46 protein-coding genes, 1 tRNA gene and 1 pseudogene are annotated in these 56,519 nt (G+C 68.4%); 17 read left to right on the forward strand and 31 right to left on the reverse strand.

Annotated elements, in window-relative coordinates; translation table 11 throughout:
• Positions 1-243: 243 nt before the first annotated feature.
• From tyrS to infC, 17 genes and pseudogenes are all read right to left on the reverse strand, one after another.
• Positions 244-1,509 carry a tyrosine--tRNA ligase gene (tyrS, locus tag ACT3TD_RS10630; protein ID WP_441579949.1) on the reverse strand — a complete coding sequence of 422 codons (1,266 nt, stop codon included), beginning with the start codon at positions 1,507-1,509 and terminating at the stop codon, positions 244-246.
• 34 nt (positions 1,510-1,543) lie between these two features.
• A complete protein-coding gene (locus ACT3TD_RS10635) occupies positions 1,544-1,717 on the reverse strand; it encodes a Trm112 family protein (protein WP_301441923.1) in 174 nt (57 codons plus the stop codon).
• Positions 1,718-1,721: 4 nt separating this feature from the next.
• Positions 1,722-2,594: a 23S ribosomal RNA methyltransferase Erm gene (gene erm, locus ACT3TD_RS10640; RefSeq protein ID WP_301441924.1), complete on the reverse strand. Its 873-nt coding sequence runs from the start codon at positions 2,592-2,594 to the stop codon at positions 1,722-1,724.
• Positions 2,595-2,852: 258 nt separating this feature from the next.
• Positions 2,853-4,283: an argininosuccinate lyase gene (gene argH, locus ACT3TD_RS10645; RefSeq protein WP_301441940.1), complete on the reverse strand. Its 1,431-nt coding sequence runs from the start codon at positions 4,281-4,283 to the stop codon at positions 2,853-2,855.
• 33 nt (positions 4,284-4,316) lie between these two features.
• Positions 4,317-5,516 (reverse strand): argininosuccinate synthase, encoded by a 1,200-nt coding sequence (locus ACT3TD_RS10650; RefSeq protein ID WP_301441925.1) that lies wholly within the window; start codon positions 5,514-5,516, stop codon positions 4,317-4,319.
• Between the two features lie 115 nt (positions 5,517-5,631).
• A pseudogene (locus ACT3TD_RS10655) lies at positions 5,632-6,120 on the reverse strand (arginine repressor); the annotation flags it as partial.
• On the reverse strand, positions 6,105-7,004 hold the full coding sequence (gene argF / locus ACT3TD_RS10660) for an ornithine carbamoyltransferase (RefSeq protein WP_301441927.1): 900 nt from the start codon (positions 7,002-7,004) through the stop codon (positions 6,105-6,107). The gene argF and the pseudogene ACT3TD_RS10655, both read right to left, overlap by 16 nt.
• Positions 7,001-8,191, reverse strand: coding sequence for an acetylornithine transaminase (locus ACT3TD_RS10665; protein ID WP_301441928.1), 1,191 nt, complete (start codon positions 8,189-8,191; stop codon positions 7,001-7,003). The genes argF and ACT3TD_RS10665 overlap by 4 nt, the downstream gene beginning before the upstream one ends.
• Complete coding sequence (gene argB / locus ACT3TD_RS10670; RefSeq protein WP_301441929.1) at positions 8,184-9,119, reverse strand: acetylglutamate kinase; 936 nt, start codon at positions 9,117-9,119, stop codon at positions 8,184-8,186. The genes ACT3TD_RS10665 and argB overlap by 8 nt, the downstream gene beginning before the upstream one ends.
• Before the next feature lie 17 nt (positions 9,120-9,136).
• Positions 9,137-10,405, reverse strand: coding sequence for a bifunctional glutamate N-acetyltransferase/amino-acid acetyltransferase ArgJ (gene argJ / locus ACT3TD_RS10675; protein WP_301441930.1), 1,269 nt, complete (start codon positions 10,403-10,405; stop codon positions 9,137-9,139).
• A 13-nt stretch (positions 10,406-10,418) separates the two neighbouring features.
• A complete protein-coding gene (gene argC / locus ACT3TD_RS10680) occupies positions 10,419-11,447 on the reverse strand; it encodes an N-acetyl-gamma-glutamyl-phosphate reductase (RefSeq protein ID WP_301441931.1) in 1,029 nt (342 codons plus the stop codon).
• Between the two features lie 86 nt (positions 11,448-11,533).
• Positions 11,534-14,119, reverse strand: a complete 2,586-nt coding sequence (gene pheT / locus ACT3TD_RS10685) for a phenylalanine--tRNA ligase subunit beta (RefSeq protein WP_301441932.1) — start codon at positions 14,117-14,119, stop codon at positions 11,534-11,536.
• A gap of 57 nt (positions 14,120-14,176) precedes the next feature.
• Positions 14,177-15,199 carry a phenylalanine--tRNA ligase subunit alpha gene (gene pheS, locus ACT3TD_RS10690; protein ID WP_301441941.1) on the reverse strand — a complete coding sequence of 341 codons (1,023 nt, stop codon included), beginning with the start codon at positions 15,197-15,199 and terminating at the stop codon, positions 14,177-14,179.
• Positions 15,200-15,330: 131 nt separating this feature from the next.
• The gene (locus ACT3TD_RS10695) at positions 15,331-16,275 is read right to left on the reverse strand and encodes a TrmH family RNA methyltransferase (protein ID WP_441579219.1); all 945 of its coding nucleotides are present in this window, start codon (positions 16,273-16,275) and stop codon (positions 15,331-15,333) included.
• Positions 16,276-16,421: 146 nt separating this feature from the next.
• Complete coding sequence (gene rplT, locus ACT3TD_RS10700) at positions 16,422-16,805, reverse strand: 50S ribosomal protein L20 (protein ID WP_301441933.1); 384 nt, start codon at positions 16,803-16,805, stop codon at positions 16,422-16,424.
• A gap of 103 nt (positions 16,806-16,908) precedes the next feature.
• Entirely contained in the window at positions 16,909-17,103 is a 195-nt protein-coding gene (gene rpmI, locus ACT3TD_RS10705) for a 50S ribosomal protein L35 (RefSeq protein ID WP_075815429.1), read from the reverse strand.
• A 50-nt stretch (positions 17,104-17,153) separates the two neighbouring features.
• On the reverse strand, positions 17,154-17,675 hold the full coding sequence (infC, locus tag ACT3TD_RS10710; RefSeq protein WP_301441943.1) for a translation initiation factor IF-3: 522 nt from the start codon (positions 17,673-17,675) through the stop codon (positions 17,154-17,156).
• A 681-nt stretch (positions 17,676-18,356) separates the two neighbouring features.
• Here infC and ACT3TD_RS10715 point away from each other — a divergent pair.
• Entirely contained in the window at positions 18,357-19,919 is a 1,563-nt protein-coding gene (locus ACT3TD_RS10715) for a hypothetical protein (RefSeq protein ID WP_441588248.1), read from the forward strand.
• A gap of 22 nt (positions 19,920-19,941) precedes the next feature.
• On the opposite strand, the gene uvrA is transcribed toward ACT3TD_RS10715, so the two are convergent.
• Positions 19,942-22,788 carry an excinuclease ABC subunit UvrA gene (gene uvrA, locus ACT3TD_RS10720; protein ID WP_301441935.1) on the reverse strand — a complete coding sequence of 949 codons (2,847 nt, stop codon included), beginning with the start codon at positions 22,786-22,788 and terminating at the stop codon, positions 19,942-19,944.
• A gap of 125 nt (positions 22,789-22,913) precedes the next feature.
• Here uvrA and ACT3TD_RS10725 point away from each other — a divergent pair, with 125 nt between their 5' ends.
• On the forward strand, positions 22,914-23,555 hold the full coding sequence (locus tag ACT3TD_RS10725; RefSeq protein ID WP_441579221.1) for an MBL fold metallo-hydrolase: 642 nt from the start codon (positions 22,914-22,916) through the stop codon (positions 23,553-23,555).
• A 4-nt stretch (positions 23,556-23,559) separates the two neighbouring features.
• Here ACT3TD_RS10725 and ACT3TD_RS10730 read toward each other — a convergent pair whose 3' ends face one another.
• Together ACT3TD_RS10730 and ACT3TD_RS10735 are read right to left on the reverse strand one after the other, a co-directional pair.
• Positions 23,560-24,282 (reverse strand): aspartate/glutamate racemase family protein, encoded by a 723-nt coding sequence (locus ACT3TD_RS10730; protein WP_441579222.1) that lies wholly within the window; start codon positions 24,280-24,282, stop codon positions 23,560-23,562.
• A complete protein-coding gene (locus ACT3TD_RS10735) occupies positions 24,279-25,736 on the reverse strand; it encodes an NCS1 family transporter (RefSeq protein ID WP_301441938.1) in 1,458 nt (485 codons plus the stop codon). The genes ACT3TD_RS10730 and ACT3TD_RS10735 overlap by 4 nt, the downstream gene beginning before the upstream one ends.
• Positions 25,737-25,914: 178 nt before the next feature.
• On the opposite strand from ACT3TD_RS10735, the gene ACT3TD_RS10740 reads away from it, so the two are divergent.
• Positions 25,915-28,218 carry a HelD family protein gene (locus ACT3TD_RS10740; protein ID WP_441579224.1) on the forward strand — a complete coding sequence of 768 codons (2,304 nt, stop codon included), beginning with the start codon at positions 25,915-25,917 and terminating at the stop codon, positions 28,216-28,218.
• 37 nt (positions 28,219-28,255) lie between these two features.
• Here the strand turns inward: ACT3TD_RS10740 and ACT3TD_RS10745 are convergent, their stop codons facing one another.
• The 4 genes from ACT3TD_RS10745 to ACT3TD_RS10760 are packed head-to-tail and all read right to left on the reverse strand — an operon-like array spanning position 28,256 to position 31,992.
• Positions 28,256-28,702, reverse strand: a complete 447-nt coding sequence (locus ACT3TD_RS10745) for a universal stress protein (RefSeq protein WP_301444262.1) — start codon at positions 28,700-28,702, stop codon at positions 28,256-28,258.
• A gap of 49 nt (positions 28,703-28,751) precedes the next feature.
• Positions 28,752-30,884, reverse strand: a complete 2,133-nt coding sequence (gene uvrB, locus ACT3TD_RS10750; RefSeq protein ID WP_441579225.1) for an excinuclease ABC subunit UvrB — start codon at positions 30,882-30,884, stop codon at positions 28,752-28,754.
• A 4-nt stretch (positions 30,885-30,888) separates the two neighbouring features.
• Entirely contained in the window at positions 30,889-31,470 is a 582-nt protein-coding gene (gene coaE, locus ACT3TD_RS10755; protein ID WP_301442959.1) for a dephospho-CoA kinase, read from the reverse strand.
• A gap of 54 nt (positions 31,471-31,524) precedes the next feature.
• Positions 31,525-31,992 (reverse strand): hypothetical protein, encoded by a 468-nt coding sequence (locus ACT3TD_RS10760; RefSeq protein ID WP_301442958.1) that lies wholly within the window; start codon positions 31,990-31,992, stop codon positions 31,525-31,527.
• Positions 31,993-32,058: 66 nt separating this feature from the next.
• Between ACT3TD_RS10760 and ACT3TD_RS10765 the strand changes: the two genes are divergently transcribed.
• Positions 32,059-33,339 carry a DUF4185 domain-containing protein gene (locus ACT3TD_RS10765; protein ID WP_444614999.1) on the forward strand — a complete coding sequence of 427 codons (1,281 nt, stop codon included), beginning with the start codon at positions 32,059-32,061 and terminating at the stop codon, positions 33,337-33,339.
• 107 nt (positions 33,340-33,446) lie between these two features.
• Here the strand turns inward: ACT3TD_RS10765 and ACT3TD_RS10770 are convergent, their stop codons facing one another.
• Complete coding sequence (locus ACT3TD_RS10770) at positions 33,447-34,814, reverse strand: acetyl-CoA C-acetyltransferase (RefSeq protein WP_441579894.1); 1,368 nt, start codon at positions 34,812-34,814, stop codon at positions 33,447-33,449.
• 181 nt (positions 34,815-34,995) lie between these two features.
• On the opposite strand from ACT3TD_RS10770, the gene ACT3TD_RS10775 reads away from it, so the two are divergent.
• From ACT3TD_RS10775 to ACT3TD_RS10790, 4 genes are all read left to right on the forward strand, one after another.
• Entirely contained in the window at positions 34,996-36,333 is a 1,338-nt protein-coding gene (locus tag ACT3TD_RS10775; RefSeq protein ID WP_301442955.1) for a 3-oxoacyl-ACP reductase, read from the forward strand.
• Between the two features lie 13 nt (positions 36,334-36,346).
• Entirely contained in the window at positions 36,347-37,273 is a 927-nt protein-coding gene (locus ACT3TD_RS10780) for a MaoC family dehydratase (RefSeq protein WP_301442954.1), read from the forward strand.
• 297 nt (positions 37,274-37,570) lie between these two features.
• Entirely contained in the window at positions 37,571-38,149 is a 579-nt protein-coding gene (locus ACT3TD_RS10785) for a YdhK family protein (protein ID WP_301442953.1), read from the forward strand.
• A gap of 59 nt (positions 38,150-38,208) precedes the next feature.
• Positions 38,209-40,251 carry a heavy metal translocating P-type ATPase gene (locus ACT3TD_RS10790; protein WP_441579913.1) on the forward strand — a complete coding sequence of 681 codons (2,043 nt, stop codon included), beginning with the start codon at positions 38,209-38,211 and terminating at the stop codon, positions 40,249-40,251.
• Here ACT3TD_RS10790 and ACT3TD_RS10795 read toward each other — a convergent pair.
• From ACT3TD_RS10795 to ACT3TD_RS10805, 3 genes are all read right to left on the reverse strand, one after another.
• Complete coding sequence (locus ACT3TD_RS10795; protein ID WP_441588336.1) at positions 40,211-42,235, reverse strand: glucose PTS transporter subunit IIA; 2,025 nt, start codon at positions 42,233-42,235, stop codon at positions 40,211-40,213. The genes ACT3TD_RS10790 and ACT3TD_RS10795 overlap by 41 nt on opposite strands.
• A 173-nt stretch (positions 42,236-42,408) precedes the next feature.
• The gene (gene rpsA, locus ACT3TD_RS10800) at positions 42,409-43,878 is read right to left on the reverse strand and encodes a 30S ribosomal protein S1 (protein ID WP_444615001.1); all 1,470 of its coding nucleotides are present in this window, start codon (positions 43,876-43,878) and stop codon (positions 42,409-42,411) included.
• Positions 43,879-43,996: 118 nt separating this feature from the next.
• On the reverse strand, positions 43,997-45,106 hold the full coding sequence (locus ACT3TD_RS10805) for an isocitrate/isopropylmalate family dehydrogenase (protein WP_444615002.1): 1,110 nt from the start codon (positions 45,104-45,106) through the stop codon (positions 43,997-43,999).
• A 108-nt stretch (positions 45,107-45,214) separates the two neighbouring features.
• Here ACT3TD_RS10805 and ACT3TD_RS10810 point away from each other — a divergent pair, with 108 nt between their 5' ends.
• Positions 45,215-46,231 (forward strand): DUF368 domain-containing protein, encoded by a 1,017-nt coding sequence (locus tag ACT3TD_RS10810; RefSeq protein WP_301441683.1) that lies wholly within the window; start codon positions 45,215-45,217, stop codon positions 46,229-46,231.
• Positions 46,232-46,238: 7 nt separating this feature from the next.
• Here ACT3TD_RS10810 and polA read toward each other — a convergent pair whose 3' ends face one another.
• A complete protein-coding gene (gene polA / locus ACT3TD_RS10815) occupies positions 46,239-48,947 on the reverse strand; it encodes a DNA polymerase I (protein ID WP_301441684.1) in 2,709 nt (902 codons plus the stop codon).
• 103 nt (positions 48,948-49,050) lie between these two features.
• Here polA and ACT3TD_RS10820 point away from each other — a divergent pair, with 103 nt between their 5' ends.
• The 4 genes from ACT3TD_RS10820 (at position 49,051) to ACT3TD_RS10835 (ending at position 50,406) form a co-directional block, all read left to right on the forward strand.
• Complete coding sequence (locus ACT3TD_RS10820) at positions 49,051-49,701, forward strand: TetR/AcrR family transcriptional regulator (protein ID WP_301441685.1); 651 nt, start codon at positions 49,051-49,053, stop codon at positions 49,699-49,701.
• Positions 49,702-49,771: 70 nt separating this feature from the next.
• Positions 49,772-49,856: transfer RNA gene (locus tag ACT3TD_RS10825), tRNA-Leu, on the forward strand.
• Positions 49,857-49,858: 2 nt separating this feature from the next.
• Positions 49,859-50,140, forward strand: a complete 282-nt coding sequence (locus ACT3TD_RS10830) for a hypothetical protein (protein ID WP_444615003.1) — start codon at positions 49,859-49,861, stop codon at positions 50,138-50,140.
• A gap of 125 nt (positions 50,141-50,265) precedes the next feature.
• Positions 50,266-50,406: a hypothetical protein gene (locus ACT3TD_RS10835; RefSeq protein WP_301441687.1), complete on the forward strand. Its 141-nt coding sequence runs from the start codon at positions 50,266-50,268 to the stop codon at positions 50,404-50,406.
• Here ACT3TD_RS10835 and ACT3TD_RS10840 read toward each other — a convergent pair.
• On the reverse strand, positions 50,403-51,671 hold the full coding sequence (locus ACT3TD_RS10840) for a glutaminase (protein ID WP_301441688.1): 1,269 nt from the start codon (positions 51,669-51,671) through the stop codon (positions 50,403-50,405). The genes ACT3TD_RS10835 and ACT3TD_RS10840 overlap by 4 nt on opposite strands.
• Positions 51,672-51,715: 44 nt before the next feature.
• Here ACT3TD_RS10840 and ACT3TD_RS10845 point away from each other — a divergent pair, with 44 nt between their 5' ends.
• From ACT3TD_RS10845 to ehuA, 3 genes are read left to right on the forward strand one after another with little or no spacing between them, the layout of a single operon-like run.
• Positions 51,716-52,675 carry an ABC transporter substrate-binding protein gene (locus ACT3TD_RS10845; protein WP_301441689.1) on the forward strand — a complete coding sequence of 320 codons (960 nt, stop codon included), beginning with the start codon at positions 51,716-51,718 and terminating at the stop codon, positions 52,673-52,675.
• Entirely contained in the window at positions 52,675-53,655 is a 981-nt protein-coding gene (locus tag ACT3TD_RS10850) for an amino acid ABC transporter permease (RefSeq protein ID WP_301441690.1), read from the forward strand. Before ACT3TD_RS10845 ends, ACT3TD_RS10850 begins: the two co-directional genes overlap by 1 nt.
• Complete coding sequence (gene ehuA / locus ACT3TD_RS10855; RefSeq protein ID WP_301441691.1) at positions 53,652-54,425, forward strand: ectoine/hydroxyectoine ABC transporter ATP-binding protein EhuA; 774 nt, start codon at positions 53,652-53,654, stop codon at positions 54,423-54,425. The genes ACT3TD_RS10850 and ehuA overlap by 4 nt, the downstream gene beginning before the upstream one ends.
• Positions 54,426-54,451: 26 nt before the next feature.
• On the opposite strand, the gene ACT3TD_RS10860 is transcribed toward ehuA, so the two are convergent.
• Positions 54,452-54,829: a hypothetical protein gene (locus ACT3TD_RS10860; RefSeq protein WP_301441692.1), complete on the reverse strand. Its 378-nt coding sequence runs from the start codon at positions 54,827-54,829 to the stop codon at positions 54,452-54,454.
• A gap of 64 nt (positions 54,830-54,893) precedes the next feature.
• Here ACT3TD_RS10860 and ACT3TD_RS10865 point away from each other — a divergent pair, with 64 nt between their 5' ends.
• Complete coding sequence (locus ACT3TD_RS10865; RefSeq protein WP_301441693.1) at positions 54,894-56,261, forward strand: DUF4921 family protein; 1,368 nt, start codon at positions 54,894-54,896, stop codon at positions 56,259-56,261.
• Positions 56,262-56,519 lie beyond the last annotated feature (258 nt).

Consider the following 56,519-nt stretch of genomic DNA (forward strand, 5'->3'; position numbering starts at 1 on the left):
AACTAACCCACCAAGAAGAATCAAGGGGACGCCGTTGCGGCTGAGATTCAAGGTACACCATCACGTTGCGAGTACGCAACCCGGCGGTTAACAGCCGATGAAGTGTGCACCTCGTGCCAGCACCACCCGGACTGTGTCCCGGTGTCTCGCTGACTCGCATTAATCTACACACATGCCGATGGCCCCACAACTTCGCTGGTCAGCGGGTTGCGGGGCCATTTCTCCTTCCGTGGAAGGGATGTTCTAGCCGACGTGCACGCCGGCGAAGCGCTTCTTGCCCTTCCTCAGCACGAGCCAGTCACCGGCCAGGAGGTCCTCCGAACCCGGTGCCCACTCCGGGTCGGAGACGCGCACGTTGTTCACGTAGGCACCACCTTCACCGATCGTCCGGCGAGCAGCACCCTTCGACTTCTCCAGTCCGGTGGCGACCAACAGGCCCACGACCCCGGTCCCCGGTGCGACCTCGGCGACCTCGGTCTCCGACAGTGCACCTCCCAGGGTCTGCTCGTCGAGCTCGGCGAGTTCTGCCTTACCGAAGAGTGCCTCCGCAGCCTTCTCGACCTTCGCCACCGCCTCGTCACCGTGGACCAGGGACGTCATCTCACGGGCGAGCACCCGCTGGGCCTCCCGCTTGAACGGTCGCTCAGCCACCTCCTGCGCCAACCGGTCCAGCTCGACCTGGTCGAGGAAGGTGAACCAACGCAGGTAACGGATCACGTCGGCGTCCGCCGCGTTCAGGAAGTACTGGTACCAGCTGTACGGGCTGGTCATCTCCGGGTCGAGCCAGAGCTTGCCGCCACCGGTGGACTTACCGAACTTGCGTCCCTCCGAGTCCGTGACCAGTGGGACGGTGAGGCCGTGGACGGTCTCCCCGTCCAGCCGACGGTTCAGGTCGACACCCGAGACGATGTTGCCCCACTGATCGGATCCACCGATCTGCAGCCGGCAGTCGTGCGCGCGACGCAGCTCCACGAAGTCGTTGGCCTGCAGCAGCATGTAGGAGAACTCGGTGTAGCTCATCCCGTCCGACTCAAGGCGACGCTTCACCGTGTCCCTGGCGAGCATCGTGTTCAGGCCGAAGTTCTTCCCCAGGTCACGCAGGAAGTCGATGGCCGTCATCTTCTCGGTCCACTCGATGTTGTTCGCCGGGATCGCGGCGTTGCCCCCCTCGAAGGAGACGAACCGTGCGAGCTGCTTCTTGATCCGCTCGACGTTCGCTGCGACCTCGTCGACCGAGAGCATGGTGCGCTCCCCGACGTCGCGCGGGTCTCCGATCATGCCGGTGGCACCGCCGGCCATGACGATCGGCGTGTGCCCGGCACGCTGCAGACGCGCCAGCATCAGCAGCGGCACCAGGTGCCCGGCGTGCAGCGACGGGCCCGTCGGGTCGAAGCCGACGTAGGCGGTGGTCGGGGTGTCGAGCTCCTCGTGGAGGGCGTCGAGGTCGGTGGACTGTGCGACGAGGCCCCGCCACTGCAGTTCGTCGAGGATGTTGGTGTTGTCGGTCATTCCTGTGGTTCCTTCTGTACTTCCCGTGATGGAGTTAGATACCGGTCAGCGGCCAGCTGACGGCTTCGTCGGCGAGCAGGACGGGGATGCCGTCCTGCACCGGATAGGCCACGCTCAGCCGTGGGTTGACCAGATAGTCACCGTGGACCTCCAGGGACTGCTTGTCCTGGGGGCACACGAGGATCTCGAGAAGTCGGGAATCGATCATGCGCTCAGTCTATCCGCATTCGCGGCCCCCGTCCGCACAGGGTGGTGAACAGGCTGACCCACTGCGTGGCGTCCAGCTCCTTGGGCAGTGCAGCGTCCGGCACACCCGCTTCACGCAGTGCGTCCTGCACGTCCCGCACGCCACGGCCGCGGATGCCGCCGGGCCCGCGTCGCCGCGACGCGTGGACCAGGATCTGCCTGATCCCGTGGCCCTTCCCGGTGAAGACCCCATGAACGAAGGCACGGTAGCGTGCACGGTCCCGGACGTCGAGGAGAGGCTCGCGCCGTCGACTCATCACCAGCACTCCCCCGTCCACCGTCGGACGCGGACGGAAGTGCCCGGCGGGCACCCGTCCGTGGAGGTCGAAGGTGATCCACGGCCACCACTGCGCCGTCATCATCGTCGCGCCACCGACACCGGCGCGTCGCCGTGCGACCTCCCACTGGGTGATCACCACCGCATCGGTCCACCCCGGAGCATGCAGGACCCGTCGCAGCATCGCCGTGGTCAGGTGGAACGGCAGGTTGCCCACGATGCGGTACGGCGAGTCGGGCAGGAGGAACTCGAGGAAGTCCTGCTCGACGATGTGGACGGCCGGGTCCAGTCTCTGCTCCAGCCACCGGACGTTGTCCGGGTCGATCTCGACGACGGTCAGCGACCCGCCGCCTCCGCCGCGCAGGACCCGGTCCTGGAGCGGGAACGTCAGCGCACCGTGACCGGGACCGATCTCGACGGTGTCGCCTCTGTCATCTCTGTCAACTCTGTCATCGCCGTCATCTCGGTGGACGAGTCCGACGACCTTCCTGATCGTCGCGTCGTTGACGAGGTAGTTCTGGCCGTTCTCGTGACGACCGTTGTTGGGCCTGTAGGTAGGCAAGGAAATGCACACTCCGCGGAAAAGCTGTCCCGACGGGTCCTGGTGTGGACCTGCGTCCGGGACGTGTTCCGGGCACGCCGAAAGCGCCGCCCGGCTGGACTGGCTGAGCGGCGGGTGCGCCTGTTGGCGTTGTCTACTTCCCCCGGGTGACGCGCGACGACGCGCGTTGCCGTGTGCACCCACCGACGACTCCGGCGGACCGGAGCCGTGCGGCGGTGTAGTTGACGGCGTACATGGTGTTCATGACACCGGACGCTATCAGCGCAGCGGTGTCCCCGTCCACACCCGCGCGTCGGCGACCGCGTCCTCGACGCGTCCGAGCTGCTCTGCGACCCGCACGCCGGCGGTGCCGCCGCGGGTCGAGCGCGATGCCACCGCACCGTCGACGGTGAGGACCTCGCGGACCTCCGGGGTGAGCCCCGGGTGCACGCCGGACAGCTCGTCGTCGGTGAGGTCGACCAGGTCCACTCCCCTGCTCTCGGCGATGCGCACGCACTGACCGGACGCCTCGTGGGCGTCGCGGAAGGGAACACCCTGGCGGACCATCCACTCGGCGAGGTCGGTGGCCAGGGTGAACCCGGCGGGAGCGAGCTCGCGCAGACGCTGCGGGTGGAAGGTCAGCGTGCCGACCAGCCCGGCCATCGCCGGCAGCAGCAGCCGCAGCTGCGCCACCGAGTCGACGATGGGCTCCTTGTCCTCCTGCAGGTCACGGTTGTAGGCCAACGGCAGTGCCTTGAGCGTGGCCAGCAGGCCGGTGTGGTTGCCGATGAGCCGGCCGGTCTTGCCACGCATCAGCTCGGCGACGTCCGGGTTCTTCTTCTGCGGCATGATCGACGAACCGGTCGACCACTCGTCCGCGAGGGTCACGTAGCCGAATTCGGGGGTCGACCAGGCGATGATCTCCTCGGCCAGACGCGACAGGTCCACGGCGACCTGCGCCAGCACGAAGGAGGTCTCCGAGGCGAAGTCGCGCGAACTCGTCGCGTCGATCGAGTTGTCGCCGGCGGAGTCGAAACCGAGGTCCGCGGCAATCGCCTCCGGGTCCAGCGCCAGCGAGGAACCCGCCAGCGCGCCGGAGCCGTACGGGGACACGGCCAGACGCCTGTCCAGGTCACGGAACCGGGCGACATCGCGCAGCAACGGCTGCGCGTGCGCCAGCAGCTGGTGTCCCAGCAGCACCGGCTGTGCCGCCTGGAAGTGCGTCTTGCCCGGCATCACCACGTCCGGGTTCTCCTGGGACTGCGCGACCAGGGCGTCGACCACGTCGAGCACGCCGTCGGTGGTCTCACGCACCGCGTCGCGCACCCACATGCGGAACAACGTGGCGACCTGGTCGTTACGGGAACGACCCGCACGCAACCGACCGCCGACCTCCGGGCCGACCCGGTCGATCAGCCCGCGCTCCATCGCGCCGTGGACGTCCTCGTCGCCGGCGTCCGGACCGAAGGCGCCGGACGCGACGTCCTCACCCAGGCGGGTGAGCCCGTCGAGCATCGTGGCCAGGTCCTCGTCGGAGAGCAGCCCGGCCCGGTGCAGCACCTTGGCGTGCGCCGTGGAGGCCAGCACGTCGTAGGGGGCCAGCACCCAGTCGAAGTGCGTCGACTTGCTCAACGCGGCCATCGCCTCGGTGGGTCCGCCGGCGAACCGGCCGCCCCACAGTGCGCCCTCGTTGGTGCCGTGCTTCTCGATCGGCTTCTCGGTCGGCTTGTCGGTCATATGTCCTTACTTCCCGCCGCGGTCGCGCTTGTTGGCGATCTTGGAGGACAGGCCGTGCAGCTCCACGAAGCCCTTCGACATGGTCTGGTCGAAGGTGTCGCCGGTGTCGTAGGTCGCCAGGTTGAAGTCGTAGAGCGAGGAGTCGGAGCGACGCCCGTTGACCACGATCGAACCGTTGTGCAGGACCAGGCGGATGTCGCCGGTCACGTGCTCCTGGGTGGACTCGACGAAGGCGTCCAGGGAACGCTTCAGCGGGGAGAACCAGAGTCCGTCGTAGACCTGGTTGGACCACTCGGCGTCGATGCCGCGCTTGTAGCGGGCCAGCTCGCGCTCGATGGTCACGTCCTCCAGCGCCTCGTGGGCACGGATCAGGGTCAGGGCACCCGGGGCCTCGTAGACCTCGCGGGACTTGATGCCGATCAGGCGGTCCTCGACCATGTCGAGACGGCCCACGCCCTGCGCACCGGCACGACGGTTGAGCTCCTCGATCGCCTGCAGCACGGTGACCTCACGGCCGTCGATCGCCACGGGCTTGCCGGACTTGAAGGAGATGATGACCTCGTCGGGGGCCTGTCCCAGGGACGGCTCCTCGGTGTAGGCGTAGAGGTCCTTCGTCGGCGGGTTCCACAGGTCCTCCAGGAACCCGGTCTCCACGGCACGGCCCCACACGTTCTGGTCGATGGAGAACGGCGAGGACGCCGACTGCTCGATCGGGACGTTGTTCTCCTCGGCGAAGGCGATCGCCTTGTCGCGGGTCCAGGCGAAGTCGCGGGCCGGGGCGATGATCTTCAGGGACGGGTCGGTGTCCATGAAACCGACCTCGAAGCGGACCTGGTCGTTGCCCTTGCCGGTGCAACCGTGGGCCACGTGGGTGCCGCCGTGCTGCTGCGCCGCCTCGACGAGGTGCTTGACGATCAGCGGGCGGGAGATCGCCGAGACCATCGGGTACTGCTTCATGTACATCGCGTTCGCCTTGATGGTCGGGAGGCAGTACTCCTCGGCGAACTCGTCACGGGCGTCGACGACGATGGACTCGACCGCACCGGCGCCGATGGCGCGCTGGCGGACGGACTCCATGTCCTCGCCGCCCTGGCCGAGGTCGATGGAGACGGCGACGACGTCGCCGCCGGTCATCTGCTTGAGGTAGGGGATGGCGACGGTGGTGTCGAGGCCACCGGAGTAAGCGAGTACGACGCGGTCAGTCATGTTGTTCGTCGGTCCTTTCGGATGAGGGTTGCGTTGGGTCAAGTCTATCTGGTGCGTGGTCGTCCACGGCCGGTGGGGACAGAACCGCCGGGGCCGGCGACACCGAGATCTCGTGGAGGTGCTCTGCCAGGGCACGCCCGTCGACGGGGTCCCTCGCCAGCACGAAGACGGTGTCGTCACCGGCGATGGTGGCCACCACCTCCGGCAGCTCCGAGCGGTCGATCACGCTGGCGAGGTACTGCGCCGCGCCCGGCGGGGTGCGCAGCACCGCGGTGTTGCCGGAGTGGTCGGTGCCCACCAGGAGTTCCACGAGGATGCGGCGCAGGCGTGCCGGGCCGTCGGCGGGGATCTCCCCGTCCGGCGAGCCGAGGCTGTAGACCGACTGCCCCTCGGAGCGCACCTTGCGCGCCCCGAGGTCCACCAGGTCGCGGGACAGCGTGGCCTGGGTGATGTCGACCCCTTCGTCGGCGAGCAGGTCCAGCAGCTGGCGTTGGCTCGTCACACGACGGCCCTCGACCAGGCGCGAGATCAGTCCCTGCCGGGCCGAGCGGGTCAGCGGCCCCGTGTTGTTCGGTCCGTTCGGGTTGTTCAGCGCAGCAGCCATTCCAGCAGCGCCTTCTGTGCGTGGAGCCGGTTCTCCGCCTCATCGAAGACGATCGACTGCGGACCGTCGATCACCTCGGCGGCCACCTCGTAGCCGCGGTAGGCGGGCAGGCAGTGCATGAACACCGCGTCCTTGTCGGCGGTCGCCATCATCTCGGCGGTGACCTGGAAGGGCGCCAGCGCCTCGGTGTCGCGGTCGGCGTCCATGCCCATGGACACCCAGGTGTCCGTGATGACCACGTCCGCACCGGTCACGTCCGGTCGGTCGGTCACCGTCAGCGTGGCACCGGTCTCGTCGGCACGGGCCTGCGCGCGGTCGACGAAACGCTGTTCGGGCTGGAAGCCCTGCGGAGCGGCGATGGTGATGTCCACCCCGGCGGTGGCGAAACCGAGCATGTAGGAGTTGGCCATGTTGTTGGCCCCGTCGCCGAGGTAGACGGCCTTGAGCCCCTTGAGCTCCCCCTTGTGCTGACGGATGGTCAGCAGGTCGGCGAGGATCTGGCAGGGATGGAAGTCGTCGCACAGCGCGTTGATGATCGGCACGGTGGCGGTCTCCGCCATGTCGTGCAGGTTCTGGTGCGCGCCGGTACGCCACACCACGGCGTCCACGAAGCGGGAGAGCACCGCGCCGGTGTCCTGGTAGGACTCCTTCTTGCCCATCTGGGACTTGCCGGAGTCCACCACGACGGGGTGTCCGCCGAGCTGGTTGATGCCCACGTCGAAGGAGAAACGGGTGCGGGTCGAGGTCTTGTCGAACAGCACGGCCACGGACTTGTTACGCAGGCTCGTGCGGTAGGGGTCCTGGACCATCTCCATACCCAGGTCGAGGATCTCGGCCTGTTCGGCGACGGTCACCGCGTCGTCGGCGAGGAAGTGACGGGTCATGACAGCAGCTCCTTGATGGTGGTGAGGGATTCACGGAGGTCGGTCTCCGTGACGGTCAACGGGGGGACGAGACGCAGGACGTCCGGCGCCGGCTGGTTGACCAGCAGTCCGGCGGCCAGTGCCTGACCGACGAGCCCGGGGTGGGCCTCGGTGAGCACCACGCCGAGCATCAGGCCGCGTCCGCGGATGTGCGAGACGGTGTCCAGCGGCTCCAGTTCGGCGCGGACCAGCTTCTCCATCTCGACGACGTGCTCGAGAAGGTTCTCGGAACGGATCGTGTCGACCACGGCGTTGCCGGCGGCGCAGGCCACGGGGTTGCCGCCGAAGGTCGAACCGTGCTGGCCCTTGGCCAGCAGCTGGGCGGCGGGGGTCGCGGCGACGCAGGCGCCGATGGGCAGGCCGCCGCCGAGCCCCTTGGCCAGGGTGACGACGTCCGGCAGGACGTCCTCGACCTGGTAGCCGAACCACTGTCCGGTGCGTCCCATCCCGGCCTGGACCTCGTCCACGACCATGAGGATCCCGTACTCGTCGCACAGGGCGCGGACGTCACGCAGGAAACCCTCGGGTGCAGGCACCACGCCGGTCTCCCCCTGGATCGACTCCAGGAAGATCGCCGCGGTGTCAGACACCAGGCCGTCCTGCTCGACGAGGGAACGCAGCGCGTCGATGTCCCCGTAGGGGTAGAACTCCACGCCGCCGGGCAGCGGTTCGAAGGGTGCCCGCTTGTCCGGCTGGCCGGTGAGCGCGAGTGCACCCATGGTACGGCCGTGGAACCCGTGTTCGGCGGCCAGCACGCGGCCACGTCCGGTGAGCCGGGCGATCTTGAACGCCGCCTCGTTGGCCTCGGCGCCGGAGTTGGAGAAGAACACCTGGGCGTCCGGGGCGATGAGGCCCTGAAGGGCGGTGGCCAGCGCGATGGCCTGCGGGTGTGCGTGGATGTTCGAGGTATGCCCCAGCGTGGCGATCTGGTCGCTCACGGCCTGCACGATCGCCGGGTGGGCGTGGCCCAGGGCGTTGACCGCGATGCCGGCGAGCAGGTCGATGTACTCCCGGCCGTCGGCGTCGGTGACCCGCGCGCCGGAGCCGGAGACCAGTTCGATCTCCGGGGTGCCGTAGGTGGGCATCACCGCGGACTCCCAGGCTGACTTCCAGCCGGACTTCCAGTTCTTCGTGTCGTTCTCAGGCATGGGGCGACTCCCAGTCGTCACGGGCGATCATCGTGCCGATGCCGCCCTCGGTCATGAGCTCGAGGATCACGGAGTGGCGCTCACGTCCGTCGATCACGTGTGCCGCGGAGACCCCGGTGCGCACGGCGGACAGGCAGGCCTCCATCTTCGGGATCATGCCGGAGTCCAGGTCCGGCAGGATCTTCTCGAGCTGGTCCGGGGCGATCCTGGACACCAGGGAACTCTTGTCCGGCCAGTCGGTGTACAGGCCCTCCACGTTGGTGAGCACCACGAGGCGCTCCGCGCCGACGGCGGCGGCCAGCGCGCCGGCCGCGGTGTCGGCGTTGATGTTGTGGACCAGCCCGTCCTCGTCGGGGGCGAAGGGGGCGACGACGGGGATGCGTCCGGCGTCGATGAGGTCCATCAGCACCTCGGCGTTGACGTGGGAGATGTCGCCGACCCGGCCCAGGTCGACCTCGACCCCGTCCACCGTGGCGGTGCGCTTGACGGCGGTGAACAGGCCGGCGTCCTCCCCCGAGGTGCCCACGGCGAAGGGGCCGTGCTGGTTGATGAGGTTCACCAGTTCGCGTCCGACCTTGCCGAAGAGCACCATGCGCACGTACTCCATGGTCTCCGGGGTCGTCACCCGGAACCCGCCGACGAACTCGCCGGGCAGGTCGACCTTCTCCAGCATCTCGGTGATCTGGGGGCCGCCGCCGTGGACCACGATCGGGTGGGCGCCGACCGAGCGCAGGAAGGCCATGTCGGCGGCGAAGGCCTGTTTGAGTTCCTCGTCGATCATGGCGTTGCCGCCGTACTTCACCACCACGATCTTGTCGCGGTAGTGCAGCAGCCAGGGCAGTGCCTCGGCGAGCACGTTCGCCCGGGTCGCCGGGTCGAGGTCGGTGGCGCCGCGGTAGACGACCTTCTCGGGGTCAGGTTCGGTCATGGTGTTTCCCTCGTCGTCTAGGAGCTGTAGGCGGAGTTGATGTGGACGTAGTCGTGGGAGAGGTCCGTGGTCCAGACCGTGGCCTTGCCTTCTCCCCCGGTGCCGAGGTCGACGAGGACGTCGATGTCCTCGCCGGAGAGGTCCACGTCCCGGGCCCCGGGGGCGCCGGTGGAGTCCACGCAGACGGGGTGGCCGTTGAAGCTGACCGAGATACCGTCGGGGTCCATGGCCACCGGCGCCATGCCCACGGCGGCGAGGGTGCGTCCCCAGTTCGGGTCGGAGCCGAACATGGCGCACTTGAAGAGGCTGTCGCGCCCGAGGACGCGGGCGGCGGTCTTCGCCTCGGCGTCGGAGTCGGTGCCGGTGACGGTGATCGCCACCCGCTTGGTCACGCCCTCGGCGTCGGCCTGGAGCTGGCGCGCCAGGTCGAGGCACACGGCGTGCACGGCGGCGCGGAACTCCACGTCGTCGGGGGTCACGCCGGAAGCGCCGTTGGCCATGAGGATCACCGTGTCGTTGGTGGAGGTGGAACCGTCGATGTCGACGCAGTCGAAGGTGACCTCGCTGGACGCCTTGAGCGCGGGTGCCGGGTCCTCGACGTGGGCGTCGGTGGTCAGCACGATCAGCATCGTGGCCAGCGAGGGGGCCATCATGCCCACACCCTTGCCCATACCGCCGAGGGACCAGCCGTCGCCGTGGTACACGGCCTGCTTGCTGACCAGGTCGGTGGTCATGATCGCCTCGGCGGCGGCGGTGCCCGCCTCCGGGGACTGCGCCCGGTCGTCCCCCACCTGGCCGGTCAGGGTCTCCACGCCGGCCAGGATCTTGTCCATCGGCAGGGTGTCGCCGATCAGGCCGGTGGAGCACACGGCGATCTCGGAGGACGCCACGCCGAGGTGCTCCGCGACGGCGTCGGCGGTGGCCGCGGCGTCCACGTCGCCCTGGGCGCCGTTGCACGCGTTGGCGTTGCCGGCGTTGAGGATCACCGCGTGGAAGGTGCCGTCGTTGTTCGCGCGGGTGAGCTTCACCGGCGAGGCGACGACCCGGTTGCGGGTGAAGACCGCCGCGGCGGTGTACTCGGGGCCGTCGTTGACGACGAGTGCCATGTCCGGGTTGCCGGACGGCTTGATGCCCGCGGTGGTCGAGGCCGCGCGGAAGCCGGCGGCGGCGGTGACGCCGAGGGCCTCGGTGGTCTGCTCCACGGCGTTCTCCGGCTCGGTGTCCCGGGGCTCGGTGATGTGGTCCGGGAAGGTCGCGGAGTCGTTCGGGTCGAAGGTATCGCTCATGTCCGTTGTTCTCCTACAGTCCGGCCATCGGCAGGCCGGCGGTCTCGTACCAGCCCTGGATCAGGTTGAGGCACTGCACGGCGGCGCCGGCGGTGCCCTTGGTCAGGTTGTCGATCGCACTGGTGGCGACCACCACACCGTCGGTCACGGTGACCTGGATGTGCGCCATGTTGGTTCCGACCACACTCTTGACCTCGGGCTGTTCGCCCTCGGGAAGCAGGTGGAGGAAGGGTTCGTCGGCGCAGTAGTCCTCGTAGGCGGCGCGCAACTCGGCGGCGCTGCCGTTCGCGGCGGCGGTGACGGTGGTCAGGATGCCACGTCCCAGCGGTGCCAGGACCGGGGTGAAGGTGACCTTCGCGCCACCGGACCCAGCGGCACCACCACCAGGCAGGACGCGACGGATGTTCTGCGCGATCTCCGGGGTGTGCCGGTGCGTGCCGACCTTGTAGGCCCGCACGTTGCCCATCGTCTCCCCGCCCAGCAGGGCGACGGCGGGCTTCTTGCCGGCGCCGGTGACGCCGGTGACGGAGACGACGGACACCTCGGGGCTCATCAGGCCGGCGGCCATGGCGGGCAGCAGGGCCAGGGTGGCCCCGGTCGGGAAGCAGCCGGGCACGGCGACGCCGGACGCCGCGGCGATGGTGTCGCGGTTGCCGGGCAGTTCGGGGATGCCGTAGGGCCAGCTGCCGGGGTAGTCGCCGCCGTAGTAGGCGTCCCAGTCGGCCTTGTCGGTCAACCGCCGGTCGGCGCCGCAGTCCAGCACCACGGTGTCGCCGAGGTCGAGGGAGGACGACACCCCGTGCGGCAGGGCGAGTATGGCGACGTCGTGGCCGGCCAGGACCTCATTGGTGGTCTCCTCGACGGTGCGGTCGGCGAGCTGCGGCAGGCCGGGGACGAGGTCCCCGAAGCGCTGGCCGGCATTGGACGCACCGGTGAGTGCGCCGATCCGGAAGTCCCGGCCGTGGCCGGGGTGGTTGAGGAGGAGGCGGAGGGCCTCGCCACCGGCGTACCCGCTGGCGCCTGCGACTGCGATGGATATCATCGTGCAAGTATGCACCCGCACGACCACGAGCGCAAGTTATGCACGAATCCGGTTTTTATGCAGGACGCCCCCCTGCCCCGCGCGGTCTAGCCGCGCAGCGTCGCGCCGACGGCGGTCGCCGCGGCGTCCACGGCCGCGCCGCGTGCCTCGGACGCCTCGTCCTCGGTCAACGTGCGGTCGGCGGCGCGGAAGCGCAGGGTGAAGGTCAGCGACCGCTTGCCCTCGCCCAGGGCGTCGGAGTGGTAGACGTCGAACAACCGGATGTGCTCCAGCAGTTCTCCGGCACCGGAGACCAGCGCGGCCTCCACGTCGGCGACCGGGGTCGTCTCGTCGACGACGACGGCGACGTCCTGGTTCACCGCGGGGAAGGGTGAGAGCACCGGGCGCGGGAAGGACTCCGCCAGCGGCAACGCGTCGAGGTTCATCTCCAGCGCCACGGTCCGCTTCGGCAGACCGGCCCGCTCGCAGACCTGCGGGTGCAGCTCACCAGCGTGGCCGACCACGGTCTCCCACGCCGCTTCGCCTGCGCCACCCACGACGATCTCGGCGCAGCGTCCGGGGTGCCACGGCAGGTACTCCGCGTTGCGCAGGGTGACCTCGACGCCGGCGGCGCGGGCGATGACCGTCGCCGCCTCCAGCACGTCGGACGCCTCGAAAGGCTCGGCGGCACCCCAGGTTCCCTGCAGGACGCGGTCGCCCGCGGCGATGACCGCGACGTTGAGCGGCTGGTACGGCAGTGACGCCAGCAGTGTCGCCGCCTCGTCCTCGGAGGGGCGCTGCGCCACCGAGGGCATCGGCGAGGTGCCCGAGACCTCGGTGGGCAGGGTCACCTGCTCGACACCGTAGAGGGCCACGTCGTGCTGACCGCGGGTGATGTTGCGGCGCAGTGAGTCGATCATCGACGGCAGCAGGCTCGTGCCGATGGTCGCCACGTCGCTCTCCAGCGGGTTCAGCACGCGGACGGCCGAGCGGCGCGGGTCGTCGGCGTCCAGACCCCAGACGTCGAAGACGTCGTTGGCGATGAACGGGCTGGGCAGGATCTCCACGTAGCCGTTCCACGCCAGGGCGTGACCGACCGAACGGCGCATCCGCTGGCGCGGCGAGAGGCCACGTCCGGCCGGGGCGGTGGGCACGATCGAGGGGATCTTGTCGAGCCCCTCGAGCCGCAGCACCTCCTCGACGAGCTCGGCGGGCATGGTGAGGTCGGGACGCCACGTGGGCGGGGTGACCTCGATGGCCTTGGCCCCGTTCGCGTCGCGCTCCCCGGTCTCACGGACCGTGCAGCCGACCTCGGTGAGCCGGGAGACGGTGGTGCCGGTCGGGTAGATCATCCCGGCGGTCTTGCCCGGACGCGAGGTGTGCATGTCGATCACCGGCATGGCGGGAACCTCACCGACCAGGCTGACACCGGCGACGACCTCGCCACCGGCGATGCGGGTCAGCAGGGCGACGGCGAAGTCGAGGGCGGCCTCGATGACCGCCGGGTCGGTGCCACGCTCGAAACGACGCGAGGACTCCGAGGACAGGCGGTGGCGACGCGAGGTACGGGCCACGGTGATCTGGTCGAAGAAGGCGGCCTCGAAGTACACGCTGGTGGTCGAGGCGGAGATCTCGGAGGTCGAACCTCCCATGACCCCGGCCATCGACTGGATGCCGGTGGCGTCGGAGATCACGACGTCCTCACCGGACAGGGTGCGCTCCACACCGTCCAGCGTGGTGATCGTCCTGCCCTCGGGGGCGAGGCGGACGTGCAGGTCACCGGTGATGCGGTCGGCGTCGAAGGCGTGCATCGGCTGCCCGAGCAGGAACATGACGTAGTTCGTCACGTCCGTCGCGGCGTTGACCGGACGCTGACCGCACAGCAGCAGTTCACGCTGCAGCCAGTAGGGGGACTCGGCGGCCGGGTCGACGCCGACGACCTTTCGGATGCCGAAACGGGCACACTTCGTGGCCTCGTCGACGGTCACCTCCGGCAGATCGCCTCGCCCGGTGCCCTGCGGCAGACCGGCGAGCAGGTCGGTCGGCAGCGCGGCGGCCGCCGGGTCCTTCGCCGGGTCGCGGAAGGTCAGGGAGAAGGAGCTGGCGAGTTCACGGGCGAGGCCGCGGGCGGACAGCGCGTAGCCGCGGTCCGGGGTGATGTTGACGTCGAAGACGGTGTCGTCGAGGCCGAGGAACTCGCGGGCGTCCGCGCCCACGGCGATCCGGGCGTCCTGCGCCTCGTCGCCACGGATGGCGATGATGCCGGCGGTCTGGACCTTGGCCAGGCCCAGCTCGGCGGCGGAGCACATCATGCCCTCGGACGTGCGGCCGTAGGTCTCGCGGGCGCTGATCTCGAACCCGCCGGGCAGCACCGCACCGGGCAGGGAGACGATGACGATGTCACCCTCGCGGAAGTTCCGCGCACCGCAGATGATGTGCTGCAGCTCGCCGGTGCCGTTGGCGTCGGCCACGTCGACGTCCACGTAGCGGATCGGCTTCTTGAACCCCTCGAGCTCCTCGATGGAGGCGACCCGGCCGAAGACGAGCGGCCCGGTGGTCTCGGCGATGCGCTCGTAGCCCTCGGTCTCGAAGCCGACGCGCACGAAGCCGGCGTCCAGCTCCTCGGAGGGCACGGAGAACGGCGCGGTGGAGGTCTGGAGAAGGCGGGTGAGCCAGGACTGTGAGATCAGCATTGACGGGTGCTCGGTTCCTCTAGGTGGTACGGGTTGGTGCGGGGTTCTGCTGCGGAATCAGCCACGGATGCCGAAGGGCTCGGTGAAGCGGACGTCGCCCTCCACCATGTCACGCATGTCCGGAAGGCCGTTGCGGAACTGGAGGGTGCGCTCGATGCCCATACCGAAGGCGAAACCGGAGTAGACCTCCGGGTCCACGCCCATGGCGGTCAGGACGTTGGGGTTGACCATGCCGCAGCCGCCCCACTCGATCCAGCCCGGGCCGCCCTTCTTGTTGGGGAACCACACGTCGACCTCTGCGGAGGGTTCGGTGAAGGGGAAGTAGTTCGGGCGGATGCGGGTGGTGGCGTCCTCACCGAAGAGGGTGCGTGCCAGGTGGTCGAGGGTGCCCTTGAGGTGCGCCATCGTCAGGCCCTTGTCCACGGCCAGCCCCTCCACCTGGTGGAAGACCGGGGTGTGGGTGGCGTCGAGCTCGTCGGTGCGGAACACCCGGCCGGGGCAGGCGATGTAGACTGGGACGTCGCGTTCCAGCAGCGTGCGGACCTGCACCGGGGAGGTGTGGGTACGCAGCACCTGGCCGGAGCCCTCGGGCCCGACGTGGAAGGTGTCCTGCAGCGTGCGGGCCGGGTGGTCCGGCAGGAAGTTCAGGGCGTCGAAGTTGAAGTACTCCGCCTCGACCTCCGGCCCCTCGGCGATCTCCCAGCCCATGCCCACGAAGATGTCGGCGATCTGCTCGGAGAGGATGGTGATCGGGTGCTGCGCGCCACGCTGGCCACGGGTGGTCGGCTCGGTGACGTCGATACGCTCGGCGGCGAGAACCTCTGCGTTGCGCCGCTCCTCGAGCACGGTCTTCGCCGCGGCGAAGGCCTTCTCGATACGTCCGCGCGCCTGGTTGACCAGCCGGCCGGCGTCCTTGCGCTGGTCCTTCGGCAGCGAGCCGAGGTTGCGCCGGGCCGCGGGCACGGGGGCGTCGTCGCCGAGGTGGTCACGCCGCAACGTGGCCAGCTCGTCGAGGTTCCCCGCCGCGGAGAACGCCTTCTCCGCGGCCTCAGCCGCAGCGTCCAACCCGGCTTCACTCATGTCGATGTCGTCAGCCACCTAGCGCACCTCGCACTCAATCTTGTCCCGGTCGATCCCTTTTGGAGTCGACTCAAGATAATACCAATGACCCCCACCACTGCGGGGTGTCGGGGACGTGAACACCGCGGACCTCAGCCCCGGCGGGCGACGCGGGCCGTCTCGTACAGACAGATCGCCGCGGCGGTGACAAGGTTGAAGCTCTCCGCCATGCCCGCCATGGGGATGGAGACCCTCACGTCGGCCAGGTCCTGCCAGTCGCCGAGACCGTGGGCCTCGTTGCCGAACAGCCAGGCGACCTTGCCGGCGAGCAACGCCGGTCCGTCCTGCGCGGTGGCGGCGTCGTCGAGGGAGACGTCCCCTTCACCGGAGGTCGCCAGGACGGTGTAGCCCCACTCGTGGAGCTGGTCGATGACCTCGGCGACGCCGGTGTGCCGGACCACCGGGAGGTGGAAGACCGAACCCGCCGAGGCGCGGACGGCCTTGCCGCCCTGCGGGTCGACGCTGGAGCCGGCGAAGACGACGCCTGCGGCGCCGGTGGCGTCGGCGACGCGGACGAGCGCACCGGCGTTACCCGGTTCCGCCGTCTCCACGGGCACGGCGAGCATGCTGCCGTGCAGCGCACGCTCGGCCAGCCCGTCGAGGTCGGTGACGCAGGTGGTGCACAACGCGAAGATGCCGGTGGGGGTGACCGACTCCGACAGGGCCCTGGCCGCGCGGTCGGTGATCAGGTGGACGCGCACGCCACGGGCCTCGCCGACGGGGCCGTCGCCGTCGGCGTCCGATTCCCGAATGACCTCACGCTCGGCGGTGAGCCGGTCGAGCTCGCCGCCGACGGCCTCCAGGCCCTGCTCGGTGAGGTACACCTCGACCACGTCACCGTGGGCGAGGGCGGAGGTCACCGCGTTGGCGCCTTCGGCGACAAAGCGTCCTGCCTTGCGGCGCGCCTGGGCGCGGTGCAGCTTCGCGGCGTTGACGATGCGCGGGGTGCGTTCGGTGAACGGTTCATCGCCCATCCAGGTCCGCCAGTCGGAGGCGAGGGGGCGTGCGGGCGAAGGCGCGGAGGGCAGTGAAGTCATGGCTCCAGATTCTAGCGCCGACCCCGGACATGAAACGCCCCGCTCCCCCAACCTGCCGTGGATACACGAAACCGCGCCGACCGGCGTCGTGAAATGCACGATACCGGCGGGCGCGGTGAAACGTTCGGCGTTACCGCCGCAGGTCCTTAGTTGGACGCGGGGGCGTTGACGTCCTCGGGGAGGGCGGCCTTGGCGGCGTCGACCAGGGCGGTGAACGCAGCGGCGTCGGAGACGGCGATCTCGGCGAGGTTCTTACGGTCGACCTCGATGCCGGCGAGACGCAGGCCCTGGATCAGACGGTTGTAGGTGATGTCGTTCGCACGGGCGGCGGCGTTGATGCGCTGGATCCACAGCTTGCGGAACTCACCCTTGCGTGCGCGACGGTCGCGGAAGGCGTAGGTCTTCGAGTGGAGGACCTGCTCCTTGGCCTTGCGGTACAGGCGGGAGCGCTGGCCGCGGTAGCCGGAGGCCTCGTTGAGGATCTCGCGACGCTTCTTCTTCGCGTTCACTGAGCGCTTGACACGTGCCATGGTGGGACGTCCTTATCTTCTGGCTTCTTGATGTTCGGGCACCGGAGGTTGTTCCCTCGGTTCCCGGGAATTACGGGATTCGAGTCGAGACGGGCAGGAAGGCTTAAGCCTTGCCCAGCAGGCGCTTGACGCGCTTGACGTCGGCGGGAGCGACGTCCTCGGTGCCCTTGAGGCGACGGGTGCGCTTGGAGGGCTTGCCCTCCAGGAGGTGACGGCGGTTGGCCTGCTCGCGGCGCAGCTTGCCGGAACCGGTGACCTTGATGCGCTTGGCGGTGCCCTTGTGGGTCTTCTGCTTCATCGTGGATCCTTAACTTCTTCGTGAATGGGTGCCGACCGACGTCGGAGGTGCTACTTCTTGCCCTTGCGGACGGGGGACAGCACCATCGTCATATTGCGACCGTCCTGCTTGGCCCGGGTCTCAACAACGCCGTACTCACGCACGTCCTCGGCGAGTCGCTCGAGCAGTCGGAAGCCCAGCTCGGGGCGGGACTGCTCACGGCCGCGGAACATGATCGTGACCTTGACCTTCGACCCCTTCTCCAGGAAACGAACCACGTTGGACTTCTTCGTCTCGTAGTCGTTGTCGCTGATCTTGGGGCGGAACTTCTGCTCCTTGACCACGGTCTGCTGCTGGTTCTTGCGAGCCTCGCGAGCCTTCTGGTCCTGTTCGTACTTGAACTTGCCGAAGTCCATGATCTTGCACACGGGCGGCTTTGCGTTCGGTGCCACCTCGACGAGGTCGAGGTCGGCGTCATAGGCCAGCTTGCGTGCATCGTCGATTCGGACGATACCGACCTGTTCGCCCCCCGGACCGACGAGTCGGACCTCGGGAACTCGAATCCGGTCGTTTATGCGAGCTTGTGCGCTGATGAGAACTCCTCAGTAGCAGTGGTAGAAACGTGTACCGCGTACTGCGAGCGCAATCCCCCCGGGCGGCGCACAGGCACCGCACCTCGGACGGCCGTCGATCCACACACGTTGTGGTGGACACGACGACCGTTCGTTGACCCGAGCCCTGCACGAAGGCGGTCTCAGGTGGGAGAGACTCCACTTGCAGCCTGCCATCATTGACAGGCGGTAGTGCACACGACCATAGCAGTACCCCGGACGGGAAACAAGTCCTCCTGCCCCGCGGCGAACACTGCTAGCTTAAAGCGTATGAATGGAACTTCCACACCGGATGGTTCACGAGCTGACCTGGGGAGGTTGGGGGAAGACCTACGCGAGTCGCTGCGGAGGTCTGAGATCGCACACCGGGACACCGTCCGCATCGCCTCCGAAGTCCTCGGCAGACTCGAAAGCCTAGACAACCCAGAGACCCCAGAGCACCGTACGTACGCCGAGCATCCGGGGGCGCCTGCGGGCACCTCTCCCCCGCCGCAACAGCAGCCACGCCCCGAGGCCTGGCCTGCCGGGCCACCTGCCGGGCAGCAACCAGTACAGCAACCACCGATCCAGCACCCCGCACGGCATCCGTACCCGACTGCGGCCGTCCCGCACCGTCCTTTCCCGAACGCCTCTGCCTCCGCCCCCGGCCCCGTGGCGTCGTACATGGCGGACAAGGACAAGATCACCGTCGGGGTCTCGATCCTCGGCGCGGTCATCACCGTGATCGGACTGGTGTTCCTTGCCGTCCAGGCGTTCAGCCGCGGCTGGCTCGGACCCGCCACCGCGGTGACCGGTGCAGCGGTGATCTGCCTGGCGCTGATCGCCCTGGCCTTCATCGTGCACCGTCGTAGCCCACGGGGGCCGTCCGCGCCAGCGCTGCTGAGTGTAGGAGTACTGGGCCTGTTCACCGATCTCTGGGTTCTGGTGTTCGGCCTTGAGTGGCTGGCACCCACCGCCGGGATCGTCCTGGTCGCCGCGCTCGCGGTGGCAGGCCTGTTCACCGCCTGGGCGTGGGGACGCCAACCGCTCGCCGTGATCCTCGTGGCGGCAGGCACGGTGTTCCTCACCCCGGCGATCATCTACCTGCTCGACGTCACGGCGACGACGCGGTTCGACGCTCTCGCGCTGATCGTCCTGGGACTGCTCGGCGCCACGACCACATGGCACCGCCCGTGGCCCGCCGCGTCCGGGACATCGGCCGCGGTCTACGTCCTGGGACTCCTCGTCCTCGACGTCGGCGGCCAGCACACGGCGCTGGCCGTCAGCGGTCTCGTCGGGGTGCTGGTGATGGCGTGGCTGTCCCTGTCGCCGCCGCTGCAGCCGACGGCACTGTCGGTGTTCTCCCGGTGGATCCCTGTCTCGCTGTTGCCCGTGATGCTCCTCGTGTCGTCCTCCGGCGACGACGACAGCGACCTCGGCTTGACCGGTGGCGTCGTGGCCTGCCTGGTGATCGCCGGTGCCACCACCGCCTTCGCGGTCGTCGGCGCTGCAGTCACCGGGGCCGCACTGCGACCGGTCGACGGTGACCAGAATCCACCGACCGTGGCCGGCGGATTGCGGTGTGCACTGTGCTGCGGCGTCGCCGGCCTCGTCATCGTGGTCGCCACCCGCCAGATGGACATCTACTCGGTGGAGGCGATGGTGTGGATGATCGTCCTGCTGGCGATCGCCACGACGTTGATCGTCCTGGCCGACAGGCTGCCGGTCACCCTGGTGTGGACCGTCTTCATCCTGACCCTCGCCTACTGCCTGCCCCGGGTGGCACCCGCGTGGTTCGACACACCTGCCTCGCCGATCCTGACATGGCCGGTGCTTGTCCTGCTGGCGGTGCCCGGGGCGCTGATACTGCGGTCGGCCGGGGTGCTGGGAGCGACGAAGGAGATCATCGTCGGTCTCGCCGCCGTCCTGCTCATCGTCGTGAGCTCGGCGATCCCGCTGATCTTCATGACCTTCAGCACCGGGGACCTGGCGTTCATGGCCGGGCACCTCGTGATGTCGGTGACCTGGATGAGCCTGGGCGTGATGATGCTCGCCCGGGACAACGGTGCGGTCGGCCTGGCCCTGGCCTTGCTCGCCACGGCAAAACTGGTCTTCTACGACCTGTCCGCCCTGGCCGGGCTGATCCAGGTCGCAGCCTTCATCATCTGCGGTGCGATCCTGCTGGTGACCGCGGTACTGCGGGAACGCCACCGCACCGACACGGCGGACACCCCCGCCGGGGTCTGAACGGTCTGACAGGCCTGACCGGTCAGACCATCTCCTTGAGGAAGTGGCCGGTGTGGGACGCCTCCACGGCGGCCACCTGCTCGGGAGTGCCCTCGGCGACCACGGTGCCACCACCGGAACCGCCCTCCGGGCCCATGTCGATCAGCCAGTCCGCCGCCTTGATCACGTCGAGGTTGTGCTCGATGACCAGCACGGTGTTGCCCTTGTCCACGAGTCCCTGGATGACGAGCATGAGCTTGCGGATGTCCTCGAAGTGCAGTCCGGTCGTCGGCTCGTCGAGGATGTAGACGGTCCGGCCGTTGGAGCGCTTCTGCAGTTCACTGGCCAGCTTCACTCGCTGGGCCTCACCACCGGACAGCGTGGTCGCCGCCTGCCCGAGCCGCAGGTAACCCAGGCCCACGTCGACCAGGGTCACGAGGTACCGGGCGATGGAGGTGATCGGGGCGAAGAACTCGGCGGCCTCGCTGATGGGCATGTCGAGGACCTCGGAGATGGTCTTGCCCTTGTAGTGGACCTCCAGGGTCTCCCGGTTGTACCGGGCACCCTCGCACACCTCGCAGGGCACGTAGACGTCCGGCAGGAAGTTCATCTCGATCTTCAGCGTGCCGTCACCGCGGCAGGCCTCACAGCGCCCGCCCTTGACGTTGAAGCTGAACCTGCCCGCCTTGTAGCCGCGGACCTTCGCCTCGGTGGTCTCGGCGAAGAGGTTGCGGATCTTGTCGAAGACACCCGTGTAGGTCGCGGGGTTCGACCGGGGCGTCCGCCCGATCGGGCTCTGGTCCACACGTACGAGCTTGTCGAGCTGGTCGAGGCCGGTGACCTTGCGGTGGTGGCCGGGCACCTGGCGGGCACCGTTGAGCTCATTGGCCAGCACCTGCGCGAGGATACCGTTGACCAAACTCGACTTTCCGGAGCCGGACACCCCGGTGACGCAGGTCAGGATCCCCAGGGGGAAGTCGACGGTGACATCCTTGAGGTTGTTCTCCGTCGCCCCGTGCACGGTGATCTTGCGGGACGTGTCGACCGGGCGACGCTTGTCCGGCACGGCGAGCACCTTGCGCCCGGACAGGTACTGCCCGGTAAGCGACTCCTCGGCGTCGATGATGCCGTCCGGCTCGCCCTCGTAGACGATCCGTCCGCCGTACTCGCCGGCACGCGGGCCGATGTCCACGAGCCAGTCGGCCGTGCGGATCGTCTCCTCGTCGTGCTCCACGACGATCAGCGTGTTGCCGATGTCCCGGAGGTGCTTGAGGGTGCTGATCAGCCTCTTGTTGTCACGCTGGTGCAGCCCGATCGACGGCTCGTCGAGCACGTAGAGCACACCGGCCAGCCCGGACCCGATCTGCGTGGCCAGGCGGATACGCTGCGCCTCGCCGCCGGAGAGGGTGGCCGCGGCACGCGACAGGTTCAGGTAGTTCAGGCCCACGTCGAGCAGGAACGTCAACCGCGCCTGGATCTCCTTGAGCACGCGCCCGGCGATCATCTCGTCGCGCTTGGACAGGCTCAGCCGGTCGAGGAAGTCACTGGCGGCCTCGATGCTCAGTTCCGAGACGTCGGCGATGGACATCTCGCCGACCTCGGAGCCGATGGTGACCATCCGGATCTCCGGGCGCAGGCGGGTGCCTTCACAGGCCACGCACGGGACCTCGCGCATGTACCCCAGGAAGCGGTCCTTCTGGTGCTCACTCTCGGCCTGGTCGATCTTGCGGTGCAGGTAGGGCATCACGCCCTCGAAAGGCGCGGAGTACTGGCGCGAGCGGCCGTAACGGTTGCGGTAGCGCACCGTGATCTCCTCGGGGTGACCGTGGAGGACCGCCTTGCGCTCCTTCTTCGTCAGTTCCGACCACCGGGTCTGCGCACTGATGCCGATGTTCTCCGCCAACGCCGCGAGCAGTTTGTCGAAGTACTTGTGGTTCGGGCTCGACGCCCACGGGGCGATCGCCGTGATCAGCGGGGCGTCCGGGTCCGGGATGATCAGCGACTCGTCGACCTCCAGGCGGGTGCCGAGACCGTCACACACCGGGCAGGCGCCGTAGGGGCTGTTGAAGGAGAAGCTGCGCGGCTCGAGCTCGTCGATCGCCAGGGGGTGGCCGTTCGGGCAGGCCATGTGCTCGGAGAACCGCCGGTAACGGTTGTCGTCGGAGTCGTCGAGACCCACGAAGTCGATGACCACCCGGCCGTCCGCCAGGCGCAGCGCGGTCTCCACCGAGTCGGTGAGCCGCTGCTTCTGCGACTCCTTGACCTGCAGACGGTCCACGATCACGTCGATGTCGTGCTTGACCTGCTTCTCCAGGGTGGGCGGGTCGGACAGGCGGTAGGTCTCCCCGTCCACCAGCACACGCGAGTAGCCGTCCGAGGCGAGGTCCTCGAAGAGGTCCACGAACTCGCCCTTCCGGGTCCGCACCACCGGAGCGAGGACCTGGAACTTGAGCCCCTGCTCCATCTCCAGGATCTGGTCGACGATCTGCTGCGGCGTCTGCGCCTCGATGCGCTCACCGCACTCCGGGCAGTGCGCCACGCCGGTACGGGCGAACAGCAGTCGCAGGTAGTCGTGGATCTCCGTGATCGTACCGACGGTCGACCGGGGGTTGCGGTTCGTCGACTTCTGGTCGATCGACACCGCCGGCGACAGCCCCTCGATGAGGTCGACGTCCGGCTTGTCCATCTGCCCCAGGAACTGCCGGGCGTAGGACGACAACGACTCGACGTAGCGCCGCTGCCCCTCGGCGAAGATCGTGTCGAAGGCCAGGGACGACTTACCCGAGCCGGAGAGCCCGGTGAAGACGATCATCCGCTCACGCGGCAGGTCGATGTCCACGCCCTGCAGATTGTGTTCGCGCGCTCCGCGCACGGTGAGGATCTCAGCCACCCCGGGTCTCCTTCATGGAATGTCGCAAGTTGTGGTTGCACGTTGTGCTCGTCCCCGCCATGGTACGTGACGGCCCGGACACAGTCGAACGGATAATCGAACGGGATACGGGTTATGGTGGTGCCATGACTTCAGCACAGATCACCACGACGACAGTAGGCCCCATGGGCAACAACTGCTACCTGGTCAGCGTCGAGGGCGACGCCCTGCTGATCGACGCCGCCGCCGACGCACCCCACCTGCTCGCCCTCGCCGAGGAAGCCGGCGTCCGCATCACCGACGTGCTCACCACGCACCAGCACTTCGACCACGTCCAGGCGCTCGAGGAGGTCCTCGCCGCCACCGGGGCGCGGCACCACGCCTCGGTGCAGGACGCTCCGGCGTTGCCCGCCGCCGTCGACGTGACCTGGGGTACTGACCCCGACGACGACGCACCGGAGGCCTTCACGACCTCCCCCGCCCTCGACGGGCTCGGCATGCGGCTCGTCCTGCTGCGCGGGCACACCCCGGGCGGCCTCGGCGTGATCCTTCCAGGCCAGGTTGCAGGCCAGGACGGCCCGACGCAGCTCTTCTCCGGCGACAGCCTCTTCCCCAGCGGCGTCGGCAGGACGGAGACACCGGAGGACTTCACCTCCCTGCTCGGGGACGTGACGCGTCGCTGCTTCTCGCTTCCGGACGACACGGTGGTCCACCCCGGCCACGGGGACGCGACGACCATCGGCGCCGAGCGTCCCCACCTCGACGAATGGCGCGAGCGCGGCTGGTGACCCGCTAGTCCTGCAGGGGCCACCCGGTCATGCGCTTCGGCCGCGGCGCGGCGTACGTCCGGACCTTGGAGGTGGTGAGCCCGAGGTTCACCAGGGACTCCGCCAGCTGGACGGCGGCCGCGACGCCGTCCACCACGGGAGTCCCTGTCGCGGCGCGCACGGCGTCGTCCAGTCCCGCCATTCCCCCGCAGCCCAGGACGATCACCTCGGCGCGGTCCTGCTCGACAGCGATCCTGGCCTCCTCGGCGATGGCCTCCACCGCGGCCTGCGCCGACTCCTCCAGCTGCAGGACGGACAGTCCCGAGGCCCGCACGGAGGCGCAGCTGCGGTCGAGCCCCGCCAGGGTCAGCCGGTCCTCGATGAGCGGGACGGTGCGGTCAAGCGTGGTCACCACGCTGTAGGTGCGTCCCACCAGGCTCGCCACGTGGCCGGCCGCCTCGGTGATGTCGACCACCGGGACGTCCAGCATCTCCTGGAGCGCCTCCCTGCCGTGCTCACCGAAACCGGCCTGGATGACCGCGTCGAACGGCCCGTCGTACCGGGAGACCGCGTCCATCACGCCGACGGCGGCCAGGTGGCTCTCCATGTTGCCCTCGACGGACTCCGCCCCGAAGCGCGGGGTCAGCGCCACGATCTCGGTGCCGGAGGACGCCGCGGCCTCCGCCTGGGCGCCGATAGAGGCGGTCATCGTTGCGGTGGTGTTGACGTTGACGACGAGGATTCTCATGCTCGCTCCTTCTGAGTGGTGGGGTCCTGAATCTCGGGTGCGACGACCGCCGCGGCGTCGGTGCCCGCCAGGAAACGACGGGAGGACGGCAGTGTTCTCATGAGCACCCAGTAAACCAGCGCGGCCGGCACGAGGCTCACGTACCACCCCACGTCCGAGAACGGCAGGGTGATGAGCACGCCGACGACCACGGCGACGACCGCGGCCCAGTTCACCCCGCGGAAGGGCCCACGCGGGTCGTAGAGCTCGTCGATCTCGAGCCGGCGTCGACGGACCAGGTAGTAGTCCACGACCATGACCGCGAAGATCGGGCCGAGGAAGGCCGAGTAGATCTGCACGAAGGTCTGCAGGCCGTCGGCGTTCTCGTCGCGGACCAGCAGCCAGGGGAAGGTCGCCGGAGCGAGCACACCCACCAGGACCGCGGCCGTGCGGAACTTCATGCCGAACATGTCCATCAGCACGTACGTGGGCGGAACCACGTTGTTCAGGACGTTGGTAGTGACCTGTGCGAAGGCGATGAACAGGAGCGTGATGACGAGCAGCGGGGTGTTGTCGACCGCGTTGGAGAACACGTCGATCGGGTCGACCACCCCGGTGGCCTCCGAGACCATCAGCCCGATGAGCCCCATGAACAGGGTCACCGGCAGGATCGCCGCGGTGTACAGCGAGAACATCGTCGCAGGGCCGCTGGAGGTGGAGTGTTCGCGCGAGTAGTCGCTGACGTTGAGCATCATGGTGGCGTAGATGCCGAGGAAGAGCATCGTGGCTCCCCAGAACGGCAGTCCCCAGGATCCTTGGGCATCCAGGCTCTCGCCGAGTTCGGTGCCGTAGCGGTCGATCACGCTGAAGAACATGTAGATCAGCGCGCAGAGGATGAACACCGCGCCGATGTTCTCCAGCCACTTGATGCCCTGGAACCCGGCGACCGACAGGGCGATCTGCAGGGCCTGGAACAGGATGAAGAACAGCACGATGTTGCTGAACCCGAAGAGGGTGTCGGCGATCGAGTTGATCGCCATCGCCCCGACCCAGCTCTGGAATCCGTACCAGACCAGCGCGGGCAGGGCGCGGACCAGACCGGGGATCCGGGTGCCGACGAATCCGAAGGAACTGCGGACCTGGACCATGAAGGGGATCCCCCACCGGTGCCCGGCGGCGCCGTTGATCGTCAGACCCACGGTGATGACCACGCACCCGATGACCATGGCCACGATGGCCTGGACCAGGTTCAGGGTGCCCACCAGCGAGGACCCCATGGTGAAGGTGCCGATCGACACGCAGCCACCCATCCAGGCGAAGAGATACGACGTCTTGCCCATGATGCGGGTCTGCTGCGGCGCCAGCGACTCCTCGCCGGCGCCCTTTCCTTCATGCTTCCCTTCATGCTGCCCGTCGTGCCGCCCGTGGTCCGGGATGGTCGCAGGTGGGCTTTCAGGTGTTCTCTCTGTGGTCACGGTGGTGTCCTTCTCGGTGAAATGTCATGAATCTCTCTGATACCAGGACAGCATATTGATGTTTCACCCTCGTGTCCCTGCTGAACAGATGGGGCCTGCCGATGGCGGCCGTCCGCGGCGTAGGATGGTCGTTCCTGTCGCGACGCCGACGGGGCCCGTTCAAGAGATTCAGGAGACCATGAGCACCACCGCTTCCGACCACCCGGACATCTCCGCCGAGCAGGAACACCTCGACGAGTTGCTGACGGTCGTCGACGAGTCGCGCGAGCGTCTCACCGACCGTATGCGCCGGGCGCAACGCCGCCGTGCCGACATCGACCAGCCGCAGACGCTGCTGGAACGCGACCACGAGACCTACGAGGTCGCCGGGCGTCTGGACGAGTACTCCGCCGCGGAGATCGGCCTGTTCTTCGGTCGTATCGACGTGGAGGACGATGAGCCGGAGAACCCCGTCACCGACGTCGACGGCGAAGCTCCGCTCGACCGTCGTTACATCGGTCGCATCGGCCTGCACACCTCCGACGACGAGATGCGCACCCTGCTGATGGACTGGCGCGCCCCGCTGGCCCGGCCGTTCTACCTGGCGACCACGTTGCACCCCGAGGGTGTGCACGTGCGCCGGCACATCCGCACCCGGGGTCGCACGGTGACCGACGTCGCCGACGAGCGGCTCTCAGGCGGCGACAGGCAGGCAGGACGCTCCGGCGGCGAGCGCGACGGATCGGTCGCCCAGGAGGGCGCGCTGCTCCACGCGGTCAACCGCGCGCGTGACCGTCACATGCACGACATCGTGGACACCATCGTCGCCGAGCAGGACCGCATCATCCGCGAGGAGCACCGCGGCGTGACGGTGGTGCAGGGCGGTCCGGGGACGGGCAAGACTGCGGTCGCCCTTCACCGTACGGCGTACCTGCTGTACACGTGGCGCGAGCAGCTGGCGAACACCGGTGTGCTGATCATCGGCCCGAACCGTCGATTCCTGGACTACATCTCGCAGGTGCTGCCCAGCCTCGGTGAGACGGGCGTGGTGCTGGCCACGCCGGGCAGCCTGCTGCCCGGGATCGACGCCCGGCCGCTGAGCGCGGAGTCGCTGACGACCCAGGAGGTCAAGGGGTCACCGGCGATGCTCGAGATCCTCGCCGCGGCGGTACGGGACCACCAGACGGTGCCGGAGGAGCCGGTGGACTTCCTCATCGACGGGGTGACGGTCGCGCTGACCCCGCGGATCGCCCGGCAGGCGCGTACCCGGGCACGCCGGACGCACCGTCCGCACAACCTCGCCCGCGCCCGGTTCAGCGACGTGGTTCTCGACCTGCTGCGCGACGCGATGGCCGACTCCATCGGCGCGGACCCGTTGGGCGGGGAGAACCTGCTCACCGCCGCCGACCGCGACCAGTTGCGTGAGGACCTCGCCGCCGAGCCCGCGGTCGCCGAGGCCGTCGACGAGTTGTGGCCGGTACTCACCGCCGAGGAGGTCCTCACCGGTCTCTACGGGTCGCGGGAGGCCGTGGACTCCGCCGCGTCCGACTACGACGACGTCACCCGGGACGCCCTGGTGCGCGAGGACGCCCCGGAGGACTGGACGGAGGCGGACGCCCCGCTGCTCGACGAGTTGGCGGAGATCCTCGGGATCGCCGGTGCCGAGGAGGCCGAGGCCGAGGAGCGACGCCGGTGGAAGTCACAGGTCGACGAGGCGCAGGAGGCGCTCGACATCCTCAGCGGTTCGGCCTACCAGGACCTCGACGACGGTACGGACGCCGAGATCCTCATGGCCTACGACGTCATCGACGCCGAGCAGCTGGCCGAGCGTCAGCGCGTGCGTTCCTCGATGTCCACGGCCGAGCGTGCCGCCGCCGACCGCACCTGGGCCTTCGGCCACGTCATCGTCGACGAGGCGCAGGAGCTGTCGGCCATGACGTGGCGGATGATCTTCAGGCGCTCGCCGAACCGGTGGATGACCCTGGTCGGCGACCCGGCGCAGACGGGCAGCCCGGCGGGCGTGGAGGACTGGTCGGACGCCCTCTCCCCGTTCGTCAAGGACCGGTGGAGGCTGCACGAGCTGACCGTGAACTACCGCACGCCGGCGGACATCGCGGAGATCGCCACCGCGATCCAGTCGGAGATCTCCCCCGGTCAGGCCACCCCTGACTGCCTGCGTGAGACCGGCACCGGGATCCGCGAACTCCCGCTCGCCGACGTGGCGACGGCCGTGGCACGTGCTGTCGAGGCCGCCGGCGACGGCCTGGTGGGCGTCATCGCGGCGCCGCAGCGCATCGCCGGCCTGCAGGAGGCCTACGCCGCGGATGAGGTGGTGGTCTCCGACGTCAACGGTGCCAAGGGCCTGGAGTTCGACGAGGTCGTGCTGGTGGAGCCCGGGGAGATCGTGGACGCCTCGCCCCAGGGGCTCAACGACGTCTACGTCGCGGTCACCCGCTCCACCCAGGGACTCACGCTGGTCCACGACCAGCCCCTGCCCTGGTAGGACCCCCACCCAGGTCCCCCCTCCCCAGGGTGGGGACCTACACGGTGTGCACGATCATCACGTCGCAGTCGGACTGACGCGCCACGTCGGCGGGCACGGAGCCGAGCAGCCGTCCGGTCAGCGAGTTGATCCCCCGGTTGCCGACGATAAGCAGGTCGGCGGACTCGTCGGTGACGATGCCCATCAGGGCGTCCACCGGGGCGCCCTCCTTGATGGCGGTGGAGATCTTCGTCGCGCCGACCTCCTTGGCCGCCTCCACGGCGGCGGCGAGGTTGTCGTGGGCGGGGTCGCCGCCGACGACGGTCTTCGAGTCCATGCGGATCGCCTTCACCGCGGACTCGGCGTTCTTGTAGAAGGCGCATCCGATGACCAGGCGTGCGTCGAAGGCCGCAGCCAGCGCCGCCGCACGTTTGACGGCCAGGACCGAGGACGACGATCCGTCGGTCCCGACGACGATGGTCTCGTAGTTGGTGCTATCGCTCACTGCCAGCCCTTTGTGATCGGTGATGGTTTCCACATGAAGCCTACCCCAGTCAGATGCCGGCTTCGATCATGCCGCGCAGTTCCTTCTTCAGGTCCGCGATCTCATCGCGCAGCCGTCCGGCGAGCTCGAACTTCAGCTCCCGGGCGGCGTCCTGCATCTGCGACGAGAGGTCGGCGATCAGCTTCTCGAGTTCCGGACGCGCCATGTTCGCGGTGTCCCCCGCGCCGACCGCGGCGTCACCGCCGGCGACGCTGACGTCGGCACCGAAGCCGGTCGCCCCACTGCCCGCGCCTGCCTCGTCACCACGGTTCTCGTAGACCTGGTCGAGGATGTCCGCGATCGCCTTGCGCAGCGGCTGCGGGTCGATGCCGTGCTCCTTGTTGTAGGCGATCTGCTTGGCCCGGCGCCGTTCGGTCTCGTCCATGGCGTACTGCATCGAGTCGGTGATCTTGTCGGCGTACATGATCACCTCGCCGGAGACGTTTCGTGCCGCACGGCCGATGGTCTGCACCAGGGAACGCTCCGAGCGCAGGAAGCCCTCCTTGTCCGCGTCGAGGATCGCCACGAGCGACACCTCGGGCAGGTCCAGGCCCTCACGCAGCAGGTTGATGCCGACGAGTACGTCGTACTCGCCCAGGCGCAGCTGGCGCAGCAGTTCCACCCGCTTGAGCGTGTCGATGTCCGAGTGCATGTAGCGCACCCGCACCCCGTGCTCCAGCAGGTAGTCCGTGAGGTCCTCGGCCATGCGCTTGGTCAGGGTCGTGACCAGCACGCGCTCCTGCTTCTCCACGCGCTGGCGGATCTGCTCGATGAGGTCGTCGATCTGCCCCTCGGTCGGGCGCACCTCGACCTTGGGGTCCACCAGACCGGTGGGACGGATGACCTGCTCGACGAACTCACCGCCGGCCGCGGCGATCTCGTAGTTGCCCGGGGTAGCCGACATGTAGATGCACTGGCCCTTACGGTCGTCGAACTCCTCCCAGGTCAGCGGCCGGTTGTCGAGGGCGCTCGGCAGGCGGAAACCGAAGTCCACGAGGTTGCGCTTACGCGACATGTCGCCCTCGAACATGCCGCCGATCTGCGGGACTGTCACGTGGGACTCGTCGATGATGGTGAGGTAGTCGTCCGGGAAGTAGTCGATCAGCGTGGCCGGGGCGGAGCCGGCCTCGCGCTGGTCGACGTGCCGGGAGTAGTTCTCGATGCCGGAGCAGTAGCCGACCTGCTGGATCATCTCCAGGTCGTACTCGGTGCGCATGCGCAGCCGCTGGGCCTCGAGCAGCTTGCCGCGTCCCTCAAGGTCGGCGACGCGCTCCTCCAGTTCGGCGTGGATGTCCTCCATCGCCTTCTCCATGCGCTCGGGTCCGGCCACGTAGTGGGTCGCCGGGAAGATGCGGATCTCCTCGACCTCGCGGATCACGTCGCCGGTGAGCGGGTGGATGTAGAACAGGCTGTCGATCTCGTCGCCGAAGAACTCGACGCGCACCGCGAGCTCCTCGTAGGCGGGGATGATGTCGACCACGTCGCCCTTCACGCGGAACGCCCCGCGGGTGAAGGAGACGTCGTTGCGGTCGTACTGGATGTCCACGAGAAGACGCAGGAACCGGTCACGTTCAACCTCCTCGCCCGCCTTCAGCATCACCGAGCGGTCCAGGTAGGACTGCGGGGTGCCGAGGCCGTAGATGCAGGAGACCGAGGAGACCACGACCACGTCGCGGCGCGACAGCAGGTTGGACGTCGCGGAGTGCCGCAGGCGTTCCACGTCGTCGTTGACCGAGGAGTCCTTCTCGATGTAGGTGTCCGACTGCGCGATGTAGGCCTCGGGCTGGTAGTAGTCGTAGTAGCTGACGAAGTACTCGACGGCGTTGTTCGGCAGCAGGCTGCGCAGCTCGTTGGCGAGCTGCGCGGCCAGCGTCTTGTTCGGCGCCATGACCAGCGTCGGACGCTGCTGCTGCTCGATGAGCCAGGCGGCGGTGGCGGACTTGCCGGTACCGGTGGCACCCATCAGGACGACGTCCCGCTCGCCCCGGTTGAGCCGCTCGTCGAGTTCCTTGATCGCCGCCGGCTGGTCACCGGCCGGCTTGTAGTCGCTGATGACCTCGAAGCGTGCGTCGGTGCGCTCGACGTCACCGACGGGACGGAACTCCGACTCGGAGAGGACGGGGTGTTCTGCGGCGAAGGCCATGGGGTTACACCTTCTCCCAGAACGCGTCGACCTGAGCGATCAGCGACTCCACGTCGCCGCCGTTGTCGAGGACGACGTCGGCGACGGCCAGCCGGGTGTCGCGGTCGACCTGGGCGGCGAGGCGACGACGCGCGTCGTCTTCGTCCAGCCCCCGGGCGACGAGGCGGGTGATGCGGACCTCGTCCGGGGCGTCGACGACGAGGACGGTGTCCACGGTCTCCGTCTCCCCGTTCTCGATGAGCAGGGGCATGTCGTAGACGACGACCTCGCGTCCCTCGGCGGCGGCGGTGTCGAAGAGCTCCGTGGTACGTTCCCGGATCCGCGGATGGGTGATGGCGTTGAGCTTGTCGGTGGCTGCGGTGGAGGCGAACGCCTGGCGGGCGAGCTCGGCGCGGTCGAGGCCGCCGTCCCCGGTGATAACCCCCTCGAAGGCGTCCGCCAGCTCGGCGAGTGCCGGCTGGCCGGGCTCCACGATCTCGCGGGCGACCTTGTCCGCGTCCACGACGAACGCGCCCTTCTGCCGGAGCCGTTCGGCCACCGTCGTCTTGCCGGATCCGATGCCACCTGTCAGGCCGATAATGCGCATGGGGTCAAGGATAGCGCTGTCGGCCGGTGGTGGCAGCGAACACGTGGGCGAAGGTCAGGACCCCGGCAACGGCAGGGTCAGCGACCCGGTGAGCGACCCACTGCCGGAGGAGGTCAGTGCCGCACCGGCGGCCGTGAGGCACTGGTAGTTCGCGGCGTTGGTGTTGGCGAACAGGTAGCGCAACTCACCTGCGGCCTTGAGCGCCCCCTCGGCATTCGCGGCGGCCCACTGGTCGGCGATTTCCTCGAGCTTCGCGCCGAGGTCGGCGCAGAAGGGCTGGTCACCGGTGCCCAGGTCGCGGTTGAGCAGGCTGCCGACCGAACCGTCCACCCCCTGGGGGTCCGGGAGCTCGGGGGACGTGTCGGCGTCGTCCGTGTCCTCTTTGTCATCTGTGGTTTTGGCGGTGCCCTCTGGGGCTGCGGTTGCCAGAGGCGCGCCGGCTGCGAGGAGGAGCGTAGCCAGACCGGTGGCGGCGAGACGGACGGGCCGGCGTCGATTCTTCCGGAGCGATGTACGGGTCATGAGTGTGAACTATAGTCATCAACCGACACTCATTTCACAGTAGTGACGTTTCTTCACAGGAGCCCCATGTTCTCTTCTTCCCTCCAGCGCGTCTCGTCGCTGTCGCTCACGGCCGTCGTGACGGCGGCGACCGCGGCGGTCCTCGGTGGCGCGACAGCCGCCGCGGCGCCGTGCGACACCTACTCCCCCAACCTCATCGACCGGGCGTCAGCCCTGCTCAGCTCGGGCCACGGATCCACCAGCAGCTCAGGGAGTTCAGGGAGCTCGTCCACGTCCGGGTCGCTGACCTCCTGGGCGGACGGCACCCCCTGGGACCTGCCGAACCTCTCCGGCCCGACGGAGGGCATGTACATGGTCACCGGGCCGAACAGCCCGGACCAGACGCACGCGCTGGGCCTGGCGTCGACGGACCTCGGGTTCATGTGGGACGCCGGGGGCGACCGCACCCTCGCCGCCTTCGGCGACAGTTTCGGCTGCGAGTCGGGTCTGAGCGGTTGGCACTCCAACGCACTGTTCTCCTCCACGGACACCGACCCGTCCGACGGCTTCTACCTCGACGGCACCGCCAACGGTGAGCGCTCCGGGGAGTTCCTCCCCTCCTCGTTGAAGGAGCCGGGTACCGAGCACACGAAGATCCCGACGTCCGGGATCGAGGTCGGCGGTAATCAGTACGTGGACTTCATGTCGGTGCGTTCCTGGGGCAACGCCGGGCAGTGGACCACGAACTACGCGCAGACTGTGGTCTCCGAGGACGACGGCAAGACCTTCAAGTCTGTCGAGAACTCCACCCGGGCCTCGACCAAGGCCGCATCGGACCCCAGGATCACCGACATCACCGACGACCGGCCGGTCGTCGACGGCTTCCAGATGACCGCCCTGACGAAGCACAGCGAGAACAACACCAACTACGTCTACGCCTACGGCACCCCCAGCGGCCGGGACGGTTCGGCGAAACTCGCCCGCATCACCGAGGACAACTTCCCGAACTGGTCGCAAGCCGAGTACTGGGACGGCGACGGCTGGTCCACCAAGCCCGACGCCGCTGCCACCGTGCTGAACGGGCGGGTCTCCGAGCTCTCCGTACAGTACGACGAGCACCGCGAAAAGTGGCTGGCGATGTACGAGTCCACCGAGGGCATCGTCCTGCGCGAGGCGCCGTCCCCCACCGGGCCGTGGTCGTCGAAGAAGACCGTGGTGTCGCGCCTGCAGTTGCCGGACGCCTACGGCTCCTTCATGCTGCCGAGGCAGGACCCCGCGGACCCGTCCACGCTGTACTTCGTGATGACCACCTGGTCGGGCTACAACACCGCCATGATGCGCACCGACCTGGACCGCGTGCTGGGCTGACAGGCCTGAGAGCCCCCACGCAGAGAGCAACCCCGAAAGGTCGGTCGCACCGACCTTTCGGGGTTGCTCTCTGGATACCCTCTGCCGAAGTGAGGGTCCGGAAGGATCTACCGCTCGATGATCGCGGTGATGCCCTGTCCGCCGGCGGCGCAGACGGACACCAGGGTGCGTCCGCCGCCGTTCTCCTCGAGGGTCTTCGCCGCGGTGGCGATGATACGTCCACCGGTGGCGGCGAACGGGTGGCCCGCGGCCAGCGAGGAGCCCTTCACGTTGAGCTTGGACCGGTCGATGGAGCCCAGGGGGGCGTCCAGGCCGAGACGGTCGCGGCAGTAGTCCTCGGACTCCCATGCCTGCAGGGTCGCCAGGGTCTGGGAGGCGAAGGCCTCGTGGATCTCGTAGTAGTCGAAGTCCTGGAGGGTCAGGCCGTTGCGCTCCAGCAGACGCGGGACGGCGTAGGTCGGGGACATCAGCAGTCCGTCCGGGGTGAGTCCGTCGTGGCCGTGCAGGAAGTCCACCGAGGCGGTCTCGGAGTCCACCAGGTACGCCTTGACCGGGAGGTTGTGGGCCTCGGCCCACTCCTCGGAGGCCAGCAGGACGGCGGAGGCGCCGTCGGTCAGCGGGGTGGAGTTCGCCGCGGTCATGGTCGCCTGGGTGCCGTGCGCGGCGGCGTCCTTCTTGCCGAAGACCGGCTTGAGCTTGGCGAGCTTCTCCACGGAGGAGTCGGCACGGAGGTTGGTGTCGCGCTGCACGCCGAGGAAGGGGGTCACCAGGTCGTCGAAGAAGCCGGCGTCGTAGGCGGCGGCGAGCTTCTGGTGCGACTCGACGGCCAGCTGGTCCTGGTCCTCGCGGGAGACGTTGAGCTCGCGGGCGGTGATCGCCGCGTGGTCACCCATGGACAGGCCGGTGCGCGGCTCGCCGTTCTGCGGCTGGTCCGGGGCGAACTGGGAGGGACGCACCGAGCCGAGCAGCTTGACGCGCTCACCGGTGGTCTTTGCCGCGTTGACCTTGATCAGGGTCTTGCGCAGCTCGTCGTTGACGGCCAGCGGCGCATCGGAGGTGGTGTCGGAACCGCCGGCGATGCCGGCGTCGATGCGTCCCAACGCGATGGCGTCGGCGACCTGGACGGCGGCGGCCAGACCCGTGCCGCAGGCCTGCTGGAGGTCGAAGGCGGGGGTCTGGGCGTCCAGGGCGGACCCCAGGACGACCTCACGGGTCAGGTTGAAGTCGCGTGCGTGCTTGAGGACGGCACCGGCGACAACCATGCCCAGCTGCTCGTCCTGCAGCCCGTAGCGTGCGACGAGACCGTTGATGGCCGCGGTCAGCATGTCCTGGTTCGACGCATTGGAGAACTCCTTGTTGGAGCGCGCGAACGGGGTGCGGTTGCCGCCGAGGATGGCGACCTTACGAGGCGAAGTAGTCATCTGGATGTCTCTCCATCGGTTGTTGTCGTGTCGTCGTGTCGTGGTGTGTGCCAGACGTCCCCGGGAAGTCTACCGGGGGATCCGGGTCGACCCCAGATCTTCGTGTAACCCGCGTCACGGATTTCCGGGACATGGTTCGGGGTCACATACTAGGGTACAAATGTGAACATACATTGTTCGGGCGACCGTAGGTACGCTTTCGAATAACGGATCCACTACCAAGGAGTTACGAACGTTGTCTTCCTCCAATAAGGGCCTGCTCGACCAGGTCGTCAATTCCGGGCTCGCTGGAAAGCTCGGCGTCCCCCAGGGTGAACCGCTGCGCCGCTACAAGAAGGGCGAGCCCGCCCTGGACGGCCCCGTCGTCATCGGCGGCGAAGGACGACTCGCCGCGGGGATCAAGCCGCTGCTCGCCGACGACTACCAGTTCGTCGACGCCGGGACGGACGCCAAGCGCGCCGCCCTGGTCTTCGACGCCACCGGAATCACCAAGCCGGAGGAGCTCCACCAGCTCTTCGACTTCTTCAACCCGCAGATGCGCAAGCTGCTGCCCTGCGCCCGCCTCGTGGTCATCGGCACCACCCCCGAGCTGGTGAAGGACCGTGACGAGCACATCGTGCAGCGTTCCCTCGAGGGCTTCACCCGCTCGGTCGCCAAGGAGCTGCGCCGCGGCGCCACCGCCCAGCTGGTCTACACCGCACCGGAGGCTTCCTCCGACCTGAGCGGTCTGGAGTCCACCCTGCGCTTCCTGCTGTCCGGCAAGTCGGCCTTCGTCGACGGCCAGGTCATCCGTGTCACCGCGGACGCCTCGACCGCCCCGGAGTCCTGGGACGCCCCGCTGGCCGGCAAGATCGCCGTCGTCACCGGTGCCGCCCGCGGCATCGGCGCCGACATCGCCAAGGTGCTCGGCCGTGACGGTGCCAAGGTCATCTGCGTCGACATCCCCGCCGCCGGCGAGGGTCTGGCGGAGACCGCCAACGAGGTCAAGGGCTCCTCCCTGCCCCTGGACGTCACCGCCGCGGACGCCGCCGAGCGGATCAAGACCCACGCCGAGGAGCGCCACGGCGGCAAGGTCGACATCATCGTCCACAACGCCGGCGTGACCCGCGACAAGCTACTCGCCAACATGGACGAGGGCCGCTGGAACATGGTGCAGAACATCAACCTCGTCGCCCCCGTGCGCATCACCGAGGGCCTGCTGGCCAACGGTGGCTTCGCCGACGGCGGCCGTGTGGTCGGCGTGTCCTCGATGGCCGGCATCTCCGGCAACCGTGGTCAGACGAACTACGCGACCACCAAGGCCGGCGTCGTCGGCCTGGTCGACTCCTTCTCCGAGGAGCTCGCCGACAAGGGCATCACGGTCAACGCCGTGGCCCCGGGCTTCATCGAGACCGCCATGACCGACGCGATGCCCTTCGGCACCCGCGAGGTCGGACGCCGCCTCAACTCCCTCGCCCAGGGTGGCCACACCGTGGACGTCGCGGAGACCATCGCCTACTTCGCCGGCAACGCCTCGAACGCGGTCACGGGCAACACCGTGCGCGTCTGCGGCCAGAACCTGCTCGGCGCCTAGAAAGGACCCCAGCGTGACTGTCACCTACAAGGAACTCCCCGCCATCCCCGACCTGATGGCCGAGTACAAGGGTGCCGCGAAGAACATGGTTCCCGTCGTCGGCGCCAAGCGGTCAGCCACGAAGGACCCGTCGACCGGTTTCGAGGTCAAGGGCGTGACGATCGACATCGCCCACCTCGCCGACTACAACGCGGCGGTGGGTCTGCGCCTCGGCAACGAGCTGCCGTACACCTACCCCTACGTGATCTCCTTCGCGTTGGTGATGAAGGTGATGTCGACCGACGACTTCCCCTTCAACGCCGTGGGTGGCGTGCACCTGACCAACGTCATCGAGCAGACCCGCCCGCTGACCGTCGACGACGTGCTGCACATCCGCACCCACGCGGAGAACCTGCGCAGGCACCGCAAGGGCCTGCTGATCGACATGGTCACCGAGGTCTTCGTCGAGGGCGAGGACGGTTCCGCACCTGTCTGGCGTCAGACTTCCGGCTTCCTGGCCAAGGGCGCGAAGCTGTCGTCCTCGGCGGACGCCGCGGTCGCCGCGCGTGACGAGGACACCGGGTCGCTGTTCGAGCGTCCCGAGGTCCCGTCCGACCCGACGCCGATGGCCACGTGGCCGGTCGGTCCGGCGGACATCAAGCAGTACGCGGACGCCTCGGGTGACAAGAACCCGATCCACGTGTCCACGCTCGGCGCCAAGGCCTTCGGCTTCCCGGCGACGATCGCCCACGGCATGTGGTCCGCGGCGAAGATCCTGTCGGGCCTCGAGGGCCACCTCCCGTCCGCAGGACGCTACGCGGTGGAGTTCGCCAAGCCCGTGGTCCTGCCGACCAAGGTCGCGTTCTTCACCGAGCAGACCGAGGACGGCTGGAAGCTGCAGCTGCGCAAGGCCTCCAAGTTGGAGACCCTGCACGCGATCGCCGAGGTCTCCTCGCTCTGAGGATGCCCTGAGGACGCTGTGACGCCGTAGCCGTCTGCCCCGCCTGAAACCCCGCACACCCTGGGTGTGCGGGGTTTCGTGCTGTCCGGACGACGCCGGGGGACGTACTCTCGGCATCACGGGCGTACCAACGCGCCCCGTCACAGGTCAGCCGGCATCGGCACCCCACACTCGGGGGCACACACTGTTCTCCCGGGTATACTCCTAGGGGGTATAGGTAATCCACCGACTGGAAGTGAGACGACGATGTCGAAACGACTGACCGCACTGACCGCCGCGACACTGATTGGAACCGCAATGTCACTGACCGCCTGCTCCCCCTCCGCCGACGACAGCCAGCAGAGCTCCACCGACAGCACCAGCACTACCAGCACATCCAGCTCCGCCACCGGCCACGGTGACCACGACGGCATGGACATGGGCTCGGACATGAGCATGGACATGGACCACCCGGCCGACGGAGGCCCCGCCCCCGAGGGCATCACCGAGGCGTCCGACCCGGAGTTCCCGGTGGGCAGCGAGGTCGTCCTGACCGCCGACCACATGGCGGGCATGGAGGGTGCCACGGCAACCGTCGCCGGCGCCTTCGACACCTACACCTACTCGGTGTCCTACACGCCCACCAACGGCGGTGAGCCGGTCAGGGACCACAGGTGGGTCGTCCAGGAGGAGCTCGCCGACGCCGGGTCGGAGCGTCTGGAGGACGGCGCGACGGTCACGCTCGAGGCCGACCACATGGCGGGCATGAAGGGCGCCACGGCCACGATCGACAGCTCCACCGACGAGACGGTGTACATGGTCGACTACGAGTCCGACGGCATGACGATGACCAACCACAAGTGGGTCACCGAGAGTGAGATGCGCGCGGCGAACTGACCTGTCCGTCGCACCACGAGGAGAGCAGCACCATGAATGACATGGAACATATCGACCATATGGACCACATGAATCACTCGGAACACATGGAACACACGGGCGGCCACGCCGACCACGGTGGGCATTCCGGCCACGCCAGCCACGCCGGCCACGTGGCGAAGTTCCGCCGACTGTTCTGGATCATGCTGGTCCTGGCGGTCCCGGTGGTGGCTTGCAACACCATGTTCGCCGACCTGATCGGCTACGACCTGCCCGACAACGCCGTCGTCGGCTGGGTGTCCCCGGTGTTGGGCACGGTGATGTACCTCTGGGGCGGGCGCCCCTTCCTCAGCGGTGCCGTCGACGAGATCAGGTCACGCAAGCCGGGGATGATGCTGCTCATCGCCCTGGCCATCACCGTCGCCTTCGTCTCCTCGTGGGGCGCGAGCCTGAACGTGCTCAGCCATGAGCTGGACTTCTGGTGGGAGCTCGCGCTGCTGGTCGTGATCATGCTGCTCGGCCACTGGATCGAGATGCGCTCGCTCGCGCAGACGTCCTCCGCGTTGGACTCGCTGGCGGCTCTGCTGCCGGACGAGGCCGAGCGCGTCGGGCAGGACGGTTCGGTCACGACCGTCTCCCCCGACGAGCTGGGCCTGCACGACGTGGTCATCGTCCGGCCCGGTGCCGCCGTCCCGGCCGACGGCACGGTGGTGGACGGTTCGGCGTCGATGGACGAGTCCATGGTCACCGGAGAGTCCGCGACGGTGCGCCGCGACGTCGGGGACACCGTGGTCGCCGGCACCGTCGCCACGGACTCGGGCCTGCGGGTGCGGGTCACCGCCGTCGGCGAGGACACCACACTGGCGGGCATCCGCACGTTGGTCTCCGAGGCGCAGAACTCCTCGTCGCGGGCCCAGCGCCTGGCGGACACCGCCGCCGGCTGGTTGTTCTGGTTCGCCCTGGGGGCCGCCGTCGTCACCGCCGTCGTGTGGTCGGTGGCCGGACGCCCCGAGGACGCCGTGGTGCGCACCATCACCGTGCTCGTCATCGCCTGCCCGCACGCGTTGGGCCTGGCGATCCCGCTCGTGGTGTCCATCGCCACCGAGCGTGCCGCCCGTTCCGGCATCCTGATCAAGGACCGCCTCGCGCTGGAGTCGATGCGCTCGGTGGACACCGTGCTGTTCGACAAGACCGGCACGCTCACTCTCGGGGAACCGACGGTCACCGAGGTACTCGTCCCCGACGAGAATGACCTCGACGGGAACCGGGCCCTGTCCCTCGCCGCCGCGGCGGAGACCGACAGTGAGCACCCCCTCGCCCACGCGATCGTCACCGCCGCAGCGGACCGTGGACTGGACGTCCCCCGGGCGTCGGACTTCTCTTCCTCCCCGGCGGTCGGCGTGCGCGCGGTCGTCGACGACCACGTTGTCGAGGTCGGTGGTCCCCACCTGCTCGAGCAGCGCGACGCCCCGGCACTGCCCGGCACCGCCGCGTGGCGGGACGAGGGCGCGATCATCCTCCACGTCCTGGTGGACGGTGGTGTCGTCGGTGCACTGCGGCTGGCGGACGGCGTCCGCCCGGAGTCACGCACCGCCGTCGACGACCTGCACGAACGTGGGGTCCGGGTCGTGATGATCACCGGCGACGCCGAGGCGGTGGCGACCTCCGTCGCCACGGAACTCGGCATCGACCAGGTCTTCGCCGGTGTGCGTCCCGAGGACAAGGCGGCGAAGGTCGCCGAACTTCAGGCGGACGGCCACAAGGTCGCGATGGTCGGCGACGGCGTCAACGACGCGCCGGCGCTCGCCGCGTCCGACGTGGGCATCGCCATCGGTGCGGGCACCGACGTCGCCATCGGGTCGGCCGGGGTGATCCTCGCCAGCTCGGACCCGCGTTCGGTGGTCTCCGTGATCTCACTCTCGCAGGCCGCCTACCGGAAGATGCGGCAGAACCTGTGGTGGGCCGCCGGCTACAACCTGGTGTCGGTGCCCCTGGCCGCCGGCGTGCTGGCGCCGGTCGGTTTCGTGCTGCCGATGAGCGTGGGCGCGATCCTGATGTCCGCCTCCACCGTCGTCGTCGCCCTCAACGCGCAGCTGCTGCGTCGCTGGACACCGCAGCAGTGACGGTGACGATGTCGTCGCCGAAGGCCGCGAGCGGTGCGGGCATCCCCTCCACCGAACCGAATGCACGGCTGTTGACCACCACCACCGGGGTGACGGTGGAGTAGCCGGCCTCACGGATCTTCTCGGTGTCGAACCGGATCAACGGGGTACCGGCCTCGACGCGCTGCCTCTTCTCGACGAGCACCTCGAAGCCCTCACCACCCATCTTCACCGTGTCGATGCCGATGTGGATCAGCAGCTCGATACCGCTGTCCAGCCGCAGTCCCACGGCGTGGCCGGTCTTCTGCACGGTGAGAACCTTCCCGTCGGCCGGGGCCACGACCGTGTCGCCCGAGGGTTCCACGGCCACACCCTGCCCGAGTGCCCCGGAGGAGAAGGCAGGGTCGTCCACCTCGCTCAGCGGGATCACCCGCCCCTCCACCGGCGTGGTCAACACGGTGACCGTCCCCGGGACCAGCGCCGGTTTCGCGGCGGGTGCCACCACTCCGGACGCTGCGTCCTGCCCGGCGTCCTGTTCCTGGTCGAGTTCAGCGTCCCGTTCCGCGTCCTGCTCTGCAGCAAGCGCCGCACGCACCTCGGCCTTCTCGTCCTTACCGCGGTAGTCGAAGAACAGCACAAGCAACATCGAGGTGACGAAGGCGGCGGCGATGCCGAACAGGTAGCCGGCCCAGGGGTCCATCGCCGGGAAAGTCAGCAGCGAGGTGAAGACGAACGCGCTGGCCTTCACGTCGAAGAAGCCCATGATCACGCCACCGACCAGACATCCCGGCAGCAGACGCATGTAGGTCTTGCGGAACCGCAGCAGCACGCCGTACAGCGAGGGCTCGGAGATACCACCGAACAGTCCGGCCATCAGTCCACCGAAGGACACCTGACGCATACCCTTGTTCCGTTCGCGGACCGAGATCACGAACACACCGGCGACGACGCCGAAGCAGGCGAAGTTCCAGGCACCCATCGGCCCCTGGATGAAGTCGTAGCCGAGGGTGGCGATGTTCTGGATCATGATCGCGTTCAGCGGCCAGTGCAGGCCCAACGGCACGAGGAAGGGGTACAGCAGGGGGATGATCACGGCCAGGATGAACGGGGAGACGCCGTTGAGCCACAGCAGGAACTCGGAGATCCCGTTGCCGATGCCGATGCCGAACGGGCCGAGCAGGAACGCCGTCGCCGGGATCATGATCAGCAGCGAGAAGAAGGGTACGAACACCATCTGCACGGACTGCGGGATGATGCGTTTGAGCCCCTTCTCCACCCAGAACAACCCGATGGCCGCGATCAGCGGCGGGAAGACCTGCGAGGAGTAGTCGTTGAGCACCAGCGGCAGGCCGAAGACCTGGACGGTGTCCCCCGCCTCGCCGAGGGAGAGGAACTCTGGGGTGAGCAGGGCCGCCGGGATGGCCGCGCCGACCCACTCGTTGGCGCCGAGCTTACGGGCGGCCGTCGCACCGATCATGATCGGCAGGAAGTAGAAGACGGAGCGCCACATCGCATGCAGCAGCACGTAGCCGTTGGGTTGCTCCTCCATCGGAGCCCGGAAGTCCTGCATCCCGAAGGTGTCGGCGAGGACCAGCATGGTGATGATCAGGGAGGCACCGAGCAGCGCCCACAGCACGGGGCGGAAGGTGTCGGAGAGGAACTCGAAGCAGTAGTTGACCCAGTCGTACCTGCCGCGGACTCCCCCGTACTCCTTCTTCGACGCGGCTCGGCTCTCGGCGTCCGCGTCACCCATGCCGGGTTCCCGGACGATGGCGTTGTAGTAGTCGGCGACGCCGCCGCCCATCACGACCTGCAGGCCGGTACTCCCCTGCTCCACCACGCCGAGCACGGCGGGGTCGCTGTCGAGTTTGTCGATGTCGACCTTCGACCGGTCGACGAGGTCGAACCGAAGTCGGGTGGCGCAGTAGGTGAGCGACGAGACGTTGTCCGCTCCGCCCACCTCCGCGAGAATGTGCCGGGACGTGTCTGTCGCTGCTGAGGCCATCGGGTGTCCGCCTTGGTGAGCTGGAGGGATGTTCCTGCCGCCCAAGGTTAGGGCGGCACCTCACCCATCGTAGAACATCCCCGGTCAAAACATAAGGCCCTGAACGCACAAAAGACCCGGCCCACCCCGAATACGGGGTGGGCCGGGTCCGACTCGTCTACTGGGAGACGGTACTACTCACCGGAGCCGGCGAGCTTCTCGCGCAGAGCGGCGAGCTGCTCGTCGGACGCCAGGGAACCGGCGTCGGAGGTGGTCTCCTCCGTGGCGGCGGCGGCCGGCTTGTCCGAGTTGCTGGAGTAGGAGCCGTTGTCGGCAGCCTCGTCAGCCTCGGCGGCCTGGGCGCGGTGGCGCTCGATCTGGGCGGCGTGGGTCTTGTGGCGACGCTCGGACTCGGCGTACCGGGCCTCCCATGCCTCACGCTGCTCGTCGTAGCCTTCCATCCACTCGTTGGTCTCCGAGTCGAAGCCCTCCGGGAAGATGTAGTTGCCCTGCTCGTCGTAGGAGTCGGCCATACCGTACTTGGACGGGTCGAACTCCTCGGCGAAGTCCTCGTCGGCCTGCTTCAGCGACAGGGAGATACGACGACGCTCGAGGTCGATGTCGATGACCTTGACCATGAGCTCCTGGCCGACGGTGACGATCTGGTCCGGGACATCCACGTGGCGCTCGGCCAGCTCGGAGATGTGGACCAGGCCCTCGATGCCCTCCTCGACGCGGACGAAGGCGCCGAACGGAACCAGCTTGGTGACCTTGCCCGGGACGATCTGACCGATCGCGTGGGTCCGGGCGAAGACGCGCCACGGATCCTCCTGGGTGGCCTTCAGCGACAGGGACACGCGCTCGCGGTCCAGGTCGACGTCGAGCACCTCGACGGTGACCTCGTCACCGACGGTGACGACCTCGGACGGGTGGTCGATGTGCTTCCAGGACAGCTCGGAGACGTGAACCAGGCCGTCGACACCGCCGAGATCGACGAAGGCGCCGAAGTTGACGATGGAGGACACGACGCCCTTGCGGACCTGGCCCTTCTGCAGCTGGTGCAGGAACTCGGAGCGGACCTCGGACTGGGTCTGCTCGAGCCATGCGCGACGCGACAGCACGACGTTGTTGCGCTGCTTGTCCAGCTCGATGATCTTGGCCTCGATCTCCTGGCCGATGTACGGCTGGAGGTCGCGGACGCGACGCATCTCGACGAGGGAGGCGGGCAGGAAGCCACGCAGGCCGATGTCCAGGATGAGGCCGCCCTTGACGACCTCGATGACGGTACCGGTGACCGGCTCGTCCTTCTCCTTGAGCTCCTCGATGGTGCCCCAGGCGCGCTCGTACTGTGCGCGCTTCTTGGACAGGATCAGGCGGCCTTCCTTGTCCTCCTTGGTGAGGACCAGGGCGTCGACCTCGTCGCCGACCTCGACGACCTCGCCGGGATCGACATCGTGCTTGATGGACAGCTCGCGGGAGGGGATGACACCCTCGGTCTTGTATCCGATGTCAAGCAGGACCTCGTCGTGGTCGACCTTGACGACGGTACCCTCGACGATGTCACCGTCGTTGAAGTACTTGATGGTGGCGTCGACGGCGGCGAGGAAATCCTCAGCGGAGCCGATGTCGTTGACGGCTACCTGAGGAACGTTGTTGGTGGGCATATGTGAAGTTGCTCCGAGACGGATTGTTCTTAGTGATGGACAGGGGGCACCGTTCCGCCAGCGTTCAGCTTCCCGGCACCGTCGCGCGCCTGCGGACAGACGGTTAACAGAATGCAGGCTACACGACCCCTCCGAGCTGTGCAAATACCATCTCCGCGAACTCCTCGGTGCCCGCCCCTGCCGCACCTGAGCCATCTCCAGCCACTCCGGCCTCTCCCGCCACATCCGGGGTGGGCGCGTGCATGAGCGCGTGCCGCACAGCCCCGCCGAGCGCGTCGCCGGCCTCCCCGTACCCGAGGTGCCGCAGCATCAGCGCCGCCGAGTTCATCAGCCCGGCCGGGTTCGCCACGCCCTGCCCCGCGATGTCCGGCGCGGAACCGTGCGCGGCCTGTGCCATCACCGCCGTGTCCCCGGCGTTCACGCTGCCGGCGGCGCCGAGCGTGCCACCGAGGGCCGCGGTGAGGTCGGAGAGGATGTCGCCGAACATGTTCTCCGCCACGATCGTGCGGTGACGCCCGGGGTTGACCACCAGGTCGGCGCACAAGGCGTCGATGTGCACCGGGAGCAACCGCACCCCGGTCTCGTCCGCCATCGCCTCGGCCTCCTCCAGGTACATCCCGGACGTCCTGGCCAGGACGTTCGCCTTGTGCGCGACCGTGAGGACGCCGCCGCGCGCGGCAGCGACGCGTCCTGCGTGCCGGACGATCCGGCGCACGCCCTGGCGCGTGAAGGTTCCGATGGCCAGGGCGACGTCCTCGGTGACCATCACGTCACCGGAGCCGGCGTACATGTTGCGGTCGGCGTAGAGCCCCTCGGTGTTCTCCCGGACGACGACCACGTCCAGGTCGGGCGCCACCGCCCCGGGCAGCCCGCGCACCGGTCGCACGTTCGCCCACAGCTGGGCGCGCACCCGCAGGGCGGCGGAGGGGTTCTGCTGCTCGCGCGCCTCCGGCGGGTAGGACGCGTTGTCGTGCGGGCCGAGCACCCAGCCGTCCAGTCCGGCGACCGTCTCCCAGGTCTGTTCCGGAAGGATCCTGCCGGCCTGCCCGAAGGCCTCCCGGCCGAGCAGCAGGGGCACCCAGCGCACGGAGACGCCGCCGTGGTGACGCAGCGCGGTGGTCGTGGCGGTGACGGTGGGGGCCACGATCTCCGGGCCGATGCCCTCCCCTGGCCAGTAGCCCAGCCTGAGTTCGTGGTGCGTGCCGGTGGAGTCGCCTGGAGTGATCACGGTCACCCATCCTAGGTCCTGCCCCGCCCCTGGGTCGACGGTGGGCTGACACGCGGGCCGCTTCGGACTTTTCACCACCCCACACATCATCCGGATACGATGACGCCCATGAACGAAACCTCACCCGGCACCGGGCACTCCGCCGAGAACGCCGCCGAGCACCCTGCCGAGCACGCGACCTCGCGGCGCCCCGCCTTCGAGAACACCCCCTTCACACCGGGGGCCGTCGTCCTCAACGCGCTCCGCGGCGGCCTCATCGGCTCCGCCGAGCTCGTCCCGGGCATCTCCGGCGGCACCGTGGCCCTGGTCACCGGCGTGTACGAGCGCGTGCTGTACAACGCCAACCGACTGCTCGACGGCCTGAAGGCCTTCGCCACGGACCGCCCGGCGGGGATCCGGAAGATCAAGTCCGTGGACTGGACAATGCTCATCCCGATGGCCATCGGCATGGTCGCCATGGTCTTCGCACTGGCCGGCATCCTCGGCACGTTCGTCGAGGACCACCCGATCCCCGCCAAGAGCCTCTTCCTGGGCATGGTCGCCGTGTCCGTGGTCGTGCCGATCCTGCTGATCGACACCGCCGACCTGAAACGTCGGCTCCCCGTGGCCGTGCCGCTGTTCATCGTCGGCGCACTGTTCACCTTCATCGCCACCGGGTTCTCCTCGTCGACGAACAACGACCCGAACCTGTTCCTGGTGTTCATCGCCGCCGCGATCGCCGTGTGCGCCCTGATCCTGCCCGGCGTCTCCGGCTCCTTCTTCCTCTACGCCATCGGCATCTACTCCGCCACGCTGACCGCGGTGAGCGAACTGGACATCACCTACATCCTGGTCTTCGGTCTCGGCGCCCTGACCGGCCTGGTGCTCTTCGTCCGTGTCATGGAGCACCTGCTGACCAAGCACCGCACACTGAGCCTGTTCACCATGACAGGCATGCTGCTCGGTTCACTGCGCGCCCTGTGGCCCTGGCAGGACGACGACTCCAGCCTGCAGGCCCCCGGCGACCAGGTCGGCACCGCCGTCCTGCTGTTCGTCCTCGGCGCCGCAGTCGTCGCTGCGATGGTCATCGCCGAGCAGGTCACGAAGCGTCGCCGCATGCGGGCGAACGCATCACGTACCTCCTAGACCGGACTCAGTGCCCGGCGGCCTCCCAGTTCTCCCCGGTCCCGGTGGAGACGTCCAGCGGGACGCGCAGTTCGGCCGCCCCGTCCATCTGCTCCTGCAGCAGCGCAGTCATCTCCTCGAGCTCGCCGTCGACGACCTCGACGACGAGCTCGTCGTGCACCTGCAGCAGCACACGTGACCGCATGCCGCGCCGTGTCATCTCCCGGTCGACGCGCAGCATCGCCCGCTTGATGATGTCGGCGGCGGTGCCCTGGATCGGCGCGTTCAGCGCGGCGCGTTCGGCGTTGTCGCGCGCCACCCGGTTGCTGGAGTTGAGCTCCGGCAGGTAGCGACGTCGCCCGTAGAGCGTCTCGGTGTAGCCGACCTCCTTGGCCCGTTCGACCACGGTGTCGAGGTAGTCCTTCACTCCGCCGAAGCGCTCGAAGTAGGTGTCCATGATCTTCTTCGCCTCACCGGCGGCGATGTTGAGCTGCTGGGACAGGCCGAAGGCGCTGAGCCCGTAGACCAGCCCGTAGCTCATCGCCTTCACCCGGCGACGCAGTTCCGGGGTGACCTCGTCGACGGGCACGTCGAAGACCTTGGAGCCCACGTAGTTGTGCAGGTCCTCACCGTTGCGGTAGGCCTCGATCAGGCCGGGGTCCTCGGAGAGGTGCGCCATGACACGCATCTCGATCTGCGAGTAGTCGGCGGTCAGCAGCGTGGTGTAGCCCGCGCCGACGCGGAAGGCGCCGCGGATGTGGCGTCCTGCCTCGGTACGCACCGGGATGTTCTGCAGGTTCGGTTCAGCCGAGGACAGCCGGCCCGTGGCGGCACCGCGCTGGTTGAAGGTGGTGTGGATGCGTCCGTCGTCGGCGGTGGCCTCGATGAGTCCGTCGATGGTGGTCTTCATCTTCTGGTACTCGCGGTGGGCCATCAGGTGCGACAGGAAGGGGTGCCCGGTCTGGGCGGTGAGCTTCTCCAGCTCGCCGGCGGCGGTGGAGTACCCGGTCTTGGTCTTCTTGGTGGTGGGCAGGCCGAAGTCCTCGAAGAGCACCTTCTGCAGCTGCTTGGGGCTGGAGAGGTTGAGCGACTCGTCGCCGGCGATCTCGCGGGCGGCGGTGACCTCCTCGGTGATGCGGTCACCGTAGTTGTCGGAGAGTTCCTGCAGCGAGTCACGGTCCACGGAAATGCCGTGGCTCTCCATGCGCGCCAGGACGGTGGCCAGCGGCACCTCGAGGTCGAGGTAGAGCTCCATCGCGCCGATCCCGGCGAGCTCCGGGGTCAGCGAGGTCACCAGGTCGAGCACGGCCTGTGCGCGCACGCCGCCGGCGGCGTCCTCGGCGAGCTCGTGTCCGACGTGGCGCTGCAGGACGTCCGCCAGCCCGGTGGAGCGCACGTCCGGACGCAGGAGGTAGGCGGCGAGCGCGGTGTCGTGCTCCACGCCGTCGAGTTCCAGACCGGAGCCGTGGAGCATGTGCCAGGCCCGTTTGGAGTCGTGCAGCCACTTGGCGGCGGAGACGTCCGCGAGCCAGGCGGTGAGTGCCGCCTCGTCCTTCGGGTCCTGGTCTGTCAGGTCGATGTCCACGGCGTGCAGGACGCCGTCCTCGCCGGCTTCCGGGTCGAGCAGGACGACGCGCGCGGCGTTGCCGCCGAACGGCGTCCCGGTTCCGGTCACCTCGACGACGAGCGGACGGTTGGTGGACGCGTCGCCGGGGTTGCGGCCGTCCTTCCAGCCGGCGCGCTCGGTGAGCCACTTGGCGAGCTTGCCGTCGTCGACGGTGTCGACGGCGAGTTCGGACGCCGCACCGTCCTCGAACTCGATGCCCATGGTGCGGAAGGTGCGGTTGCGCAGGTTGTTGCCGAACTGCAGGGTGTCGAACAGGTCGATCGCCTCGGAGGCGTCCACGTGTCCGGGACGCAGCGCTGAGAGCTTCCCACCGTCGCCGTTGAGGTCCCCGAGGTCGAGGTCGCGGACCATCTCGGTGACCTTGCGGGCCAGCACGACGTTGTCGATGTTGTCGCGCAGGGCGTCGCCGACCTTGCCGCCGAAGTCGTCGATGTGGTCGATCACCGCGTCCAGGCTGCCGTACTTCGTGATCCACTTCTGGGCGGTCTTGGGGCCCACCCCCGGCACCCCGGGCATGTTGTCTGAGGTGTCGCCACGCAGCGAGGCCAGGTCGGGGTACTGGGTGGGGGTAACCCCGTACTTCTCCTCCACGCGCGCAGGGGTGAACCGGTCGAGTTCGGAGACGCCGCGCAGGGTGTAGAGGACGGTGACGTCGTCGTTGACGAGCTGCAGGCTGTCGCGGTCGCCGGTGCAGATCACCGTGCGCATGCCCGCCTCGGTGCCCCGGCAGGACAGGGTGGCGATGATGTCGTCGGCCTCGTAGGCCTCCTTCGTCAGCGTCCGGACGCCGAGGGACTGCAACGCCTCCTGGATCAGCTCGACCTGCCCGTGGAACTCCTCGGGTGCCGGCGGACGCTGCGCCTTGTACTCCGGGAGGTCCTTCTCCCGGAACGTCGGACCGGAGAGGTCGAAGGCCGCGGCGACGTGTGTCGGCCGTTCTGCCTCCATCAGCCCCAGGAACATGCCGAGGAAGCCGTAGACGGCGTTGGTGTACTGGCCCCCGGTCGTGGAGAAGTTCTGTGCCGGCAGGGCGTAGAACGCCCGGAAGGCCAGGGAGTGTCCGTCGAGCAACAGGAGGGTGGGGCGCTCGTCCCCGGGGTTGTCTGTCATGTGACCTTCCTGCATGTCCGTGACGTGTTCTTTTCACGCCGCCGGACACACTTCTCGTGGTTGCTGCCGCAGTCGGTGTCGTGCCCGGGCTATTCTAGTCGCCATGAGTGACCAGACAGAGAGCGTCCCGGAAGAACCGGCGACTGAACCGGCGACCGAACAGCAGTCGTCGGCCCGGCGTCGTGCCGAGGAGACCCGGGTGTACATCCTGGAGTGCGCGAAGAACGCCTTCAACAAGCGCCCCTACAGCGAGGTGTCACTCAAGGACATCGCCACCGAGGTCGGTGTCAGTGCCCCGCTGATCATCAAGTACTACGGAACGAAGGAGAACCTCTACGAGGCGCAGCTGGACTTCACCGAGGCCGCCGCGCGTCTGGAGAACGTCCCCTTCACGCAGATGGGCACCCACCTGGCACGGCTGGCGGTGACCTCCGCCGACGACAGCCCGAACTCGCTGGTGCGCAAACTCGCCGACGCCGGCGGCAACCGGCACATCGTCGACACCCTCGGACGGGTCTTCCGCCAGCAGGTCGTCGCCCCCGTCCTGGAACGGGTGGCCGCCGAGACCGGCTCGGACTCCGGCGCCGACCCGGAGATGCGGGCAGAGGCGGCGATGTCGATGGTGATCGGCCTGGCGTTGATGCGCCGGCTCGTCACCCAGGAGTACTTCCACGACGCCGACGTCGAGGCCTTCGTCACCTACTACGGCGACCTGATCCAGTGTGTACTGGACGGTGAACCCGCAGGACGGTGAGCCGGTCGCACCCGCCGCCACCCCGGTGTTGTCGGGTGCGACGACCCTCCCGTATCATCTCCGTTTGTTGGCCCTGGTGGCGGAATTGGCAGACGCGCTGCACTCAAAATGCAGTGTCTTCGGGCGTGTGGGTTCGAGTCCCACCCAGGGCACCATCATGACCCCGCCGGTCGAGATCGACCGGCGGGGTCTTCTGCTGCCCGGCCTGCAGGGGCCCGCAGCGGCCCGCAGCGGCCCGCACGAGCACGTGACGGTCGGGCTCGGTGTGGTCGCGGTCGTACGGGAAGTGGTTGACCACCGCCCGTCGACCCTCGATCTTCAGCGTCGTCGCCGCGGCGACGGTGTCGAAGGCCCGCAGGAACCTGGGGTGCCCGGCCAGCGCCTTGGCGCGCATGGGGTGCGCGGCGTCGTGGTTTCCGGCGAGCAGCGGGTGGCCTAGGCGTGGATCCGCGGTGAACCGGTCCGTCATACCCCGGATGGTACCGCGGCCCACCATACGGTAGGTTGTCCAGTGAAACTGTCGGGACGGTCCCGGCGCCACACCCCACCCAGGAGGAAACAGCCGTGGACCTTCCCATCGCCGAAGCAATCGAGACGTCCGGCGCCTACGCGTCCAATGCCATCTTCATCGTCGGGTCGCTCCTGTCGTCGCCCTTCGGGCTGATCGGCGACCTCGGGGCAGCAGCCTCCTCGCTGCTCCCCTAATCCTCGTCGGGGTCGACGATCTCGGCCGCGGTGGTGGCCACCGTCGTCCCGTCCTCGAACCGCCTCTTACCGAGGACGTTGTTCGGGTCGACGACCGCGACCTTCTTCCCCGTCTCGCGGATGCGGCGCAGCCCCTCCTTCACCATGCGGCGACCCACCGGGTTGCTCTCGGTCACCCGACGGGCGTCGATGATGACCCGCGGGGTGGAGATGTCCTGGTGCTCGGTCTCCATGAGGAACTCCTCGGCACCGGAGAAGTCCAGACCACCCTGCAGCCGGAAGATCGTGCTGCGCCCGCGGGTACGCACGCCGCGCACCGAACTGCCCTTGCGCGTCACCGCCGACATCAGGTGCAGGCCCATGTCCTCCGAGAGGGCCCGGAAGATCTTCGCCCCGCGCACGCTGTTGCCGGATTCGTCCAGCTGCGGCGAGAACGTCGCGATGCCGAGCTGTCCGGGCAGTGTCCCCATCAGTCCCCCGGCCACCCCGGACTTCGCCGGGATGCCCACGCCCGCCATCCACTTGCCCGCCCCGTCGTACATCCCGGCGGACGCCATGACGGCCTGCACCTGCCGGCACACCAGCGGCTCCAGGATCCTCTCGCCGGTGAGCGGCTGCACGCCTCCGAGGGCCAGGGTGGCCCCCATCACCGCGAGGTCCTTCACCGTGACCCGGATCGAGCACTGCCGGGTGTAGCTCGCCACGGCGTCCTCCGCACGGTCACTGATCACGTCGTAGCTGCGCAGCATGTGGGCCAACGCCAGGTTGCGGTCGGCGGAGCCCGTCTCCGAGGCCGTCACGTCCTCGTCCACGGTGAGCTGCCGCCCGGCGAGCCGGGAGAAGTACTCGACGATCACGTCGACCCGGTCCTCGACCGAGGAGTCCTCACCGTTGATCAGCTGGTTGACGGCGATGGCCCCGGCGTTGATCATCGGGTTGACCGGACGGTGCGTCTTCCCGTCCAAGGAGAGCTCGTTGAAGGCCTCACCGGAGGGCTCCATCCCCACCGTCTCCAGCACCTTCTCCACCCCGCAGTCCTGGAGTGCGGCGGCGTAGGCGAAGGGCTTGGAGATCGACTGGATGGTGAACTCGCGTTCGTCGTCGCCGACGCTGTAGATCCACCCCTGGTTCGTGCACATCGCGATCGCCAGCGGCGTGGGGTCTGCCTTGGCGAGTTCGGGGATGTAGTCGGCGACCGCGCCACCGTCCTCGTCGCGCACCCGGTCCATGATGTCGTTGAGATAGTCTTCGACGAGGGAGTTCATGGCCCCCGAGACTAACAGAATCCGTCGCCGATATACTTCCACCCATGACACCCCTTCCCGTTCCGCGACCGGGCTTTATCGCCCGCAGTGTCGGCTCGGTCCTGGGGGCCCTGATGCTCTCGACGTCTCTGGTGGCCTGCGTCACCAACGAGGAGTCCGGAAACCCGGAGGGCTGGGTAGACACCCTGCCCGAACCCGTCCCCGAACTCCAGGAGCTGCTCCCTCAGGAGTACCGCGACTCCGGACGCATCTCGGCCTCGACCAACCCGACATTCCCACCGAACCAGTTCAAGGACCCGTCCGGCGAGATCATCGGTTTCGAGATCGACCTCGTCCGTGCCGCCGGCGCCGTCCTCGGGCTCGACGTCGGCTTCCAGCAGCAGGACTTCAACCTGATCCTGCCGTCGATCTCCGCCGGGACGGTGGGCGTGGGCACCTCCGGGTTCTCCGACACCGAGGACCGCCGGAACTCGTACGACTTCGTGGACTTCTACACCTCGGGCATCACCTGGGCCACCACCCCGGGCAAGACCGTGGACCCGGCGGACGCCTGCGGGCTCACCGTGGCCGTGCAGAAGGGCACCTACTCCGACACCGACGACGTGCAGGTCAAGTCCGACGAGTGTGTCGCCGACGGCCGTCCGGCGATCAACAAGCTGGTGTACGAGTCCGCCAACGCCGCCGCGAACGCCACGGCCCTGGAGAAGGCGGATGCACTGAGTTCGGACTCCGCGGTGACCGACTACGCGATCCGCCTGTCGGAGGGCAAGCTCGTCCCCGCCGGCGACGCCTTCGACACCACCCCGTTCGGCTGGGCCTTCGCCAAGGAGTCGGACCTGGTGCCCGCCTTCGCCGCCGCCCTCGAGTACCTGATCACCTCGGGCCAGTACGACGACATCCTCGGCCCCTGGGGCCTCACCGACGGCGCGATCGACGCCGTCACCGTCAACACGCAGGACGTCGACCTGCCCGCCGCCGCCACCGCCGAAGAAGGAGCCTCCTGATGAGCGACCACTCCAGGGCCCAGGAACGGACCCGACCGACCGACAACGACGTCGTCCCGCTGCGCCACCCGGGACGCATCGTCGCGTCCGTCGTCCTGCTCGTCCTGCTCGCCGTGTTCCTGTGGAGCGCGGCGCACAACGACGCCTACGGGTGGGACACCTACGCGTCCTACCTCTTCGACACCCGGATCGCCGAGGCCGCGGTGCACACCATGGCGCTGACCGTGCTGGCGATGATCGTCGGCGTGGTCCTCGGTGCCGTGCTCGCCGTGCTGCGCATGTCACCGAACCCGGTGACCAGCGGCATCGCCTGGCTGTACCTGTGGATCTTCCGCGGCACCCCGGTGTACGTCCAGCTGGTGTTCTGGGGTCTGCTGTCCTCGATCTACCAGACGGTCAGCGTGGGCTTCGCCGAGATCGAACTCAGTTCGCTGCTGAGCAACATGTTCTGGCTGGCGGTCATCGGCCTGGGCCTCAACGAGTCCGCCTACATGGCCGAGATCGTGCGTGCCGGCATCCAGGCGGTGCCCGAGGGCCAGTCCGAGGCGTCCAAGGCGCTGGGTATGACCTGGTGGCAGAACATGCGTCGCACCGTGCTGCCGCAGGCGATGCGCATCATCATCCCGCCGACGGGCAATGAGCTGATCAGCCTGCTGAAGACCACCTCGCTGGTCATCGCACTGCCCTACGCCGGTGAGCTCTACGGCCGGTCGATGGACATCGCCTACGCCATGTTCGAACCGGTGCCGATGCTGCTCGTCGCCGCCACGTGGTACCTGGTGATCACCTCGATCCTCATGGTCGGACAACACTACCTGGAGCGCTACTACTCCCGGGGTTCCTCCCGTGCGCTGACGAGCCGCCAGCTCGCCGCGCTGACCGACGCGGAGGGCCTGCCCCCGCTGAACATCACGGTCGAGGACCCGGGCAGCGAACGAAACAACAGGAACAGCCGAGACAACAAGGAGAACGGCCGATGAGCACCGACACCCCGATGATCGCCGTGAAGGACGTCTGGAAGCGCTACGGTCGCCTCGACGTCCTCAAGGGCATCGACCTGGAGGTCCCCACCGGCGGCGTGACCTGCCTGATCGGGCCGTCCGGCTCCGGCAAGTCCACGCTGCTGCGCTGCGTGAACCACCTGGAGAGCATCGACGCCGGACGCATCGAGGTCAACGGCGACCTCATCGGCTACCAGGAGCGCAACGGTCGGCTGCACCAGATCTCCGAGCGCGAGGCGTCGCGTCAGCGCGCCGACATCGGCATGGTCTTCCAGCAGTTCAACCTGTTCACCCACCGCACGGTGCTCGCCAACATCATCGAGGCACCGGTGAAGGTGAAGGGCGTGCCGAAGGCGGAGGCCGAGGCCACCGCCCGGGAGCTGCTCGAGATGGTCGGGCTGTCCGACAAGGCCGAGGCGTGGCCGGTGCAGCTCTCCGGCGGTCAGCAGCAGCGGGTCGCCATCGCCCGCGCACTGGCGATGAAGCCGAAGCTGATGCTCTTCGACGAGCCGACGTCCGCCCTGGACCCCGAGCTCGTCGGTGAGGTGCTCAACGTGATGCGCCGTCTCGCCGACGACGGCATGACGATGCTCGTCGTCACCCACGAGATGGGCTTCGCGCGCGAGGTCGCCGACCACGTGGCGTTCATGGACGGCGGACGCATCGTGGAGCACGGTGTGGCGCGCCAGGTCATCACCGACCCCCAGGAGGAGCGCACCCGCTCCTTCCTGTCCAGCATCCTGGACTGACCCCCTCCGCGCGTCCCCGACCTGTTTCAGGGACGGATGTCGACGTGCCAGGGCACACGGGGGGTGCCCGGGTCGTCCAGCACCTGCTGGAAGAGCTGTTCGGCGGGCTGCTTGTCGCGGCTGACCAGCACCTCGGACAGGCGGGCGGTCAGCGCGCTGATGCTGCCCTCACAGCGGGTGACGTCCAGGGTCACCGTCGCCGGTTCGGGGGTGGTGTCGGCGGCGTCGGCGAAACCGTAGTCCTGCCACACCTCCTCGAGGCTGGCGTCTCCCCCGGTGCCGGTGGCCACCTGCAGGTCGGCGGTCAGCGACTCGGAGTTGAGGTCGACCAGGTGCCGGATGTCGTCGACGATGCTGTCGCGCTGATCGGCGGTGGAAAGGATCTTGAACACGATCTGAGGCATGGGCACCAGTAAAGCACTGACTCGCTCCCACTGCCAGGGTCTGACCGACTACTGTTGGGTAACTGTGATCGGCCACTCCCCCATCTCCCCCGCACCGGTACCTCCGTTGACCACGTTGCCCGACGGCACCATCAAACAGGTCAACCCGTTCTCCGGGACCGAGGTCTGGACCGTGCCCAGCCGCGGCCACCGTCCCGTCCGGGAACGTCCCGAGGAGATCGTCGAGGTCAACGACGCCAACCGGGACACGCAGACGGACTTCGGCATCGCCAACCTGCTGCGCACCACCCCGGAGAAGGCCCGCATGGTCATCGACGACAACGGTGACCCCCGGATCCTGCGCGGCCTCACGGTCTCGCAGCTGGAGGCGACGGACCCGCTGTTTCGGCGGGTGGCGAACCTCTACGAGATCCTCACCTACGACTACTGGCTGGTGAACTACGGCCACCGGATGGACGCCACGGCCGCCCGGCACATGGCGGAGTACCTCGCCGAGCCGGAGGGACGCGCCCACGTCGAGCAGCTGCTGCGCATCCGCCTGGCCGCGGCGGGACGTCCCGCGTCCGAGATCGACGCCCTGTTCACCGAGGAGCGGGCGGTGCAGAGCGTCAACGAGCTCGGCGGGCCGTTGTTCGGCGGCGGACACGACATCATCCTCGCCCGCGACCACTACGTCCCCGGGGCCACCCGCAGCGACCAGCTCCTCAGCTCCGGTGAGATGAGCTGGTCGGACCACCGGCTCTACATCGCCTTCACCGTGGACGCGATGGACCGGCTGTACCGCGCCAACCCGTACGTGCGCTACGTCGCGGCGTTCCAGAACTGGCTGGAGCCCGCCGGTGCCTCGATCGAGCACCTGCACAAGCAGCTGGTGGCCATCGACGAGCACGGGCTGCAGAACGAGACGGAGATCGCCCAGGTGCGGGCGAACCCGAACATGTACAACCAGTGGGCGGTGGACTACGCCGGGCACCACAACCTCATCGTCGCCGAGAACGACCATGCCGTCGCCTTCGCCGGTTTCGGGCACCGCTGGCCGACCCTGGAGGTGTTCTCCCGCTCGGGGACCACCGAGCCGTGGCTCATCAGTGTCGAGGAGCGCGACGCGGTGGCCGACCTCGTCCACGCCTGCCATGTGGCGGCCGGGCCTCACATGCCCTCGAACGAGGAGTGGCTGCACCGGCCGTTGGACGTGGACGTGCCGATGCCGTGGCGGATCATGATCAAGTGGCGTGATTCGACGATGGCCGGGTTCGAGGGCGGGACGAAGATCTTCATCAACACCCTGAGCCCCGCCGACCTGAAGGCACAGGTGCTCGAGAAGCTGACCGTCGCCCGCGACGAGGGGCGTCTGGCCCCGGGGATCCGGCTGGGTGGGGAGATCGAGTTCCAGCGCAACTCGCTGCGCTACAACCCGGCGGTGCAGGGCTAGCCGCAGGTCCCGGCGCAGCCCTGACCATCTCCGGAAGTATGACCTGCGCCTGAGCGCAGGCTTTCCACGTACCCCTACCCCCGGCGGTATGGCCGGACACGGGACACTGATAGACGCCTCTGCAACGTCTACCGGGCCGGGGGCTTGTCCCCAGCCGGAACCGTTGACAACACCGGTGACCCCGCCTACGGTCCGCGGTCAGGGCTGCGCCCATGTGGAGCCTCACACCTCTCCAACCGACGACAACCCACATAAAGG

It is taken from the genome of Corynebacterium sp. AOP36-E1-14, assembly GCF_052377495.1.
Taxonomy (GTDB): Bacteria; Actinomycetota; Actinomycetes; order Mycobacteriales; family Mycobacteriaceae; genus Corynebacterium.

Coding starts and splice junctions, on each gene's coding strand:
- ACT3TD_RS10830 (WP_444615003.1), top strand. CDS start 49,859: ATGACCCCGCCGGTCGAGATCGACCGGCGGGGTCTTCTGCTGCCCGGC.
- ACT3TD_RS10820 (WP_301441685.1), top strand. CDS start 49,051: ATGAGTGACCAGACAGAGAGCGTCCCGGAAGAACCGGCGACTGAACCG.
- rpsA (WP_444615001.1), bottom strand. CDS start 43,878: ATGCCCACCAACAACGTTCCTCAGGTAGCCGTCAACGACATCGGCTCC.
- pheS (WP_301441941.1), bottom strand. CDS start 15,199: ATGAGTGAAGCCGGGTTGGACGCTGCGGCTGAGGCCGCGGAGAAGGCG.
- ACT3TD_RS10725 (WP_441579221.1), top strand. CDS start 22,914: ATGACTTCAGCACAGATCACCACGACGACAGTAGGCCCCATGGGCAAC.
- ACT3TD_RS10695 (WP_441579219.1), bottom strand. CDS start 16,275: ATGACTTCACTGCCCTCCGCGCCTTCGCCCGCACGCCCCCTCGCCTCC.
- polA (WP_301441684.1), bottom strand. CDS start 48,947: ATGACAGACAACCCCGGGGACGAGCGCCCCACCCTCCTGTTGCTCGAC.
- ACT3TD_RS10740 (WP_441579224.1), top strand. CDS start 25,915: ATGAGCACCACCGCTTCCGACCACCCGGACATCTCCGCCGAGCAGGAA.
- ACT3TD_RS10650 (WP_301441925.1), bottom strand. CDS start 5,516: ATGACTGACCGCGTCGTACTCGCTTACTCCGGTGGCCTCGACACCACC.
- ACT3TD_RS10795 (WP_441588336.1), bottom strand. CDS start 42,235: ATGGCCTCAGCAGCGACAGACACGTCCCGGCACATTCTCGCGGAGGTG.
- pheT (WP_301441932.1), bottom strand. CDS start 14,119: ATGCTGATCTCACAGTCCTGGCTCACCCGCCTTCTCCAGACCTCCACC.
- ehuA (WP_301441691.1), top strand. CDS start 53,652: ATGAGCACCGACACCCCGATGATCGCCGTGAAGGACGTCTGGAAGCGC.
- uvrB (WP_441579225.1), bottom strand. CDS start 30,884: ATGGCCTTCGCCGCAGAACACCCCGTCCTCTCCGAGTCGGAGTTCCGT.
- ACT3TD_RS10790 (WP_441579913.1), top strand. CDS start 38,209: ATGGACCACATGAATCACTCGGAACACATGGAACACACGGGCGGCCAC.
- ACT3TD_RS10785 (WP_301442953.1), top strand. CDS start 37,571: ATGTCACTGACCGCCTGCTCCCCCTCCGCCGACGACAGCCAGCAGAGC.
- ACT3TD_RS10845 (WP_301441689.1), top strand. CDS start 51,716: ATGACACCCCTTCCCGTTCCGCGACCGGGCTTTATCGCCCGCAGTGTC.
- argB (WP_301441929.1), bottom strand. CDS start 9,119: ATGACCGAACCTGACCCCGAGAAGGTCGTCTACCGCGGCGCCACCGAC.
- ACT3TD_RS10635 (WP_301441923.1), bottom strand. CDS start 1,717: ATGATCGATTCCCGACTTCTCGAGATCCTCGTGTGCCCCCAGGACAAG.
- rplT (WP_301441933.1), bottom strand. CDS start 16,805: ATGGCACGTGTCAAGCGCTCAGTGAACGCGAAGAAGAAGCGTCGCGAG.
- ACT3TD_RS10810 (WP_301441683.1), top strand. CDS start 45,215: ATGAACGAAACCTCACCCGGCACCGGGCACTCCGCCGAGAACGCCGCC.
- argC (WP_301441931.1), bottom strand. CDS start 11,447: ATGATATCCATCGCAGTCGCAGGCGCCAGCGGGTACGCCGGTGGCGAG.
- ACT3TD_RS10860 (WP_301441692.1), bottom strand. CDS start 54,829: ATGCCTCAGATCGTGTTCAAGATCCTTTCCACCGCCGATCAGCGCGAC.
- ACT3TD_RS10850 (WP_301441690.1), top strand. CDS start 52,675: ATGAGCGACCACTCCAGGGCCCAGGAACGGACCCGACCGACCGACAAC.
- coaE (WP_301442959.1), bottom strand. CDS start 31,470: ATGCGCATTATCGGCCTGACAGGTGGCATCGGATCCGGCAAGACGACG.
- ACT3TD_RS10760 (WP_301442958.1), bottom strand. CDS start 31,992: ATGACCCGTACATCGCTCCGGAAGAATCGACGCCGGCCCGTCCGTCTC.
- argJ (WP_301441930.1), bottom strand. CDS start 10,405: ATGAGCGATACCTTCGACCCGAACGACTCCGCGACCTTCCCGGACCAC.
- argF (WP_301441927.1), bottom strand. CDS start 7,004: ATGACCCGTCACTTCCTCGCCGACGACGCGGTGACCGTCGCCGAACAG.
- ACT3TD_RS10730 (WP_441579222.1), bottom strand. CDS start 24,282: ATGAGAATCCTCGTCGTCAACGTCAACACCACCGCAACGATGACCGCC.
- tyrS (WP_441579949.1), bottom strand. CDS start 1,509: ATGACCGACAACACCAACATCCTCGACGAACTGCAGTGGCGGGGCCTC.
- rpmI (WP_075815429.1), bottom strand. CDS start 17,103: ATGAAGCAGAAGACCCACAAGGGCACCGCCAAGCGCATCAAGGTCACC.
- ACT3TD_RS10765 (WP_444614999.1), top strand. CDS start 32,059: ATGTTCTCTTCTTCCCTCCAGCGCGTCTCGTCGCTGTCGCTCACGGCC.
- ACT3TD_RS10840 (WP_301441688.1), bottom strand. CDS start 51,671: ATGAACTCCCTCGTCGAAGACTATCTCAACGACATCATGGACCGGGTG.
- ACT3TD_RS10665 (WP_301441928.1), bottom strand. CDS start 8,191: ATGCCTGAGAACGACACGAAGAACTGGAAGTCCGGCTGGAAGTCAGCC.
- ACT3TD_RS10715 (WP_441588248.1), top strand. CDS start 18,357: ATGGCGGACAAGGACAAGATCACCGTCGGGGTCTCGATCCTCGGCGCG.